The 48,468-nt window shown below is 70.8% G+C and carries 50 protein-coding genes; 36 read left to right on the top strand and 14 right to left on the bottom strand.

Annotated features, from left to right (window positions below; genetic code table 11):
* From DI269_RS09695 to nuoN, 8 genes are all read left to right on the top strand, one after another.
* A partial coding sequence (locus DI269_RS09695; protein WP_157974866.1) for a molybdopterin dinucleotide binding domain-containing protein occupies positions 1–969 on the top strand: 969 nt, incomplete at its 5' end.
* Positions 966–2,270, top strand: coding sequence for an NADH-quinone oxidoreductase subunit NuoH (nuoH, locus tag DI269_RS09690; protein WP_112135154.1), 1,305 nt, complete (start codon positions 966–968; stop codon positions 2,268–2,270). The genes DI269_RS09695 and nuoH, both read left to right, overlap by 4 nt.
* The gene (gene nuoI, locus DI269_RS09685) at positions 2,271–2,837 is read left to right on the top strand and encodes an NADH-quinone oxidoreductase subunit NuoI (RefSeq protein WP_112135152.1); all 567 of its coding nucleotides are present in this window, start codon (positions 2,271–2,273) and stop codon (positions 2,835–2,837) included.
* Positions 2,837–3,613: an NADH-quinone oxidoreductase subunit J gene (locus DI269_RS09680; RefSeq protein WP_112135168.1), complete on the top strand. Its 777-nt coding sequence runs from the start codon at positions 2,837–2,839 to the stop codon at positions 3,611–3,613. The genes nuoI and DI269_RS09680 overlap by 1 nt, the downstream gene beginning before the upstream one ends.
* Positions 3,610–3,909, top strand: a complete 300-nt coding sequence (gene nuoK / locus DI269_RS09675; protein WP_112135150.1) for an NADH-quinone oxidoreductase subunit NuoK — start codon at positions 3,610–3,612, stop codon at positions 3,907–3,909. The genes DI269_RS09680 and nuoK overlap by 4 nt, the downstream gene beginning before the upstream one ends.
* 10 nt (positions 3,910–3,919) lie before the next feature.
* Positions 3,920–5,821 (top strand): NADH-quinone oxidoreductase subunit L, encoded by a 1,902-nt coding sequence (nuoL, locus tag DI269_RS09670; protein ID WP_112135147.1) that lies wholly within the window; start codon positions 3,920–3,922, stop codon positions 5,819–5,821.
* Positions 5,818–7,356: an NADH-quinone oxidoreductase subunit M gene (locus DI269_RS09665; protein WP_112135145.1), complete on the top strand. Its 1,539-nt coding sequence runs from the start codon at positions 5,818–5,820 to the stop codon at positions 7,354–7,356. Before nuoL ends, DI269_RS09665 begins: the two co-directional genes overlap by 4 nt.
* The gene (nuoN, locus tag DI269_RS09660; RefSeq protein WP_112135143.1) at positions 7,349–8,896 is read left to right on the top strand and encodes an NADH-quinone oxidoreductase subunit NuoN; all 1,548 of its coding nucleotides are present in this window, start codon (positions 7,349–7,351) and stop codon (positions 8,894–8,896) included. The genes DI269_RS09665 and nuoN overlap by 8 nt, the downstream gene beginning before the upstream one ends.
* A 55-nt stretch (positions 8,897–8,951) precedes the next feature.
* Here the strand turns inward: nuoN and DI269_RS09655 are convergent, their stop codons facing one another.
* Positions 8,952–9,884, bottom strand: coding sequence for a polyprenyl synthetase family protein (locus DI269_RS09655; protein ID WP_112135141.1), 933 nt, complete (start codon positions 9,882–9,884; stop codon positions 8,952–8,954).
* A gap of 130 nt (positions 9,885–10,014) precedes the next feature.
* Positions 10,015–11,196: an MFS transporter gene (locus DI269_RS09650; RefSeq protein ID WP_112135139.1), complete on the bottom strand. Its 1,182-nt coding sequence runs from the start codon at positions 11,194–11,196 to the stop codon at positions 10,015–10,017.
* Between the two features lie 489 nt (positions 11,197–11,685).
* On the opposite strand from DI269_RS09650, the gene DI269_RS09645 reads away from it, so the two are divergent.
* Together DI269_RS09645 and DI269_RS09640 are read left to right on the top strand one after the other, a co-directional pair.
* Positions 11,686–12,528 carry an IclR family transcriptional regulator gene (locus DI269_RS09645; protein ID WP_112135137.1) on the top strand — a complete coding sequence of 281 codons (843 nt, stop codon included), beginning with the start codon at positions 11,686–11,688 and terminating at the stop codon, positions 12,526–12,528.
* A 71-nt stretch (positions 12,529–12,599) separates the two neighbouring features.
* Entirely contained in the window at positions 12,600–13,808 is a 1,209-nt protein-coding gene (locus tag DI269_RS09640; protein ID WP_112135135.1) for a hypothetical protein, read from the top strand.
* Positions 13,809–13,866: 58 nt separating this feature from the next.
* On the opposite strand, the gene DI269_RS09635 is transcribed toward DI269_RS09640, so the two are convergent.
* From DI269_RS09635 to DI269_RS09620, 4 genes are all read right to left on the bottom strand, one after another.
* Positions 13,867–14,889 (bottom strand): 2-oxoacid:ferredoxin oxidoreductase subunit beta, encoded by a 1,023-nt coding sequence (locus DI269_RS09635; RefSeq protein WP_112135133.1) that lies wholly within the window; start codon positions 14,887–14,889, stop codon positions 13,867–13,869.
* A complete protein-coding gene (locus DI269_RS09630) occupies positions 14,882–16,738 on the bottom strand; it encodes a 2-oxoacid:acceptor oxidoreductase subunit alpha (protein WP_112135131.1) in 1,857 nt (618 codons plus the stop codon). Before DI269_RS09630 ends, DI269_RS09635 begins: the two co-directional genes overlap by 8 nt.
* Positions 16,739–17,064: 326 nt before the next feature.
* Positions 17,065–17,964 (bottom strand): hypothetical protein, encoded by a 900-nt coding sequence (locus DI269_RS09625; protein ID WP_112135129.1) that lies wholly within the window; start codon positions 17,962–17,964, stop codon positions 17,065–17,067.
* Positions 17,961–18,581 carry an RNA polymerase sigma factor gene (locus DI269_RS09620; RefSeq protein WP_198667289.1) on the bottom strand — a complete coding sequence of 207 codons (621 nt, stop codon included), beginning with the start codon at positions 18,579–18,581 and terminating at the stop codon, positions 17,961–17,963. Before DI269_RS09620 ends, DI269_RS09625 begins: the two co-directional genes overlap by 4 nt.
* Positions 18,582–19,046: 465 nt before the next feature.
* On the opposite strand from DI269_RS09620, the gene DI269_RS09615 reads away from it, so the two are divergent.
* From DI269_RS09615 to DI269_RS09600, 4 genes are read left to right on the top strand one after another with little or no spacing between them, the layout of a single operon-like run.
* A complete protein-coding gene (locus DI269_RS09615) occupies positions 19,047–19,430 on the top strand; it encodes an NADH-quinone oxidoreductase subunit A (protein WP_198667288.1) in 384 nt (127 codons plus the stop codon).
* Positions 19,431–19,468: 38 nt separating this feature from the next.
* Positions 19,469–19,984, top strand: a complete 516-nt coding sequence (locus tag DI269_RS09610; protein WP_198667292.1) for an NADH-quinone oxidoreductase subunit B — start codon at positions 19,469–19,471, stop codon at positions 19,982–19,984.
* A complete protein-coding gene (locus DI269_RS09605; RefSeq protein WP_112135127.1) occupies positions 19,981–20,523 on the top strand; it encodes an NADH-quinone oxidoreductase subunit C in 543 nt (180 codons plus the stop codon). The genes DI269_RS09610 and DI269_RS09605 overlap by 4 nt, the downstream gene beginning before the upstream one ends.
* On the top strand, positions 20,513–21,466 hold the full coding sequence (locus DI269_RS09600; RefSeq protein WP_112135125.1) for a complex I subunit 1/NuoH family protein: 954 nt from the start codon (positions 20,513–20,515) through the stop codon (positions 21,464–21,466). Before DI269_RS09605 ends, DI269_RS09600 begins: the two co-directional genes overlap by 11 nt.
* A gap of 54 nt (positions 21,467–21,520) precedes the next feature.
* Here the strand turns inward: DI269_RS09600 and DI269_RS09595 are convergent, their stop codons facing one another.
* Positions 21,521–21,835, bottom strand: a complete 315-nt coding sequence (locus DI269_RS09595) for an FmdB family zinc ribbon protein (protein WP_112135162.1) — start codon at positions 21,833–21,835, stop codon at positions 21,521–21,523.
* A 121-nt stretch (positions 21,836–21,956) separates the two neighbouring features.
* Positions 21,957–22,511: a 5-formyltetrahydrofolate cyclo-ligase gene (locus DI269_RS09590; RefSeq protein ID WP_112135123.1), complete on the bottom strand. Its 555-nt coding sequence runs from the start codon at positions 22,509–22,511 to the stop codon at positions 21,957–21,959.
* A 158-nt stretch (positions 22,512–22,669) separates the two neighbouring features.
* Here DI269_RS09590 and DI269_RS09585 point away from each other — a divergent pair, with 158 nt between their 5' ends.
* The 4 genes from DI269_RS09585 (at position 22,670) to DI269_RS09570 (ending at position 27,580) form a co-directional block, all read left to right on the top strand.
* Complete coding sequence (locus tag DI269_RS09585; protein WP_198667287.1) at positions 22,670–24,616, top strand: diguanylate cyclase; 1,947 nt, start codon at positions 22,670–22,672, stop codon at positions 24,614–24,616.
* 81 nt (positions 24,617–24,697) lie between these two features.
* Positions 24,698–25,588: a UTP--glucose-1-phosphate uridylyltransferase gene (locus tag DI269_RS09580; protein WP_112135119.1), complete on the top strand. Its 891-nt coding sequence runs from the start codon at positions 24,698–24,700 to the stop codon at positions 25,586–25,588.
* A 57-nt stretch (positions 25,589–25,645) separates the two neighbouring features.
* A complete protein-coding gene (locus DI269_RS09575; RefSeq protein WP_112135117.1) occupies positions 25,646–26,881 on the top strand; it encodes a molybdopterin molybdotransferase MoeA in 1,236 nt (411 codons plus the stop codon).
* Between the two features lie 60 nt (positions 26,882–26,941).
* Complete coding sequence (locus tag DI269_RS09570) at positions 26,942–27,580, top strand: GNAT family N-acetyltransferase (protein WP_112135115.1); 639 nt, start codon at positions 26,942–26,944, stop codon at positions 27,578–27,580.
* 32 nt (positions 27,581–27,612) lie between these two features.
* Here DI269_RS09570 and map read toward each other — a convergent pair whose 3' ends face one another.
* On the bottom strand, positions 27,613–28,389 hold the full coding sequence (gene map / locus DI269_RS09565; protein ID WP_112135113.1) for a type I methionyl aminopeptidase: 777 nt from the start codon (positions 28,387–28,389) through the stop codon (positions 27,613–27,615).
* A 52-nt stretch (positions 28,390–28,441) separates the two neighbouring features.
* Between map and DI269_RS09560 the strand changes: the two genes are divergently transcribed.
* From DI269_RS09560 to DI269_RS09525, 7 genes are all read left to right on the top strand, one after another.
* Positions 28,442–28,696, top strand: a complete 255-nt coding sequence (locus tag DI269_RS09560; RefSeq protein WP_112135111.1) for a helix-turn-helix domain-containing protein — start codon at positions 28,442–28,444, stop codon at positions 28,694–28,696.
* A gap of 65 nt (positions 28,697–28,761) precedes the next feature.
* Positions 28,762–29,895, top strand: a complete 1,134-nt coding sequence (locus tag DI269_RS09555) for a 5-(carboxyamino)imidazole ribonucleotide synthase (RefSeq protein WP_112135109.1) — start codon at positions 28,762–28,764, stop codon at positions 29,893–29,895.
* Positions 29,895–30,407, top strand: a complete 513-nt coding sequence (gene purE / locus DI269_RS09550) for a 5-(carboxyamino)imidazole ribonucleotide mutase (RefSeq protein ID WP_112135107.1) — start codon at positions 29,895–29,897, stop codon at positions 30,405–30,407. The genes DI269_RS09555 and purE overlap by 1 nt, the downstream gene beginning before the upstream one ends.
* 38 nt (positions 30,408–30,445) lie before the next feature.
* Positions 30,446–30,832 (top strand): RidA family protein, encoded by a 387-nt coding sequence (locus DI269_RS09545; RefSeq protein WP_112135105.1) that lies wholly within the window; start codon positions 30,446–30,448, stop codon positions 30,830–30,832.
* 392 nt (positions 30,833–31,224) lie between these two features.
* The gene (locus DI269_RS09535) at positions 31,225–31,425 is read left to right on the top strand and encodes a hypothetical protein (RefSeq protein ID WP_112135101.1); all 201 of its coding nucleotides are present in this window, start codon (positions 31,225–31,227) and stop codon (positions 31,423–31,425) included.
* Complete coding sequence (locus DI269_RS09530) at positions 31,426–31,629, top strand: type II toxin-antitoxin system HicB family antitoxin (protein ID WP_198667286.1); 204 nt, start codon at positions 31,426–31,428, stop codon at positions 31,627–31,629. It abuts the gene before it with no gap.
* Between the two features lie 6 nt (positions 31,630–31,635).
* The gene (locus tag DI269_RS09525; protein ID WP_112135158.1) at positions 31,636–31,920 is read left to right on the top strand and encodes a HigA family addiction module antitoxin; all 285 of its coding nucleotides are present in this window, start codon (positions 31,636–31,638) and stop codon (positions 31,918–31,920) included.
* Here the strand turns inward: DI269_RS09525 and DI269_RS09520 are convergent.
* Entirely contained in the window at positions 31,917–33,071 is a 1,155-nt protein-coding gene (locus tag DI269_RS09520) for a class I SAM-dependent methyltransferase (protein ID WP_112135099.1), read from the bottom strand. The genes DI269_RS09525 and DI269_RS09520 overlap by 4 nt on opposite strands.
* A 222-nt stretch (positions 33,072–33,293) precedes the next feature.
* Here DI269_RS09520 and groES point away from each other — a divergent pair, with 222 nt between their 5' ends.
* On the top strand, positions 33,294–33,593 hold the full coding sequence (gene groES, locus DI269_RS09515; protein WP_198667284.1) for a co-chaperone GroES: 300 nt from the start codon (positions 33,294–33,296) through the stop codon (positions 33,591–33,593).
* Positions 33,594–33,648: 55 nt separating this feature from the next.
* Positions 33,649–35,283, top strand: a complete 1,635-nt coding sequence (gene groL / locus DI269_RS09510; RefSeq protein ID WP_112135095.1) for a chaperonin GroEL — start codon at positions 33,649–33,651, stop codon at positions 35,281–35,283.
* 253 nt (positions 35,284–35,536) lie between these two features.
* Here groL and DI269_RS09505 read toward each other — a convergent pair whose 3' ends face one another.
* Positions 35,537–37,273, bottom strand: a complete 1,737-nt coding sequence (locus DI269_RS09505; protein ID WP_112135093.1) for a P-loop domain-containing protein — start codon at positions 37,271–37,273, stop codon at positions 35,537–35,539.
* Between the two features lie 190 nt (positions 37,274–37,463).
* On the opposite strand from DI269_RS09505, the gene DI269_RS28140 reads away from it, so the two are divergent.
* Positions 37,464–38,084 carry a response regulator transcription factor gene (locus tag DI269_RS28140; protein WP_112135091.1) on the top strand — a complete coding sequence of 207 codons (621 nt, stop codon included), beginning with the start codon at positions 37,464–37,466 and terminating at the stop codon, positions 38,082–38,084.
* Positions 38,085–38,213: 129 nt separating this feature from the next.
* On the opposite strand, the gene DI269_RS09495 is transcribed toward DI269_RS28140, so the two are convergent.
* On the bottom strand, positions 38,214–39,389 hold the full coding sequence (locus DI269_RS09495; protein ID WP_198667283.1) for an amidase: 1,176 nt from the start codon (positions 39,387–39,389) through the stop codon (positions 38,214–38,216).
* The gene (locus DI269_RS09490) at positions 39,382–40,422 is read right to left on the bottom strand and encodes an acetamidase/formamidase family protein (RefSeq protein ID WP_112135088.1); all 1,041 of its coding nucleotides are present in this window, start codon (positions 40,420–40,422) and stop codon (positions 39,382–39,384) included. The genes DI269_RS09495 and DI269_RS09490 overlap by 8 nt, the downstream gene beginning before the upstream one ends.
* A gap of 72 nt (positions 40,423–40,494) precedes the next feature.
* On the opposite strand from DI269_RS09490, the gene DI269_RS09485 reads away from it, so the two are divergent.
* The 7 genes from DI269_RS09485 to DI269_RS09455 all read left to right on the top strand — a co-directional run bounded on the left by DI269_RS09485 (position 40,495) and on the right by DI269_RS09455 (position 47,480).
* Entirely contained in the window at positions 40,495–41,148 is a 654-nt protein-coding gene (locus tag DI269_RS09485) for a GntR family transcriptional regulator (RefSeq protein ID WP_112135086.1), read from the top strand.
* Between the two features lie 47 nt (positions 41,149–41,195).
* Entirely contained in the window at positions 41,196–41,939 is a 744-nt protein-coding gene (locus tag DI269_RS09480) for a sulfite exporter TauE/SafE family protein (protein ID WP_112135084.1), read from the top strand.
* Positions 41,940–41,976: 37 nt separating this feature from the next.
* On the top strand, positions 41,977–43,173 hold the full coding sequence (locus DI269_RS09475) for an amidohydrolase (RefSeq protein WP_112135082.1): 1,197 nt from the start codon (positions 41,977–41,979) through the stop codon (positions 43,171–43,173).
* Between the two features lie 139 nt (positions 43,174–43,312).
* Positions 43,313–44,065 carry an ABC transporter ATP-binding protein gene (locus tag DI269_RS09470; RefSeq protein ID WP_112135080.1) on the top strand — a complete coding sequence of 251 codons (753 nt, stop codon included), beginning with the start codon at positions 43,313–43,315 and terminating at the stop codon, positions 44,063–44,065.
* Positions 44,062–44,913, top strand: a complete 852-nt coding sequence (locus tag DI269_RS09465; protein ID WP_112135078.1) for an ABC transporter permease — start codon at positions 44,062–44,064, stop codon at positions 44,911–44,913. Before DI269_RS09470 ends, DI269_RS09465 begins: the two co-directional genes overlap by 4 nt.
* Positions 44,914–44,994: 81 nt before the next feature.
* Entirely contained in the window at positions 44,995–46,122 is a 1,128-nt protein-coding gene (locus DI269_RS09460) for an ABC transporter substrate-binding protein (RefSeq protein WP_112135076.1), read from the top strand.
* A 68-nt stretch (positions 46,123–46,190) separates the two neighbouring features.
* Positions 46,191–47,480, top strand: coding sequence for an amidohydrolase family protein (locus DI269_RS09455; protein WP_112135074.1), 1,290 nt, complete (start codon positions 46,191–46,193; stop codon positions 47,478–47,480).
* A gap of 10 nt (positions 47,481–47,490) precedes the next feature.
* Here DI269_RS09455 and DI269_RS09450 read toward each other — a convergent pair whose 3' ends face one another.
* Positions 47,491–47,859 carry a DUF5319 family protein gene (locus tag DI269_RS09450; protein ID WP_112135072.1) on the bottom strand — a complete coding sequence of 123 codons (369 nt, stop codon included), beginning with the start codon at positions 47,857–47,859 and terminating at the stop codon, positions 47,491–47,493.
* Between the two features lie 162 nt (positions 47,860–48,021).
* On the opposite strand from DI269_RS09450, the gene DI269_RS09445 reads away from it, so the two are divergent.
* Positions 48,022–48,216, top strand: coding sequence for a hypothetical protein (locus DI269_RS09445; RefSeq protein ID WP_112135070.1), 195 nt, complete (start codon positions 48,022–48,024; stop codon positions 48,214–48,216).
* Positions 48,217–48,468 lie beyond the last annotated feature (252 nt).

Raw genomic sequence — 48,468 nt, 5'->3', positions numbered from 1 at the left:
GGGGCGCGCCTCGCCTGGGTCCCCCGCCGCGCGGGCGACCGGGGCGCGGTCGAGGCCGGGTGCCTGCCCGGGCTCCTGCCCGGCGGCGGCCTCGCCTCCTATGCGGCCGACCGCGACCAGCTCGCCGAGTACTGGGGCGTCGAGTCCCTGCCCGGCGCCGACGGCCGCGGGGCCTGGCAGATCCTCCAGGCCGCGGCCGACGGGGAGATCGACGGCCTGCTGGTCGGCGGCGTCGACCCGTACGACTTCGCCGACGCGCCCGCCGTGGAAGCCGCCCTGTACGCCGCGCGATTCGTTGTGTCGCTTGAGATCCGCCACTCCGCGGTCACCCGGGTCGCGGACGTGATCCTCCCGGTCGCTCCCGTCACCGGCAAGGCCGGGGCGTTCTTCGACTGGGAAGGGCGCCTGCGCACCTTCGACACGGTGATCGAGTCGGACCTGATGAGCGACCACGCCGTGCTCGACGCGCTCGCGGACGTCATGGGCGTGAAGCTCGGCCTGGCCGACACGCGGACCGTGCGGGCCGAGCTCGCCGGGCTCCCGGACCCGATCACCCGCCAGCCCGCCCCGGACTGGGCCGCCGACAAGCCGGCCCGATCCACTGAGGACGGCAAGGCGGTGCTCGCCACCTGGCGCCAGCTGCTCGACGGCGGCTCGCTCCAGGAGAACAACCCGCACCTGGCCGGCTGCGCCCCCGACCCGGTGGTCCGCTTGAGCGCGGCCACCGCGAAGGCCATCGGCGCGTCCGAGGGTTCGGGCGTGACCGTCTCGACCGCGATCGGCGGCATCACGCTCCCGCTCGCGGTGACGGCGATGCCCGACGGCACGGTCTGGCTGCCGCAGAACGCGCCCGGTCGCGGGATCTACCGCCACCTGGGCGCGGGCTCGGGCGACGTGGTCCAGATCCGCGCGTACCCGAACGTGCCCCGACCGGCCGAAGGAGACAAGGTGGAGGCGGTCAACTCATGAACGATCCCGTCTGGCTGATGCTGATCAAGGGCGTGCTCGTCTTCGTCGTCCTGGTCCTGCTGGTGCTGTTCACCATCTGGTACGAGCGCCGCGTCGTCGCGATCATGCAGGTGCGGCCCGGCCCGAACCGCAACGGGCCCTTCGGCCTCCTCCAGTCCCTGGCGGACGGCCTCAAGCTCGCGTTCAAAGAGGACACGATGCCGCGGACCGCGGACAAGCTCGTGTTCCTCGCGGCGCCGGTCATCGCGGTCGCGTGCGCGTTCACGGCGTTCTCGGTGGTGCCCTTCGGTCCCGTCGTGAACGTGTTCGGCATCGAGACCGAGCTCCAGCTCACCGACTTCGAGGTCTCCGTCCTGGTGATCCTCGCCTGCTCGGCGCTGGGCGTGTACGGGATCGTGCTCGCGGGCTGGGCCTCCGGCTCCGCGTACTCGCTCCTGGGCGCCCTTCGCGCCGCGGCGCAGGTGATCTCGTACGAGATCGCGCTGGGCCTCGCGGTCCTGGCGGTGTTCTTCCAGTCGAAGCTCATGTCGACCGGCGCGATCGTCGAGGCGCAGGCCGAGGGCCTGCCGCTGTCGATCGGCGGCGCGGAGATCACGCTCCCGGGCTGGTACTTCATCGTCCTCGCGCCGAGCTTCGTGATCTTCGTGATCGCGATGGTCGGCGAGACGAACCGGGCCCCGTTCGACCTCCCCGAGGCCGAGTCGGAGCTCGTCGCGGGCTTCGCGACCGAGTACTCGTCGCTGAAGTACGCGTCGTTCTTCCTCGCCGAGTACGTGAACATGGTGACGATGTCGGCCCTGGCGGTGACGCTGTTCCTCGGCGGCTGGGCCGCGCCGTTCCCCGACTCGTGGTGGCCGGGCGCCAACGAGGGCTTCATGCCGCTCGTGTGGTTCTTCGGGAAGGTCCTGGCGTTCCTGTTCTTCTACGTGTGGCTGCGCGGGACGCTCCCGCGCCTGCGCTACGACCAGTTCATGAACCTGGGCTGGAAGGTCCTCGTCCCCGTCTCGCTCGTGTGGCTCATGGTCCTGGCGGCCATGAACATCGGGCTCGACACCGGCAACGAGCTGCCGACGCGGATCGCGTTCGCCGGCGGCGCCGCGATCGTCGTCATGGCCCTGATCTTCTTCTGGCCCAGCCGCAAGCCCTACGAGGACCCGGCCGAGCCCGACACGGGCCTCGGCGGCTTCCCGGTGCCGCCGCTGGACCTCGCGGTCCCGCCGAACCCGCGGTCCCTCAAGCAGCTCGAACCCGCGAGCACATCTTCAGCGCCCATCAACGGTTCTCAGAAGGAGGAGGAGTAGATGTCCGGTTTCGCCAAAGGCTTCGGCGTCACCTTCTCGCACATGTTCAAGCCGAAGGTCACGGTCGAATACCCTGAGAAGCCTTCGAAGCTCGAACCGCGCTACCACGGCCGCCACGTGCTCAACCGGCACCCGGACGGCCTGGAGAAGTGCATCGGCTGCGAGCTGTGCGCGTGGGCCTGCCCGGCCGACGCGATCTACGTCGAGGGCGCCGAGAACACCGAGGCCGAGCGGTTCTCGCCCGGCGAGCGGTACGCCAAGACCTACCAGATCAACTACGCGCGCTGCATCTTCTGCGGCCTGTGCATCGAGGCCTGCCCGACCCGCTCGCTCACCATGAGCAACGAGTACGAGCTGGCCCGCGACGACCGCCGCGACCTCATCTTCACCAAGGAGGAGCTGCTCGCGCCGCTCATCGAGGGCATGGAGCAGCCGCCGCACCCGATGCGCCTGGGCGACAGCGAGAAGGCGTACTACGAGTCGGGCCCGGTCAACCCGGGCGCGAGCGAGGGCGCCGAGTTCTCCCTCACGGAGATGCTCGCGCAGAAGAAGGGGGACCGGTCGTGATCGACCTCGCCCAGGCCGCGGGCCTCGCGCAGTCGGCCTCCGCCGGCGAGGCCGTCTTCTTCTGGATCCTCGCCCCCATCGCCCTCGGCGGCGCGATCGGACTCGTCCTGTCCCGCCAGGCCATCCACGCCGCGCTCTCGCTCGCGGTCACCATGATGTGCCTGGCGGTCTTCTACATCATGCAGTCCGCGCCGTTCCTCGGCTTCGTGCAGATCATGGTCTACACCGGCGCGATCATGATGCTGTTCCTGTTCGTGCTCATGCTGTTCGGGCGCGACTCCAAGGACTCCATGTTCGAGACCCTCAGGGGCCAAAGGCTCCTCGCGGTGCTCCTCGGCGTCGGCCTGGCCGCGCTCTTGTCCTCGGGCCTCGCCCGCGCCGTCTCCGGCCTCGTCATCGCCGAACCGACCGCGCCTGCGGGCCAAGGGAACGTCGAAGGGATCGCCGAGGCCCTGTTCTCGACGTACCTGTTCCCGTTCGAGATCGTCTCCGGCGTCCTCACCGTCGCCGCGGTCGGCGCCCTCATGTTCGCGCACGTCGCCAAGAAGGGCGGCCACCGCGGGCAGAAGGAGCACAGCCGCGAGCGGTTCGCGCCCGGGAACTACCCCGGCCCCAGGCCCGGGCCCGGCGTGTTCGCCAACTCCGACTCGACCGCGACGCCCGCGCTGCGGCCCGACGGGTCGATCGAGCCGGCGTCCCTGTCCGAGTACGTCCCGCCGCGCCAGCTCACCCCCGCTGAGGCGGCCCCGAAGCACACGGAAGGGCGGGAGTCGTGAATCCCGAGTACTACCTGATCCTCGCCGCGGCCCTGTTCTGCATCGGCGCGGTCGGCGTCCTGGTGCGGCGCAACTCGATCGTCGTGTTCATGTGCGTCGAGCTCATGCTCAACGCCGGGAACCTGACGCTCGTGACGTTCTCGCGCACCACCGGCACGATCGACGGGCAGGTCATGGCGTTCTTCGTCATGGCCGTCGCCGCCGCCGAAGTCGTGGTCGGCCTGGCGATCATCATGGCGATCTACCGGTCCCGGCGCTCCGCCTCCGTCGACGACGCCAACCTCCTGAAGGCCTAGAGGGGACACTGTGGACGAAATCTCGTACGCGCCCGCCGAAGGGCTGCTGTCCTTCACCTGGGCGCTCATCGCCCTGCCCGCGCTGGGCGCCGCGGTCCTCCTGCTCGCCGGCCGCCGCGCCGACAAGTGGGGCCACTGGGTCGGCGTCACCACCATCGGCGCCGCCTTCGCGCTCGCGCTCGGCCTCTTCGGCTCCCTTGCGGGCCTTGAGAACAAGAGCGCGTTCCTCGACCTGTTCACGATCCTCTCCGTCGGGGGCCTGGACATCGAGGCGAGCCTCCTCTTCGACCCGCTGAGCGCGGTCTTCTGCCTGCTCATCACCGGCGTCGGCTTCCTCATCCACGTCTACGCCGTCGGCTACATGGCCCACGACGCCGGGCGCCGGAAGTTCTTCGCGTACTTCAACCTGTTCGCCGCCGCCATGCTCATCCTGGTCCTCGGCGGCAACTACTTCATGACCTTCGTCGGCTGGGAGGGCGTGGGCCTCGCCTCCTACCTCCTCATCGCGTTCTGGCAGCTCAAGCCCGCCGCCGCGACCGCCGGCAAGAAGGCGTTCCTCACCAACCGGGTCGCCGACGTCGGGTTCCTCCTCGCGATGTTCACGATGCTCGGCACGCTCGGCACCGTCGACTTCGCGGGCGTCTTCAACGGCGCCGCATCGCTTTCCACCGGCACGAGCCTCGCGATCGGCCTGCTGCTCCTGGCCGCCGCGTGCGGCAAGTCCGGCCAGTTCCCGTTCCAGACCTGGCTCCCGGACGCCATGGAGGGCCCGACGCCCGTGTCGGCGCTCATCCACGCCGCCACCATGGTCACCGCGGGCGTGTACCTCATCGCCCGCTCGAACGTCATCTTCAGCCTCAACCCGGACGTGCAGACCGCCGTCGTCGTCGTGGGCGCCCTGACGCTCCTCTTCGGCTCGATCGTCGGCTGCGCCAAGGACGACATCAAGCGCGTCCTCGCCTGGTCCACCGTCTCCCAGATCGGCTACATGTTCCTGGCCGTGGGCCTCGGCGGCGGCGCGTTCGCGCTCGGCATCATCCACCTGCTCGCGCACGGCTTCTTCAAGGCCGGCCTGTTCCTCGGCTCCGGCTCGGTCATGCACGCCATGAACGACCAGACCGACATCCGCCGCTTCGGCGGGCTCTGGAAGAAGATGCCGGTCACCTACGCGACCTTCGCCGCCGGGTGGCTCGCCATCATCGGCCTGTTCCCGTTCTCCGGCTTCTGGACCAAGGACCCGATCATCGCCGCCGCCTTCGCCCGCGAAGGCTGGCAGGGCTGGGTCGTCGGCGGCGCCGCCCTCCTCGGCGCGGCGCTCACCGCGTTCTACATGACCCGCCTGTTCGTCCTCACCTTCCACGGCCCCAAGCGGTGGACCGAGGACGTGCACCCGCACGAGTCCCCGGCGATCATGACCGGCCCGCTGGTCCTGCTCGCGATCGGCTCGCTCGCCGCGGGCGGCCTCATGGCCTCGCCCGTCACGACCTGGCTCACGCCGGTCTTCGGCGAGCAGCACGAGATCCACGGGCACCTGTCGCACACGCAGGTCACCGTCGCGACCACCGTCGCCGTCGTCCTCGGCGCCGCCCTCGCCTGGCTCCTGTTCCGAAACGGCACCGACGAAGTGCCCCGCGCCGCCGCCTGGCCGGTGCGCGCCGCCCGCGCCGACCTCGGCGGCGAGATCGTCAACCGCGGCCTCTTCGAGCGTCCCAGCCGCCTCGCGGCCAGCGCCTCGGTCGCCATGGACGGCCGCGTCGTCGACGGCGCCGTCAACGGCCTCTCGGCCGCGGTCGGCGGGTCCTCGCGGCGCCTGCTCGCGCTCCAGACCGGTTTCGTCCGCTCCTATGCCCTGTCCATTCTGTCCGGGGCGGTCATCGTGGTGGCCGCGCTCATGGTGGTGGTCACCCAATGAACGAACTCCCGTTGCTGTCGGCGCTGGTCGCCGTCCCGTTGATCGGGGCGGTGGTCGTCGCGTCGATCAAGCGCGAGAACGCGAACGCGGCCCGCTGGACCGCGCTCGGCTTCGCGGGCGCGGTCGCCGTGATCACCGCGCTCGTCGCGGTCGGCTTCGACTACGCCGACGACGCGCCGTGGCTCCAGTTCACCGAGTCGTACACGTGGATCTCCGCGTGGGACCTGAACCTGTCCTGGGGGATCGACGGGATCGCGCTGCTGCTGGTCGCCTTGACCGCGGGGCTCACGCCGATCGCGATGCTCGCGGCCTGGCGGGACCTCGACTCGGTGCAGCGGAGCGTCCCGACGTTCTTCGCCCTGGTGCTCGCGCTCCAGGCGGCGATGCTCGCGACGTTCCTCGCCTCGAACGTGCTGCTGTTCTACTTCTTCTTCGAAGCGATGCTCGTGCCGATGTACTTCCTCATCGGCTCCTACGGCACCGGCCCGAAGAAGCAGTACGCGGCGGTGAAGTTCTTCCTGTACTCGCTGCTGGGCGGCCTGCTCATGCTCGTCGCCGTCATCGCGTTGTGGGTGAACAACGGCGGCGTCTTCGACTGGGCCACGTTGGTCGAGGCCGAGCCGCTCGCGGACGGCTCGCTCCAGAACTGGCTGTTCCTCGGGTTCTTCATCGCGTTCGCGATCAAGGCCCCGTTCTTCCCGTTCCACACCTGGCTCCCGGACGCGGGCGGGGCCGCCCCCGCGGCGGTCGCGGCGCTCCTGGTCGGCGTCATGGACAAGATCGGCACGTTCGCGATCCTGCGCTACTGCATCCCGCTGTTCCCGGACGCGACGAAGACGTTCGCGCCGTGGGTGATCGGCATGTCGGTCATCGGCGTGGTCTACGCGGCGTTCGTGGCGATCGGGCAGACCGACCTCAAGCGCCTCGTCGCGTACACGTCGATCGCGCACTTCGGGTTCATCGGCCTGGGCATCTTCGCGTTCACGCAGGAGTCCGCCACGGGCGCAGTCCTTTACATGTTCAACCACGGGCTCGCCACGGGCCTGCTGTTCATCGTCGTGGGCTTCCTGACGCTGCGCCGCGGCTCGGCGCAGATCAAGGACTACGGCGGGGCCGCGAAGACGCTGCCGCTGCTCGCGGGGATCTTCCTGTTCGCCGGGCTCGCGTCGCTGTCGCTGCCGGGGACGGCGCCGTTCATCTCCGAGTTCCTGGTCCTGTTCGGGGCGTTCACCGAGAACGAGCCGGTCGCGGTCGTGGCCGCGCTCGGCATCATCCTCGCCGCCGCCTACGTGCTCTGGATGTACCAGCGCACCATGCAGGGCGACCGGAACCCGGCGCTCGACGAGGTGCCCGCGATGAAGCGCGACCTCACGTTGCGCGAGAAGGCCCTCGTGGCGCCGCTGGTGATCGCGATCCTCGGCTTCGGGTTCTTCCCGCAGCCGCTGATCGACGCGATCGAGCCGGCCGTGGACAACACGCTCGGGTTCGTCGTCGACGAGCCCGCCGACCTTCCCTTGGGAGCTGACAATGAGTGAGTCGCAAGGGCTCCAGATCGACTGGGCCGGGCTGGCCCCCTTGGTCATCGTGTTCGTCGCGGCGTTCGCCGGGCTCCTGGTCGAGGCCGCCGTGCCGAAGGCCCGGCGCCTCCCGATCCAGGTCGCCCTGGCGGTGGCCGCCCTCGCGGGCGCGTTCGTCGCGGTCGTGCTGAACGCGGACAAGAGCGGCGCGGTGTTCTCCATCGGCGGCACCGCGATCGGCTCCGTCATCATCGACGGCCCCGGGCTGTTCCTCCAGGGCACCATCACGATGCTCGCGATCGTGGCGGTCCTCCTGCTCGCCGAGCGGCGCACCGTCAAGGGCGGCGACTTCGTGGCCGAGGCCGCGGTCGTCGCCGACTCCGCTGCGGACGTCGAGCAGCGCCGCGAGGACGGCGCGACGGAGATCTTCCCGCTGACGCTCTTCGCGGTCACCGGCATGATGATGTTCGTGACCGCCGGCGACCTGCTCACCATGTTCGTCGCGCTCGAAATGCTCTCGCTGCCGCTGTACCTCCTGTGCGGCCTCGCCAAGCGCCGCCGCCTCATCAGCCAGGAGGCCGCGCTCAAGTACTTCCTCTTGGGCGCCTTCGCCTCCGCGTTCTACGTCTACGGCATGGCGATGCTCTACGGCTTCGCCGGGACCGTCGACCTCGCGGGCATCAACCAGGCGGGCGTCAGCTCCGGGCAGCCGCGCATGTTCCTGTACATCGGCGTCGCGATGATCGCCGTGGCCCTGCTCTTCAAGGCCGCGGCGGTCCCGTTCCACATGTGGACGCCCGACGTCTACACGGGCGCTCCGACGCCCGTGACGGCCCTCATGGCCGCGTGCGTGAAAGTGGCGGCCTTCGGAGGCCTCCTGCGGGTCTTCAACGTGGGCCTGTCGTCTTCGGCCTGGGACTGGCACCTGATCCTCACCGTCATCGCCGTCGCGACGATGATCGGCGGAGCGATCTTCGCGGTGACCCAGCGCAATATCAAGCGCCTGCTCGCCTACAGCTCGATCGCGAACGCGGGCTACCTGCTCATCGGCGTGATCGCCCTGGGAGAGGCCGTCGGCCAGACGATGTTCTACCTTGCGGCCTACGGCTTCACGGTGATCGCCGCCTTCGCCGTCGTCTCGCTCGTGCGCGACGGCGACGAGGAGGCGACCCACCTCGCCCGCTGGGCCGGCCTCGGCAAGAAGTCGCCCGGCACCGCGGTCGTCTTCACGATCCTGATGCTCGCCCTCGCCGGGCTCCCGTTCACCAGCGGCTTCACCGCGAAGTTCTCACTCTTCGCGGCGGCCCTCCAGGCCGACGAGCTCGGCCTGGTCATCGTCGGCGTCGTCTCCTCGGCGATCCTCGCCTTCCCGTACCTCAAGGTCGTCGTCCTCCTCTGGCTCAACGAGCCCGCCCCCGACGCCCCCACGGTCAACCTCCCCAGCCCGATGGCCGGCACCGTCGTCGCCGCAGGAGTGGCCGCCACCCTGATCCTCGGCATCGCCCCCGGCTTCCTCCTCGACATCGTCGACCAGGCCAGCACCTTCCTGAACACCTAACGCGCACACGACGAAGGGGCCGCAGGCACTGCCTGCGGCCCCTTCGTCGTGCGGTCTAGGCGTCGCGTTCGATCATGTAGTCGCAGATGTCGGCGAGGGCGTTGCGGGCCGGGCCTTCGGGGAGGGACGCGGCGAGGGTGCGGGCTCGGGCCTGGTACTGGTGGAGGGTCTCCTTGGCCTGTTCGAGGGCCTTGGAGGCGCGCAGGAGGGTGAGGGTCTCCTCCAGGTCCTCCTCTGCGACGGGGCCGGCGACGAGTTCTCGGAGGCGCGCGGTGGACGGGTCGTCGTCGGCGAGGGCGTAGAGGACCGGGAGGGTCGGGACGCCTTCGAGGAGGTCGGTGCCGGGGGTCTTGCCGGAGGCGTCGGAGGCGATGTCGATGATGTCGTCGGCGATCTGGAACGCGACGCCGATGACCTCGCCGTACTCCTCGGCGATCGCGGTGGTGGCGTCGTCGGCGCCGCCGAACCAGGCGCCGAACTTGGCGCACGTGGCGATCAAAGAGCCGGTCTTCTCGGAGAGGATCTCCAGGTGCCATTCGACGGCGTCGATGCCCTCGGGCCGCGGCATGGTCTCGTTGATCTGGCCGCGCACGAGGCGCGCGAAGGTCGCGGCCTGGAGGCGGACCGCCTCGGTGCCGAGGTCGGCCATGATCTGGGCGGCCTGGCTGAACAGGTAGTCGCCGGTGAGGATCGCGACGGAGTTGTCCCAGCGGGCGTTCGCGCTGGGGGCGCCGCGGCGCACGAGGGCCTCGTCCATGACGTCGTCGTGGTAGAGCGTCGCCAGGTGGGTCAGCTCCAGGGCGACGGCCGCTTCGAGGATGTTGGGGCGGTTCGGGTCACCGAGGTGCGCGCACGTGAGGGTGAGCATCGGCCGGAAGCGCTTCCCGCCGGCCCGGATCAGGTGGGACCCGGACTGGCGCAGCAGCGGCTGCTCGGTGTCGACGGCTTTGAGCAGGCGCTCCTCGACGAGGTCGAGCGAAGTGCTCATCGCCTCGGCGAAGGCCTCATCGGTAAAGGTCAGCGCGGTATGCGCACGTCGGGTGGTCACCACAGCCTCACCTTATCGTGTGACGGCGCCGGACGAGCGGGGGCGGGAACGGGAGTCGTCCGCGCCGCAGTCAGGAACGTCGATGCCGGGGCCGCGCGAAGACCGTGCTGCCGACCACGATGAACAGCGCCGAAGCCGCCATCGCGCCCGAGACCGCGATCCACCCCGCGCCCCAGCCGAAGTGCTCGGCCACGAGTCCGAAGCTGATGGGCCCGACGGCCCCGCCGAGGAAGATCCCCGTCTGCGTCACCGACGTCGCCACCGCCGGCGCGTCCGGGTACTGCCTGGTCACCGCGTGGTTCATGAGCCCGGGCCACGCCCAGCCGAGCGCGTACGCCGCCACGGTCCCCAGCGGCAGCAGCCACGGCTGCTCGAACAGGAACGTCGCCACCCCCGCGGCCCCGCCCACGAGCATGAGCGTGATGACGAGGAACTCGCGGCCGTTCTCGCGGTCGCCGACCGCGCCGAACGCGGTGCGGCCGATGACCCCGGCGATGCCGCCGATCGTCAGGTTCAGCCCGGCCCAGGACTCGGACCCGCCGATGTCCACCGTGTACGTGGTGAGGAACGAGCCGATCGGCGTCGCCGCGGTCGCCCCCAGGAACGTCGCCACCGCGAACACCAGCAGCTGCCCGTCGAAGGCCTTCGCCCCGGGCACCTTCGGCCGCGTCGCGGGCCGCCCGAGCCCCGCGAGCGGGACGAGGGCCGCGAGCACCAGGGCCGCGCCGAACACGAACGCCCACCGCCAGCCCAGCGTCAGCGCCACCACGGGCACCGAGAGCCCGCCGAGCATGATGCACAGCGGCACCGACGCCTGCTTGGCGCCGAACAGGAGCCCGCGCCGCTTCGCGGGCGCCCACTCGCTCAGCACCACGTTGGACGCGAGCTGCCCGAGCCCGTTCGCGGGCGCGCACAGCAGCAGGAACACCGTCAGCCAGACCGGGTGGTGCGCGGCGGCGGCGATGAGCAGCAGCGAGAGCGCCGACAGCCCGACCGCGACGCGCGCGGTCACGAGCGCCCCGAACCGGTTGACGAGCCGTCCGGAGGGGACGGTGGTGAGCGCGGAGACCGCGAAGTAGAGCCCGGAGACGATGCCGATCTCGCTGACGCCCATGCCGAGCTCGCCGGATATCTGCACCGCGAGGCCGCCGAAGAGGAACAGCGGGAGGACGGCCGCGACCTGGACGCTCATGGCGGCCGCGATCGTCACGGAGGTCTTGGGTCGGGCGGGGTCCAGGAGGGTGGTGGGCACGCTGGCAAACGTACTCCAGGGGGTCCGAAGCGCCCAGAATGCGCTCACATACAGGGATTCGCGGTGTGCGTTCACAAGGACGGGTGACTTGGCTTGACGAGGCCACGCAGCGTGTGCGACGGTTGAACCCGGCGTGATCAGCCGGTACGGGTCAGGATCGTTCGCGGATCACGTTGTCCCACAGGACCATGCCGCAGTTGCTTCGCAAAGCGAAACGCGGCGGCCCTGGTGGGAGGGAGCCGCCGCGTTTCGGTTATTCGAATGTTCCGCGGCTTCGACGAGGAAGTTTGGTGGGGACTCGACGCCGCCGCCGCGGTTTGTCCGCGGCCGGCCGGAGCCGGTTCGCGAACGGTGCTGACACATCGATACTGCCCTGTATGCGACGGAGACGCAACCGGCTGTTGTTTATATAGTTAGATCACGGCCGATCTGGCGGGCGCCCTCGCGGCGCCGCGGCGTCAGGTCGCGGGTGGCAATTGGAGCGGCGGCATGGTGGACCGGCAGCGACCAGGGATTCCTTCAGAGCGGCGACCCGGAGACGGGGACCGCGACGACCCGGGGGACGTCCCCGCGCGCCCGGAACCGACCAAGCTCATCCAGAGCGTCCAGCGGGCGCTGCGCATCATGGAGCTCGTGGGCCGCCACAAGGACGGCGTCTCGGCCCCGCGCATCGCGTTCGAGTGCGGTCTCAACCGCGCCACCGCCTACAACCTCCTGCGCACCCTCGTCTACGAGGGCTACCTGCGCCGCGACAACGAGGGCCGCTACTCGCTCGGCCTCGAAGTCTCCGACCGCTACTCCGAGCTCACGCGCGCCATCTCGGGCCCGAAGACCTGCGGCGACTACATGCGGCGCCTCTCGGCCGAGACCGGCTACTCGACGTTCGTGGCCCGCTTCGTCGAGGACCGCCCGGCCGTCACCGAGGTCATCGAAGGCAACCGCAGCCCGCACGTGGAGGACCTCATCGTCGGCTTCGACGACGGCGCCCACGCCACGGCGCTCGGCAAGGCCCTCCTCGCCACGCTCCAGCCGAACGACCGGGCCCGCTTCCTGCGCGCCGCCGGGATGCGCCGCTTCACCGGCCGCACCCTCATCGAGCCCGACGCGTTCGAGCACGACCTCGCCGTCTACGGCGAGTCCGGCGTGTACGCCGAGCTCGGCCAGTTCAAGGAGGACGTCGCGTGCGCCGGGGTCGTGGTCCGCCGCGACGGCAGCCCCTCCGAGCGCGTCGTCTTCGCGGTCGCCATGCCCATCAACGACATCCGCGAGTCCTGGCAGCAGATGTCCGCCCGCCTCCGCGAGGCCGCGGCGGAATTGCAACCGCTGATCTAGCAACCCCGGCCCCGCCGCGCGCGTACCAGGGGAGTCGAACCACCCACGACTCCCGAGAGGAACGCGCACCAATGCAACCGAGGATCCGCGCCGCCGGCGCCCTCTTCGCGGCCTTCGCCCTGGCCGCCGCGGCCGCCTGTTCCGACGACTCCGGCGGCGGCGACGGGGCCGCCGACCCCGACGCGGGCGAGGTCTTCGAAGAGGACCGCCTGGTCACCATGGTCAACGAGAGCGCCCGGCTCCTGTACGAGGTCGAGAACGCCGAGAACCGCATCATCCAGAACTGCCTGGAGCAGGGCGGCTTCGACGTCCACGACCAGCTCTGGTTCACCACGTACGAACCGGAGGAGCAGGAGGCCCTGTACGCCGCCGAGGACTGGGGCGACTGGCTCCCGCCCTCCGACGAGGCCGCCCAGTACGGCCTCGGCGTGTGGTCCATGACCGACGGCGGACAGTCCGACCCCGACCTCGACGCCTACCGCGACTTCAAGGGCTTCGTCGACGACGGCGACCTCATGGCCGGCGGCGAAGGCGGCGGCGTGAACCTGCCCGACAACGCCGCGTTCGAGGCCCTCTCCCCGCAGGAGCAGTACGACTGGTACGTCGCCTTCTACGGCGAGGCCACCGCCGCGGACGAGAACGGCTACCTCCTCGGCGACGACGCCCCCGAGCCCTCCAACAGCGGCGGCGACGAGGAGGCCGACTTCGGCGACGACTTCGACTACGTCCAGCCCGAACCGGGCGGCTGCCAGCGCGAGATGATCGACGCCCTCTACGACGACCTCCAGCTCGTCGAGGACGCCGAGGGCGGCGAGTACCGCACCGCGTACTGGGAATGGCGCCAGGCGAACCCGATGGACGACGCCGCGTCGATCGACGCCGCGAACGTCGCCTACCGCGAGGCGATGGCCCCGGTCCAGGCCGCGCTGATCGAGTGCCTCGAAGGCAGGGGCCGCGCGGGCTGGGAGTTCGGCGAGGAGGGCTCGCTGCCGCTCACCGACTACCTCTACGAGCTCTACGAGGGCCCCCAGGACGTCCAGGACCACCCGTCCCTGCCCGACGACGCCCCCTCGGATTACGAGGGCCAGAAGGAGTTCGAGATCGCGTTCGCCGTGGACCTCGCCGCGTGCGGCGACGAGACCGGCTACCGCGAGACGGCCGAGCAGGAGTGGGCGGACTCCCGCAACGACCTGTACCTGTCGATCGAGACCGCCGTCTACGCCTGGCAGGACGAGGTCCGCACGACCTTGGCGACGGCCCAGGACGTCATCGAGAGCTGAACCGCCGCAACGTGAAACGGCCGGGCCCGAAATGGGCCCGGCCGTTCAACGCGTCGTCCTAGAGCACGGTCCAGGTGTCCCCGCCGTGGAGGAGCCGGTCGAGGGCCTCCTTGCGGTCGACGCCGGCGGCGGCCTCGTCGACCTGGGTGCGGACCTGCCTGTCGTAGGTGGGCCGCTTGACGGAGCGGAACACGCCGATCGGGGTGTGGTCGAGGGCGACGCCCGACAGCCGCGAGAGCGCGAACGCGTACGCGGGGTCGTCGACGTCGGCCTTGTGCACCACGATCTCGGACTCGTCGACCTCGGCGGCGTCCTTTACCTGGAGCCCGTACCCGGACTGCACGACGGCCTTGTCGCCGAAGCGGATCGGCTCGCCGTCCTGGAGGCGGATGAGCGACTCGTCGCGGGTGTCGGGGTTCTTGAGGACCTCGAACGCGCCGTCGTTGAAGATCGGGCAGTTCTGGTAGATCTCGACGAACGCCGAGCCCTCGTGCTCGGCGGCGGCGCGCAGCACCTCGTGCAGGTGCGCGCGGTCGGAGTCGAGCGTGCGGGCCACGAACGTGGCCTCCGAGCCCAGCGCCAGCGACAGCGGGTTGAACGGCGCGTCGACCGAGCCCATCGGGCTCGACTTCGTCAGCGTGCCCGGCCCCGAGGTGGGGGAGTACTGGCCCTTGGTGAGCCCGTAGATCCGGTTGTTGAACAGCAGGATCTTCAGGTTCACGTTGCGGCGCAGCGCGTGGATGAGGTGGTTGCCGCCGATCGACAGCGCGTCGCCGTCGCCGGTGACGACCCACACCGACAGGTCCGGGCGGGAGACCGCCAGGCCCGTGGCGATCGCGGGGGCGCGCCCGTGGATCGAGTGGATGCCGTACGTGTTCAGGTAGTACGGGAACCGCGAGGAGCAGCCGATGCCGGAGACGAACGCGATGTTCTCGCGCTGGAGTCCGAGCTCGGGCAGGAACGACTGGACGGCGGCCAGGATGGCGTAGTCGCCGCAGCCGGGGCACCAGCGCACCTCCTGGCTGGACTTGAAGTCCTTGGCCTTCAGCTTGGGGGCGTCGAGCTTGACCGCGTCACCCATTCTTGATGACCTCCTCAAGGGCGTCTTCGAGTTCGTTGGAGGTGAACGGGAGGCCGCGCACCTTGTTGTAGCCGACCACGTCGGTGCCGGGGAAGTGGCCGCGCAGCAGGAGCGCGAGCTGCCCCAGGTTCATCTCGGGCACCACGACCTTGTCGTACTTCTCCAGCACGTGGGCGGTGTTGCGCGGCATCGGGTTCAGGTAGCGCAGGTGCGCGCGGGCGATGGAGACGCCCTTCTCGCGCAGGGCCCGCACGGCCGCGCCGATCGGGCCCCACGTGGAGCCCCACCCGAGGACGAGGACGTTCGCGTCGCCCGTGGGGTCGTCGACCTCCAGGTCCGGGACCTCGACGCCGGCGATCTTCGCGGCGCGGGTGCGGACCATGTGGTCGTGGTTGATCGGGTCGTAGGAGATGTCGCCGGTGCCGTCGGCCTTCTCGATGCCGCCGATGCGGTGCTGGAGGCCGGGCGTGCCCGGGACGGCCCACGGCCGCGCGAGCGTCTCGGGGTCGCGCTGGAACGGCAGGAACACCTCTTCGCCCTTGGCGTCCACGGCGTTCGGCTCGGTCGCGAACTCGACCGACAGGTCGGGCAGGTCGGCCATCTCGGGGAGCTTCCACGGCTCGGCGCCGTTGGCGATGTAGCCGTCCGACAGGACCATGACCGGGGTGCGGTAGGTCAGCGCGATGCGCGCCGCCTCCAGCATGATGTCGAAGCAGTCCGACGGGGACTGGGGCGCGATGACCGCGATCGGGGCCTCGCCGTGGCGGCCGAACATGGCCATCACGAGGTCGGCCTGCTCGGTCTTGGTCGGCATGCCCGTCGAAGGGCCGGCGCGCTGGACGTCGACGACGACGAGCGGCAGCTCCAGCGAGACGGCGAGCGAGATCGTCTCGGACTTGAGCGCGATGCCCGGGCCCGAGGAGGTGGTGACGGCGAGCGCCCCGCCCCACGAGGCGCCCAGGGCCGCACCGGCGGCGGCGATCTCGTCCTCGGCCTGCACGGTGGTGACGCCGAAGCGCTTGTGCTTGGACAGCTCGTGGAGGATGTCGGAGGCCGGGGTGATCGGGTACGCGCCCAGGAACACCGGCAGGCCGGAGGCGACGCCGGAGGCGGTGATGCCCCACGCGAGCGCCGTGTTCCCGGTGATGTTCCGGTACGTGCCGGCCGCGAGCTTCGCCGGCGGGATCTCGAACCGGACGGCGAACGCCTCGGCGGTCTCGCCGTAGTTCCACCCGGCCTTGAGCGCCGCGATGTTCGCCTCGGCGATGACGGGCTTGGACTTGAACTTGCCGCGCAGGAACTCCTCGGTGGCCTCGGTGGGCCGCGAGTACATCCACGACACGAGGCCGAGCGCGAACATGTTCTTGGACCGCTCGGCGTCCTTCTTGGAGATCTCGAACTCGGCGAGCGCGCCGATGGTGAGGGTCGCGAGCGCCACCGGGTGCAGCTGGTAGTCCTCCAGCGAGCCGTCTTCGAGCGGGTTGTCGTCGTAGCCGACCTTGGTGAGGTTCCGCTTGGTGAACTCGTCGGTGTTGACGACGATGGTCCCGCCGGGCTTGAGGTCCCGCAGGTTCGCCTTGAGCGCGGCCGGGTTCATCGCGATGAGCACCTCGGGCTGGTCGCCCGGGGTGAGGATGTCGGTGTCCGCGAAGTGGATCTGGAAGCTCGACACGCCCGGCAGGGTCCCGGCGGGGGCCCGGATCTCGGCGGGGTAGTTCGGGAGGGTCGAGAGGTCGTTGCCGAGCTTGGCGGTCTCCGCGGTGAAGCGGTCTCCCGTGAGCTGCATCCCGTCGCCGGAGTCCCCTGCGAAGCGGATGACGACCCGGTCCAGCTGCCGGACGGTATTCACCTAGTTCTCCTCTTGCGGGTTCTGGGGCGCGCAGTCGTTGCGGCGTCTCGGGACGGATCGACCGCGCCGTCTCGGCGGGTCCAGCCGTGTCTTACTTGCGATGCTACGCGGGCCGAACGCGGCGGTGCCAACCCAGCGCGGCGGGCGCGATGTAGGCGACACCACTAGGTGCGCTTGCTCTCACTGTATGGGACCAGTGGCCCGAATGAGTGACCCAGACCTCTGGTTTCGGCTGCCACGGCCCGTGTTCCCGATCCTCGCGCCGTCCCGGATGCTGGACGGCGCGACACGCCGGAGCGCCCGGCCGGACCCTTCTCGCGGTCCGGTCAGGAGCCCGTGGTGCCGGACGTCGACCCGTCGGTGGTCGGCGTCTCGGCGGGGGTCGAGGCGTCCTCGCTCGGGTCGGTGGTCGGCTCGGAGGTCGCGCCCTCGTCGACGAGCTCGAACACCTTGTCCTCGGCGTTCCACGCGTACTTGACCGTCCACACGCCGCCGGTCGCGGTGTCGGTGCCGTCGAGGGTCACCGTCCCGGCCTCGACCGCGGTGACGGCCGTCGGCTCGTGGGCGGCGTCGGGCTGCCAGACCCAGCCGAAGGACGCCAGGACGGGCTCGCCGTCCTCGTCCTCGCCGGCGGCGAACGCGGCCACGCCGGTCTGCTCGCCGCAGGTCAGCGCCAGGACCGTGTCGTTCTCGCCGTCGCCGTCCGCGTCGCCTTCGGCGGCGAACGCGATGCTCCAGCCGGTGTCGCCGGTGATCTCCCAGGACTCGAAGTCGGCGTCCTGGAGACCCGGCGCGCAGTCCTTCGCCCACTCGCCTTCGAAGGGGCCCTCGATGAGGAGCGCCTCGATGTCGTCGGCAGGCGGCGCGGGGGTGAACGTGGTCGCGGTGTCGTCGTCGTCCTCGTCGCTGGACGGGCTGCCGGGGTACCCGGTCGGGCCGTCGTCGGCCTCAGAGGACGAGACGGGGCCGTTCGAGGACTCGGCGGCGTCGGGCTCGCCCTTGAGCGGGCCGAGGGTCGAGGCGACGGCGAACCCGCCCGCGGTGACGGCGGTGCACGCGCCGACGACGGCGGCGAGCGACACGAGGCGGCGGCGGCGCAGGGCCGCGGGGCCGCGCATGATCAGCTCGTCGACCGGCGGGGGCGGGAAGTGCGCGGAGGACTCCGCCTTGAGACTCTCGAAGGCCGCCTTGACCGTCTCGTGCTCGCGATCGAAATCGGAACTCATGAACGGTCCTCCTTCACGGAAGCTCGGCGGCCGGCGGCGCGGGGGGCGCGGGCGGCGCCGGTGACGCCGCGGCGGATGCGGATGGGCATGGTGTCGGGGTCCGCGGCCTGGGCCGCGGGGAGCTTGATCGCGGTGGTGTCGTCGTCGTCGGCGAGCAGCGCGGCGAGCTCCTTGCGCCCGCGGTGCAGCCAGGACTTCACGGTGCCCTCGCGGGCGCCGGTCTCCTTCGCGATCGCGCTGATCGTCATGTCCGCCATGTAGTGCATGACGAGCGCCTGGCGGCGCTTCGCCGGGACCTGCTTGAGCGCGGCGACGAGCGCGACGTGGTCGGGGCTCGCGGCGGGCGCGGACTCGGGGGCCTGCGACTTCTGGAGGAACTTGCGCGCCACCTGGTTGCGGCGGTGGCGGCTCGTGGCGAGGTTCCACGCGACGCGGCGGACCCACGCGACCGGCTCCTCGTACCCGCCGACCTTGTCCCAGCGCTGCCAGGCGCGCAGGAACGCCTCCTGGACGAGGTCCTGCGCCTCGGTGGCGTCGCCGAGATAAGCGCACACCTGAGCGGCGAGCTCCGAGAAGTGGCTCTCGTAGAGGTCGGTGAACTCCGCCTCCGTTCGCACATCCGCTCCTGCGCAGGTAGGGGAAATTAGGGCATTCATCGGGCCCTGGTACTCGTGCCCGGCGGCAACCATTGTCGCTTTCGCGTAGCCGGAGACACGAGGGGGGGTCGCCATGTCGACAATACTGTCAGCGACCCGAACACGGGGTCCCCGAACACCATTGTCCGCCCAGCGTCCGACGACCAGGGCGAATTCGGCCTCGACCGCGGTGTCGACGCGGAGCGGCGGTGCGCTGGCAGCGGTCACGGGCGGTGACCCCCCTCCAAAGTGTCAGCTTCTTTCGGCGGTGTACAGGTCCAACACGTGTGTGAGTGCCGCTCGGTTGCGACCCGCGCGGCGGAGATCCGCGACAACCGCTCACCGTCCCGCGCCGTGCTTCCCGTGCGCGGTTCCTCGCGACTGTTCCTTGGGGAAACCGGCGCGCACGGGTATCGCGACACCCCATTGCGGCATTAGGGTGTCGATATGGACACCTCCCGCCTCGGCGACACGATGCTCTCGGAGTACGCGGTGTTCGGGGTGCTGCTGCTCGCCGGCTTCGCGTTCGTGGCGGCGGCGATGGCGGCCAACGCGGTGCTGCGCCCCAGCGCGCCGTCCGAGGCCAAGGGCTCCACGTACGAATGCGGCGTGGATCCGGTCGGCGGCGACTGGGCCCAGGTCCACATCCGCTTCTACGTGTACGCGTTCCTGTTCGTGCTCTTCGCGGTCGAGGCCGTGTTCCTGTTCCCGTGGGCCGCGGTATTCCGGGCCTTCGGGACGGCCGCCGCGGTCGAGATGGGCCTGTTCGTCGGCGTCCTCGCGCTCGGCCTGGCCTACGCCTGGCGGAAGGGGGTCCTGCGGTGGCGGTGAAGCTCCCGTTCCCGTCGAAACCCGGTGAAGGGGCCGGGATCGTCGGGGAACCGATCCGGTTCGTCCTCAACTGGGGCCGCCGGTACTCCCTGTGGGTCTTCAACTTCGGGCTCGCGTGCTGCGCGATCGAGTTCATCGCCGCGTCGATGAGCCGCCACGACTTCATGCGCCTGGGGGTCATCCCGTTCGCGCACTCCCCGCGCCAGGCCGACCTCATGGTCGTCTCCGGCACGGTCACCGACAAGATGGCGCCCGCGATCAAGCGCCTCTACGACCAGATGCCCGAACCGAAGTACGTCATCTCCTTCGGCGCGTGCTCGAACTCCGGCGGCCCCTACTGGGACTCCTACTGCGTCACCAAGGGCGTCGACCAGATCATCCCGGTCGACGTGTACGTCCCCGGCTGCCCGCCCCGCCCCGAGGCGCTCCTGCACGGCATCGGCGAGCTCCAGAAGCAGATCGCCGCTGAGCCGCTTCGGCGAAGCTTGCGAGCCGAACCATCGGTAGCACAGCGGAAGCCGAGCCTGCGCCCCCTCCTGCGGAGGCCCGAGTGACCGGCTGGGACGAGCAGGTCCGCGCCGCCCTCGTCGTCGAGGAGTCCGGCACCGACGGCGCCCGCGCCGTCGTCGACATCGACCCGCAGTACTGGCACCGCGCCGTGCGCACCTGCCGCGACGTCCTCGGCTGCGACTTCTTCGACTGGCTCTCCGCCGTCGACGAAGGCCCCGAAGGGTTCCGGATCGTCGCCCACCTCTGGTCCGTGGCCGGTCGCCGCGGCGTCCTCCTGCGGACCCTCCTCGCCGACGCCTCGGTCGACTCCGTCACCGACCTCTACCCCGGCGCCGACTGGCACGAGCGCGAGACCCACGAGATGTTCGGCGTCGACTTCCCCGGCCACCCCGGGCTCAAGCCGCTCCTCCTCGCCCCCGAGTTCGAGGGCCACCCGCTCCGCAAGGACTTCGTCCTCGCCTCCCGCGTCGTCAAGCCCTGGCCCGGCGCGAAAGAGCCCGGCGAGGGGCACGGCACGGTCCGCAAACGCGCCCCGAAACGCCCGCCCGGCGTCCCCGAGGACTGGATCGACGATGCTGCTTGACCTCATCGTCAAAGTCGCCGCCGTCCTCGCCGCGTTCCTGGTGCTGCCCTTGGTCGTCGGCCAGACCGAGCACAAGCTCATGGCCCACATGCAGGGCCGCCTGGGCCCGATGCACGCCGGGGGCTTCCACGGCTGGGCCCAGCTCATCGCCGACGGCGTCAAGTTCGCGCAGAAGGAGGACCTCGTCCCCGACGCGGCCGACAAGCCCGTCTTCAAGCTCGCGCCCGCCGTCGCGCTCCTGCCTTACCTCCTGGTCCTGCTGTTCATCCCGCTCGGCCCCGGCGACCTCGTCGGCTCCGCGCTCGACATGGGCCTGTTCGTGGTCGTCGCGCTCGTCGGCGTCGGCGTCCTCGCGGTCCTCATGGCCGGCTGGTCCTCCGCGAACAAGTACACGCTCGTCGGCGCCCTGCGCGGCGCCGCCCAGCTCATGGCCTACGAGCTCCCGCTCGTCCTCGCCGCCGCCTCGGTCGCCGTCGCCGCCGGGACCCTGAGCCTCCCCACGATCGTCGAGGCCTGGAACCCCTGGTGGCTCCTGTGGCAGGCCCCCGCGGCGCTCGTGTTCTTCACCGCCGGGCTCGCCGAGATCCGCCGGCCCCCGTTCGACGCGCCCGTCGCCGACTCCGAACTCGTCTTCGGCTACCTCACCGAGTACGCCGGGCTCCGCTTCGCGCTGCTGCTCCTCGCCGAGTACGTCGGCATCGTCGTCGTCGCCGCGCTCACCACGGTCCTGTTCCTCGGCGGCTGGCGCGGCCCCGGCCCCGAGTCCCTCGGCTGGCTGTGGACGCTCCTGAAGACCGGCGCGCTCGCCGCGGTCGTCATCTGGCTCCGCGTCGCCTGGCCCCGCCTGCGCGTCGACCAGATCCAGGCCCTGTGCTGGAAGGCCCTCGTCCCGATCGCCCTCGCGCAGCTCGTCCTCACCACCGCGGTCGCCCTCGCGCTCTAGGACGTGGAAAAGCCGGCGCCCGAGACCGGGCACCGGCTGGAAACTTTCGTGGCTCTACGCGGCCTTCGCGGAGTCCGACTTCTTCGCGGGCTTCGACTCGCTCTTGGCGGGCGCGGAGTCCGACTTCGACTCGGTCTTCTTCGCGCCGTTCTTCGACCCGTTCGAGCTCAGCGACGACGAGTCGGTCGAGCGGGAGTCGGTGCGGTAGAACCCGCTGCCCTTGAAGGTGACGCCGACGTTCCCGAAGACCTTGCGCAGCGCGCCCTTGGCCTCGCAGCTCGGGCAGTCCGTCAACCGCGCTTCGGAGAACGACTGGTGTTTGTCGAACTCGTAACCGCACTCCTTGCAGCGGTATTCGTAGACAGGCACGTCCAACCTCCAGGACTTGACACGGGACCCGATCGACATTAGCAGTCAACGCAGGCGACTGCTAATTCCATCCAGCCCGGAGGTGAGCTGTGAGCCACGAGATCCTCATCGCAGCACTGGGCTACCTCAACGACGTGAAGCCACCCGCCGGCGTGATCACGCCCGTCACCGCCCGGTCGTGCGGCTCGGCCGGGACCTCGACCCCGAACTCGCCGTCCCGCAGGAGCGCCACCACCGGCACCCCCGGCCCGACCCGCGCCAGCGCCCGGTCGTACGACCCGCCGCCCCGACCCAACCGCATCCCACCATGCGAGACGGCGAGGCCGGGGACGACGACCGCCGCCGCGTCCTCGACGCGCGCCGGACCGCCCTGCTCGCGCCCCGTCACGTCGCCGCCGATCCGCTCCCAGGCCAGGTCATCGTCCGGCAGCAGCACCGGCAGCAGCACGTCGTAGACCATCGCGAGCCGTTCGGGCAGTTCAGGATCGAGCGCCGCGCCCGGCTCGGACCCGAACGGCCGGTACGCCGCCACCGTCGCGCCCTCGTCCACGGTCTCGATCAGGAAGTCCCGCAACGCCTTCCACGTCGCCGCGTCGGCGGCTGCGCGGGCCGGCCCCGGCATCGCGGTGCGCGCGCCGAGGAGCGCGCGACGCGCCGTACGCTTCGTTTCATGCATGGCAAATCCCTTCGCTGTCAACCCCCACCTGGAAGGATTCCCCCGAACGGGCGATTACGGTCAACCGTTCGGCCAGACTGCCGGAAAACCACATGCCTTGTCGTGTCCGATCGGTAGCTCTAGGTAGTCTTCTAGGGAGTGAACTTGAGGGGGCTTCGGTGTCGCTGCGCTCACGGCTCACCACGGCGTTCCTCGTCGTCGTGCTCGGGCCGGTCCTGGTGGGGGCCGTCTTCGTCGCTGCCGTCATGTCCCACCTGGCGGACTCCCGCGGGGAGGCGCTGGCGAGCTCCGCGGTGACCACGGTCGACTCGACCCTCGGCACCATCTGCGAGCGCATCCAGGCGTCGGCCGCCGTGGTGGCACTCAGCCACAGTAGCGGCGGCAGCGCCGACGCGCTGGAGATGGCCCAGCTGGTCGTCGACCGCAAGGTCGTCGACGGGGTCGTCTTCACCGGCCTCCAGGACGCCGGGAACACCGCGAGCCCCGACGTCGGCTCCGAGGCGCCCGACGGCGCCTGGGTCGACTGCGGCGAGGCCGCAGCCTACGCCGGCGCGGGCCCGATCGTCGCCCTCGGCGCCCAAGCCGAAGTCCAGAACGCCGACGGCACCACCTCCGTCTTCTCCGCGTTCCGCATCGTCGACCGCGGCTTCCTCGACCGGATCGCGAACGTCGCCGACGCCGACCTGGTCCTCCTCGACGGCCGCGCCGACCAGCTGCGCGTCGGCGACGTGAACGCGGGCCGCTGGGACGCCACCGACGCGTTCCTGCCGCTGAACATCGGCACCGTCGCCACCAACGTCACCCCCATGTACTGGACGCTCGCCGCGATGGTCCTCGTCTCCGCGCTCTGCGCGATGGGCCTCGCCGCCTGGCTCGCCCGCTCCACGACCCGGCCCCTCCACGAGCTCTCCGCCGCCGCCGAGCGCGTCTCCGAAGGCGACCTGAACGTGCGCGTGCCCGTCCACGGCCGCGACGAGGTCGCCCACCTCGCGCTCGCGTTCAACCGCATGACCGCCCAGACCCAGGCGTACGTCAACGCCCTGACCGCCTCCCGCGACCAGATGCGCGGCCAGCTCGGCCGCCTCGGCCAGACCCTCACCGCGACCCTCGACCTCGACCGCATTCTGGAGGTCATCCTCGACACCGCGATGGTCACCGCCGGCGCCGAAGCGGGCGTCATCATGCTCGTCGACGTGGACGACGCCGACCAGCTGCGCCAACGGGCCGGCGAAGGCGACCTCGGCGTCGGCCAGCCCGCGACCATCCGCCTCGGCGAAGGCATCGTCGGCTCCATCGCCGCCAGCGGCGAGCCCGCGCACGGCCGCATCGTCGACGGCGTCTTCGACGGCCGCCGCCGCGCCGACACCGAACCCGACGCGCGCACCATCGTCGCCGTCCCCTTCGAGGGCCGCGCCCCCGCCGAGGCCGACGACGGCGAGGCCCCCCGCACCGAGTCCGGGGTCCTCGGCGTCCTCGTCCTCTACAACCGCATCGCCGACGACGACTTCGAACCCGGCGACGTCGACACGCTCCGCACCTTCGCCGGGCAGGCCGCCGTCGCCGTCGAGAACGTCCTCCTGCACCGCCAGGCCCAGCGACTGAGCCTCACCGACCCGCTCACGGGCCTGTGGAACTACCGGTTCATGCAGACCTCGCTGCGCCGCGAGGCCGAGCGGTCCCGCCGCTACCAGCGGCCCTCGGCGCTCCTCGCGATCGACCTCGACCGGTTCAAGTCCGTGAACGACACCTACGGGCACCCCGTCGGCGACCAGGTCCTCATCGAGCTCGCGCGCCGCATCACCGGCCAGATCCGCGAAGTCGACCTCGCGTTCCGCCACGGCGGCGAGGAGTTCATGGTGCTGCTGCCCGAGACCGACGCCGCCGGGGCCTCCGCGGTCGCCGAGCGCCTCGGCCGCTCCGTCGCCGCCCGACCGTTCAAAGTGAACGACGCCTCCGGCGGTCGCGAACTGCGCGTGACCGTCTCGATCGGCGTGGCCGTCCTCGGCGAGCACGCCGACACCGCCAACGACGTCGTCGCCGCCGCCGACGAGGCCCTCTACGCCGCGAAGGCCGCCGGAAGGGACACATGGCGAGTCGCGGTGTGAGTTTAGGGAACTTGAACGTTCACGTTCTGTTCTCCAGGGTGGCCGAGACCTGACGCTGCGTGCCCACGATACCCTCGCCGTATGTCTGAAACCGCGCCCCGCGCCACGAAAGCAGTCATTCCCGTGGCCGGTAACGCCACCCGCTTCCTGCCGGTCACGAAGGCCGTCCCCAAGGAGCTCCTCCCCATCGTCGACAAGCCGGTCCTCCAGTACATCGTGGAGGAGGCCGCCGCCGCCGGGCTCGACGACGTCACCCTCATCACCGCTCGCGGCAAGGGCCCCATCGTCGACTACTTCGACACCCGCCCCGACCTCGAAGACGCCCTCGCCGAGAAGGGCAAGGACGCCCTCATCGACCTCATCAAGGCCCCCGAGCGCATCGCCGAGATCCACACCATCCGCCAGGGCCGCCCCAAGGGCCTCGGCCACGCCGTCGGCCGCGCCGCCGCCCACGTCGGCGACGAGCCCTTCGCCGTCCTCCTCGGCGACGAGTTCTACGAGGTCGACGACAAGCTCCTCCCGCGCATGATCGACCTCCAGGCCGAGACCGGCGGCATCGTCCTCGCCCTCCTCGAAGTCCCCGAAGAAGAGGTCTCCCGCTACGGCGTCGCCTCCGTCGAGACCACCGACACGCCCGACGTCGTCGCCGTCACCGGCCTCGTCGAGAAGCCCGCCCGCGAAGACGCGCCGTCCAATCTGATCCTCATCGGACGATATGTCCTCCCCGGCGCGATCTTCCCCGTCCTGGAGAAGACCAAGCCCGGCAACGGCGGCGAAATCCAACTCACCGACGCCATGGACGCCATGCGCGCCAACGGAACCCCCGTCCACGCCGTCATCCTCCGCGGCCGCCGCTACGACACCGGCCAGCCCGTCGAGTACCTCCAGACCCTCGTCGAGCTCGCGACCCAGCGCGACGACTTGCCCGGCTTCAACGCCTGGCTGCGCGAATTCAGTGCGACACTGGACTGACTGCACCGCCGCCAGGCGGCGCAGGTGAGGAACTGACCGACGGGGGGATGAGGAGCGATGGGGACCGGCGACGCGACGCCACTGGCCGACTTCCTGTCGAAGGCGCTGGCGCTCGTCCGACCCCTGCCCCCGGTCGACATCGACATGACGCAGTCGACGGGTTCGGTCCTCGCCGAGAACGCGGTCAACCCCGGGCCGCTGCCCGCCTTCGACTACGCCGCCATCGACGGCTACGCCTGCAACGCCGACGACATCGCCGGCGCGAGCCCCGAACGGGGCGTGGGCCTGAAGGTCCTCGGCGACCTCGCCGCCTCGTCGTGGCGGCCGGTCCGCCTCGTCACCGGCACGTGCTTCTCGGTCGCCGCCGGGGCCGCGCTCCCGGTCGGCGCCGACATCGTGGTGCCGCTCGCGTGGACCGACGAGGGCATGGCCACCGTCGACGTCCGCCAGGTGCCGCGCCGCGGACACGGCGTGCGCCGCATGGGCTCCGAGCGGACCGCGGGCGAGATCCTCGCCCACGAGGGCCGCCGCGTCACGCCCCAGCTCGTCGGCCTCCTCGCCGCCGCCGGCATCGCCGACGTCGTGGTGCGCCCGACGCCGCGCGTCGTCGTCATCGCCACCGGCGACGAACTCGTCGACACCGGCCGCCCCTCCCAGCCCGGCCAGCTCATCGACGTCAACTCCCACCTCGTCACCGCGGCCGCCTCCGAAGCCGGCGCCCACGCGTACCGGGTCGGCATCTGCGACGACGAGCCGGACGCGCTCCGGTCCGTCCTCGACGACCAGATCCTGCGCGCCGACCTCGTCATCACCACCGGCGGCACCGGCACCGGCCCCGGCGACATGGTGCGGCGCACCTTCTCCCGCGACGGCGCGGTCGACTTCTCGCCGATCGCCGTGTACCTGTGCGAGACCATGGGGTTCGGCACGATCGGCCCCGAGGAGGTCCCGGTTGTGTGCCTGCCCGGCGACCCGGTCGCCGCCACGATCGCGTTCGAGGTGGTCGCCCGGCCGCTCATCCAGCGGCTCGCCGGCGCCGAGCCCGTTTTCCGGCCCAGCGTGCGCGCCAACCTGACCGAGCCCGTATCCTCACCGAGCGGACTCAGGGAATTCCGCCCCGTCCGCGTCGCCGAGCGCCGCGGCGGCGGCTACACCGTCGCCCCACTCGGCTCGACCTCCTACACGCTCTCCGGACTCGCCGAGGCCACCGGCCTGATGACGATCGGCGAGAACGCGACCCGGGTGCCCGCCGGGTCCACGGTGGACGTGCTCCTGCTCGACAGGAACCGATGAACGAAATATGGACGGACGGCCCCCGATGACCGTCCCACTACCGCAGTTGGACCGAGACCGATGACCCTTTCCAACCCCGGATGGCCGGTGCACCTCAACCACGCTGAGGTCAGTGTCCGACCCTTCCGTCGCTCCGACGCGAGCCGCTGGTCCGAACTGCGGCGCGCCAACGAAGCCTGGCTCGCCCCATGGGAGCCCGGCACCGGCACCACCTGGCACGAGGCCCACTCGCCCGCCGCGTTCCGCGCCATGCTGCGCGGCCTCAAGCGCTCCGTCAAGGACGGCACCAGCTGGCCCCTCGCGGTCTGCTGGGAGGGCAGGCTCGTCGGCGGGCTCACCGTCGGCAACATCGTGCGCCGCGCCTTCGGCTCCGCCTACGCCGGCTACTGGATCGACCGCGGCCACGCCGGCAGGAACATCACCGCGACCGCCCTCGCGCTCGTCGTCGACCACGCCCTCACCGTCGGCCGCCTGCACCGCATCGAGGTCAACATCCGCCCCGAGAACGGCCCCTCGAACCGCGTCGCCGAGAAGCTCGGCCTGCGCCGCGAGGGGCTCCACAAGCGCTACCTGTACATCGACGGCGACTGGCGCGACCACTACGGGTACGCCGTCACCGCCGAGGAGGTCGTCTCCGAGCGCATGGTCGACCGCATGGAGCGCCTCAAGCGCGCCGAGGCCGAGCGCCCCGCGTCCTGAATCCTTCCAGTCCCCGGCCTAGTTCCTGGCGGTCAGGATGCTGTTCCTCTGTCGGTCAGGATGACCGGTCCGTCCTCGGTGATCGCCACCGTGTGCTCCATGTGCGCGCCGCGGGAGCCGTCTGCGCTGCGCAGTGTCCACCCGTCGGGGTCGTAGACGATCTCGTCGGTCGTCTGGAGGAACCACGGCTCGATCGCGATGACCAGGCCCGGCCGCAGTTTCATGCCCCGGCCCGGACGACCGTCGTTGGGGACGTGCGGGTCGCCGTGCATCGTGCGGCCCACGCCGTGCCCGCCGAACTGGGTGTTCACGCCGAGGCCGTCGCCGCGCGCGACCGTCGCGATCGCGTGCCCGATGTCGCCGATCTTGTTCCCCGCCAGCGCCGCCCCGATCCCCGCCTCCAGTGCGCGCGTGGTGGTGTCGATGAGGCGCAGGTCCTCCTCCTTCGGCTTCCCGACGACGACCGACAGCGCCGAGTCGGCGACCCAGCCGTCGACCTCGGCCGCGAAGTCGAAGCTGATCAGGTCGCCGTCCTTGAGCTTGTAGTCGTAGGGGAGGCCGTGCAGGACCGCGTCGTTGACGGAGGTGCACAGGACCTTCCCGAAGGGGCTGGCGCCGAAGGACGGGTGGTAGTCGACGTAGCAGGAGACCGCCCCGGCCTCCTTGATGCGGCGGGCGACCAGGTCGTCGAGGTCCAGCAGGTTCATGCCGACCTCGGCGGTGCGTTCGAGCTCGGAGAGGGTCGCGGCCACGAAGCGGCCCGCGGGGCGCATGGCCTCGATCTCGGCGGGGGAGTACAGCTCGATCATGGACGGCCTCTCATCAGATCCGGTATTTGTATACCGGTACTATAATACCGGTATGATCCGACCGCCGCTGAGGCCCGACGAGCACGACCGAGGTCGCGCGCTCGGCCGGGCGCTGCGCACGGCCCGCGGCCCCCGCAGCCTCCTGGACGTCGCCGCCGAAGCCGGCATCTCCCCGGAGACGCTGCGCAAGATCGAGACCGGCCGCATCGCCACACCGGCGTTCTTCACCATCATGGCCCTCTGCGGCGTCCTCGGCGTCGCCCCCGACCAACTCCTGGAAGTCGCAGAACATCCTATGACCGGCTGACGATGCAGGTCACGCCGGTTTCGAACCTGCAACCCTCGGTTTTGGGTACGGGTTAGGCTCTCGCCGTGGATGCCGCGACCCAACTCCCGACCGTGGGCATGATCGGCGCCGGCCAGCTGGCCCGCATGACCCATCAAGCCGCCATCGCCCTCGGCCAGAGCCTCAAGGTGCTCGCCGGCGACCCGGCCGAGAGCGCCGCCGTCGTCGCCACCGCGACCGTGCTCGGCGACTACCGCGACGTCGAGGACCTCCGCGGCTTCGCCAAGGGCTGCACCGTGGTCACCTTCGACCACGAGCACGTCCCGCAAGACGCCCTGCGCGCGCTGGTCGCCGAAGGCGTCGACGTCCAGCCCCGCCCCGAGGCCCTCCTGTACGCCCAGGACAAGCACGCGATGCGCACCCGCCTCACCCAGCTCGGCCTCCCGCAGCCGCGCTGGGCGCCGGTCGACTCCATCTCCGACGTCGAGGCCTTCGGCCTCCCCTGCGTCCTCAAGGCCGCGACCGGCGGCTACGACGGCAAGGGCGTGTGGATGATCGACACCCCCGCCGACGCCGAAGCCGTCCTCGCCTCCGGCATCCGCCTCATCGCCGAGGAGCGCATGGCCCTCCAGCGCGAACTCGCCGTCCAGATCGCCCGCTCCCCGCGCGGCGAGACCGCGGTCTACCCGGTCGTCGAGACCGTCCAGACCGGCGGCATCTGCACCGAGGTGATCGCCCCGGCGCCGCACCTGAACGAGGAGACGGCCGAGCAGGCGAGGGAAATCGCGGAGACCGTGGCCGCCGAACTCGGGGTGTGCGGCATGCTGGCGGTAGAACTCTTCCAGACCTCCCACGGCCTCTTCGTGAACGAACTCGCGATGCGCGCCCACAACTCCGGCCACTGGACGATCGAAGGCGCCGAGACCAGCCAGTTCGAGCAGCACCTGCGGGCGGTCCTCGACTACCCGCTCGGCTCGACCGCGACCGCGGCGCCGTTCACGGTGATGGCCAACGTCCTCGGCGGCGCCCCCGGCGGGCCCCGCTTGGACGAGCGGCTCCAGCACCTCCTCGCCGAGGACCCCGGCGCGCACGTCCACCTCTACGGCAAGGCGGTCCGACCGGGCCGCAAGATCGGGCACGTCACCGTCCGCGGCGACGACCCCGACCGGCTGCGGCACCGCGCCCTGCGGGCCGCCAAGTGGCTCCAGGAAGGCGAGTAATGACCGAGCAGCAGCCCCGCGTCGGCGTCATCATGGGGTCGGACTCCGACTGGCCCACCATGGAACCCGCGACCGCGGCCCTCGACGAGTTCGGCGTCCCCTACGAGGTCCGCGTGATCTCGGCGCACCGCATCCCGCACGCGATGCTCGACTACGCCGCCACCGCCGCCTCCCGCGGCCTCCAGGTCGTCATCGCCGGAGCCGGCGGCGCCGCCCACCTCCCCGGCATGGTCGCCTCGGCGACGCCCCTCCCGGTCATCGGCGTCCCGGTGCCCCTCAAGCACCTCGACGGCATGGACTCCCTCCTCTCGATCGTCCAGATGCCCGCCGGCATCCCCGTCGCCACCGTCTCGATCGCCGGAGCCAAGAACGCCGGCCTCCTCGCCGTCCGCATCCTCGGCGCCACCGACGCCGCCCTCCGCGACAAGATGACCGCCTACCAGGCCGGCCTCGAACGCATGGTCGCAGACAAGGACGCCAACCTCCGCCACAAACTCGCCCACCCCGAATAGCGCTTGCGCGCCTCAGGGCCCCGCCTTAGCCTCGGCCCATGACCGAACTCCACCCGACCGGCGGCTACGACCACGTGACGATCGTCGAAGCCGGACGCCTCGCCTTCCTGGCCGGCCAGTGCCCGGTCGACGCCGACGAACAGGTCGTCGGCATCGGCGACCTCGACGCCCAGATCGACCAGGTGGCAGCGAACTGCCTCGCGGCCCTGGCCGCCGCCGGTGCCGAACCCGAAGATGTGGTCCGCTCCATCGTCTACGTGGTGAGCAACGAAAGCGCCACGGTAGGCGCCGCCTGGCACCGCCTCCACGACCACCCAAAACTCGGCCCCGCCTTCAAAGCCGCCAGCACGGTAACCGGCGTAACCGCCCTCGGCTACCAACACCAGCTAGTCGAAGTCGACCTCACCGCCAAGCTCCCCGAGTAGGCGCCGTGCCTCGGGTGGAATGTAAGAAACACGACAATCGAACGGATTCTCGGGCGCGGCCCGTGTCCAAATCGAGGCTGCCTCAGTTACCACTGGTGAACAAGATTCAGCAGTGGCTAACGAATGGTGGTCGGATATGTTCAGCGATGTCGCAAAGCGCTGGTCAGAGGTAGAGTTGCCTTGACCAAGAGCATGAAGCGGCGAGACATCGAGCGGCTGCTCCGATGGGCGGGATGCAAACCGAGACCGGACTCGGGGCGCGGCCCGCATGAGAAATGGGACTGCCCTTGCGGCACTCACACGGCGAACCTGCCGAGGCACCGCGAGATCTCGCCCGGCGTGGTGTCTGATCTCGCCAGGCGCCTTGAATGTCTTCCGAAGGGATGGTTGCGATGACCTACAAGGTCACGGCGAAAGCCTGGACGCAGGGCTGGGAGCTGCATATCGAGGGCGTCGGGGTCACGCAGTCGGAAGGCGTCGAAGACGCCGAAGCGGTGGTCCGGGATTACCTGGAGCTCGATGGTCTTGATGCCGACGCCCCCATCGACATCACCTTCGAATTCCGCGGAAGCAACAACCTTCAGGTTGCTTGATTGCGGGTCTACACGGCGATGGTCGGTCCGAAGGACGGGGAGTGGTTCCCGGTGGAGGTTCCGGAAGTGCCGGGCGTGTTCACTCAGGGCCGCGATCTCGTCGAGGTCGAGGAGATGGCCCGCGAGGCGATCGCGCTGATGACCGACACCCCGATCGCCGAAATCGCCATCCGCATTGAAGACCACCGCTACCAGATCGCCTGAGCCTTGATCTCAGCAATCCATCCGGGGGAGGTCCTGGCCGAGGAGTTCCTTGAGCCGCTAGGGATCTCGCAGTACCGGCTCGCGCTCGCAATCGCGGTGCCGCCGCGGCGGATCAATGAGATCGTGCACGGCAAGCGCCGCATCAGCGCCGACACCGCGCTGCGGCTCGCCCGGTACTTCGGGACTTCCGAGCGGTTCTGGATGAACCTTCAGAACCGCTACGACCTCGAAATCGAGCGCGACCGCCTCGCGAAGGACCTGCGCCAGATCAAGCCGTTCGCGACCGCCTAGACCTCGGAGCAGAGGAGGGCGGCGTGGGATTCTCCTATTCTTGTCGCTACTAGGGTGGCTTCGTTGGGGCCCTTCAGCTTCAACTGCTTTCGGAGGGCGGCGGGGTCGATTCCTGTGCCCCTTTGCTTGATCGTGAGGCGGCCGATTCCGCGTTCGGCGAGGAGTGTCTTGAGCTTTTTGGGGTGGAGGGGCCAGACCTCTTCGACTTTCCAGGCTCTGGCGAACTCGGTTGTGCGGAGCTCGTTGCTGTAGAGGTAGGCGATTTGTTCGCTTGCCGTGTGGGCGTTCAACTGCTCGGCCAGCTCAGCTACTAGTCCTGCCCTGATCACCGCTCCGTCCGGCTCGTAGAGGTAGGTCGCCACCTCGCCTACTTCGGCTCGTTCGTCGCCGCTGCCGGTCAGCTCGTGCCACTCGCCCGCCTTGCACAGGCTCGCGCGGCGCTTGACCTGGGCGGCCTCTCCCAGCCATAGGCAGGCCTCGACCACGTCGCGGTCGACCGAGACCCACTCCGCCTCGGCGCCTTCCGGAATCCAGTCGTGGCTGATGCCCGGGCCCAGCTTGACGGCGGCGAAGCGGGCGCCGGCGAGGTGTTGCAGGAGGGCGTCCAGCGGCGGGGAGTAGTCGGCCGGGTTGAAGTTTCGGCCTGCACCCGAGCGTCTTGCCGGGTCGGCGAAGGCCGCATCGGCGAGGGGGGTCTCCAGGGCGTTCCCGACTCGGACTTCCACCCGGAGTCCCATCTCCTTGGCGTTCGCCCTCGCGACCGCGGCCGTCTCTTCGCTCAGATCGACCGCCTCGACCTCCAGGCCCGCCTCCGCAAACGCCAGCGCCTCCGTGCCCAGCCCACAGCACAGGTCCGTGACCTTGGTCGACGCGGCCGCGAACCTCGCCGCGCGGCGTTCCGCCACCGGCCATCTCGTCGCCTGCTCCAGGCCCGCCCGCGTGAAGTACAGGCGGTCCGCGCGGTCGCCGAACTTGGTTCGGGCATGCCTGCGGAGGTCGGCCAGGGTCAGGGCGGCCGCGGCGAGGTCGGGTTCGACGCCTGCTTTGCGGAGGGTGAGCGGGGCCCGGTCGCCGTCGTGCTCCAGGGCCTCGGCGGCGCGCGCCTGGAGGGCCGGGTCGGCGGTGAGGGCTTCGAGCAGGCTGGTTCGCACGTGGTCAATGGTATGACGTTCGAGACCCGCTGTTGACGCCCCCACCTGCGCGAACTAACCTCTGCCTTAGCACTCGCAGGGCGAGATTGCTAAGCGCTATGATCGCCTTGGCACTCTCTTCGTGAGAGTGCCAGCCACGGGCCGGTGCCTCGGCACCCGCGACGACGAGACCCGCGCTGTCGTGGCGGACATCCGTAGTGAACACGCGTTTGGAGAATCCAAGTGAGCAAGGCTGCCATCAAGCCGCTGGGCGACCGCATCGTGGTCCAGGCGAACGAGGCCGAGACCACCACTGCTTCCGGTCTCGTCATCCCCGACACCGCCAAGGAGAAGCCCCAGGAGGGCACCGTTCTGGCCGTCGGCCCGGGCGCCTTCGACGACAAGGGCAACCGCCTCCCGATCGACGTGAAGGTCGGCGACACCGTCATCTACTCCAAGTACGGCGGCACCGAGGTCAAGTACAACGGCGAGGAGTACCTCGTCCTGTCCTCGCGCGACGTCCTCGCGGTCGTCGAGCAGTAGACGCGTCCAGGGCCCTCCTAGGAGGGCCCGTTCGCGTTCCTAGGAAAGGGAACCCATGCCGAAGATTCTCAACTTCGCCGAGGACGCGCGGCAGAACCTGCTGAGCGGCATCGACCAGCTGGCCGACACCGTCAAGGTCACGCTCGGCCCGAAGGGCCGCAACGTGGTCCTCCAGCGCTCGTTCGGCGCGCCCCTGATCACCAACGACGGCGTGACCATCGCCAAGGAGATCGAGCTCGCCGACCCGTACGCCAACCTCGGCGCGCAGCTGGTGAAGGAGGTCGCGACCAAGACGAACGACGTCGCGGGCGACGGCACCACCACCGCGACCGTGCTGGCCCAGAAGATGAGCCGCGCGGGCATCAAGGCGGTCACGTCCGGGGCGAACCCGATCGCGATCCGCAAGGGCATCGAGGCCGCGGCGAACGCCGTGTCCGACGAGCTGCTGCGCCAGGCCATCCAGATCTCCGACCACGAGCACATCGCGCAGGTCGCGGCCGTCTCGGCGCAGGACCCGGAGATCGGCGAGCTCATCGCGAAGGCGATGGACGCGGTCGGCGCCGAGGGCGTCATCTCCGTCGAGGACGGCTCCACCCTGGAGACCGTGCTGGAGATCACCGAGGGCATGCAGTTCGACAAGGGCTTCATCTCCCCGAACTTCATCACCGACCAGGACTCGCGCCAGACCGTCTTCGAGGACCCGTACATCCTCATCACCAACGCCAAGATCGGCTCGATCGAAGAGCTGCTCCCGGTGCTGGAGAAGGTCGTCGAGACCTCGAAGCCGCTCCTGATCATCGCCGAGGACGTCGAGGGCCAGGCCCTCGCGACCCTCACGGTCAACGCCCTCCGCGGCACCCTGCGCGTGTGCGCCGTCAAGGCCCCGGCCTTCGGCGACCGCCGCAAGGCGATCCTGGGCGACATCGCGACCCTCACGGGCGCCGAGGTCGTCTCCTCGGAGATCGGCCTGGAGCTCAAGGCCGCCGACCTGTCGCACCTGGGCCGCGCGCGCCGCGTCACCGTCTCGAAGGACGCCACCACGATCGTGGACGGCGGCGGCGAGAAGGACGAGGTCGACGCCCGCATCGCGCAGATCAAGCAGCAGGCCTCCACCACCGAGTCCTCCTGGGACCGCGAGAAGCTGGAGGAGCGTCTCGCGAAGCTCTCCGGCGGCGTCGCCGTCATCCAGGTCGGCGCGGCCACCGAGGTCGAGCTGAAGGAGCGCAAGCACCGCATCGAGGACGCGGTCAACGCGACCAAGGCCGCGGTGGAGGAGGGCATCGTCGCCGGCGGCGGCGCCGCCCTGGTCCACGCGATCGCGATCCTGGACAAGGTCGAGCTCGCCGACCCCGAGGCCCGCGTCGGCATCAAGATCGTCGAGGCCGCCCTGTCCGAGCCGCTGCGCCGCATCGCGATCAACGCCGGCGAGTCCGGCGACGTGGTCGTCAACGCGGTCGCCGGCAAGGGCTGGCGCGAGGGCTGGAACGCCGCCACCGACGTCTACGAGGACCTGGTCACGGCCGGCATCCTCGACCCGGTGAAGGTCACCCGCAACGCCCTGCTCAACGCCGCCTCGATCGTGGGCCTCGCGCTCACCACCGAGGTGACGATCGTGGACAAGCCCGAGGACGAGGAGGAGGCCGGACACGGCCACTCCCACTCCCACGGCGGCCACTCGCACTCCCACTAGACCCGGGACGCGCTGAGCGACAAGCGAATACGAACGAGGGCCGCCGACACCGTCGGCGGCCCTCCGGCGTCCCCACCAGCGGCTGCGGCGCACGGGAGAACCCCAAGTGTCAACATCCCGACAGTTTGTCGCGCAACTGTCGGGAAACCGATAGAGTTCAAGTGCCTTCGCGGCCTTTGGGGATCGGAGCCGCGAAGGCACTTTTACGCCCGCAAACAGATAGTTCGACTGACTGCCCATTTCGGGCGGACGTTCAGTCCTCTCCCTGCCGCACCCGCAGCTCCCGCATCCGGTTGAGCGCCGCGGCCACCTCGAACCGCCTCGGGATCGCGAAGTCCGCGTCCCTGATCCGCAGCAGCTCCGCCTCGCCCTCGGCCTCCATCGCGGCGTCGAACCGGTCGAGCGCCTCGGCGACCGTGGCGCTCCCGTTGATCCAGCCGCGCCGCACCGCGGCCTCCAGCGCGAGCCCGATCCCGGCGGTCATCGACGGGTCGGTGATCTGCTCGACGGCCCGCACGTCGATCTCGGACTCCCCGAACCGCAGCCCGTCGGTCCCGCCCGCGCGGATCTTCTGCTTCCCGCGCGACTCCGAGGACACCGACCGCGCGTCCACTACGCGCGCCCGCGGCATCCGGAACCCCTCGGCCTCGACCTTCCGCCCGGTCGGCTTGGCGGCCAGGGCCTTCGCCCGCTCGGTCACGTCCTCGGGGACGTACGCGTCCATGAGCACGACCCGGTCGGCGACGTCCATGTAGTCGCCCGAGCCGCCCATGACGAGCACGACCGCGACGCCGTGGTCGTCGGCCATCGACCGCACGACGTCGACCAGCGGCGTGAGCGGCTCGCGGTCCTTCGCGACGAGCTCCTGCATGCGCGCGTCGCGGATCATGAGGTTCGTCGCGGCCGTGTCCTCGTCGATGAGCAGCACCCGCGCGCCCGCTTCGAGCGACTCGACGACCGCCGCCGCCTGCGATGTGGAACCGGACGCGTTCTCGGTCGAGAAGTGCCGCGTGTCGTCCCCGGACGGCAGGTGGTCGACGAACGCGTGCACGTCGACGCCGGTGACGGCCCGCCCGTCCTCGGCGCGGATCTTCACCGCGGTCCGGTCGGCGACGACGAAGTCGCGCCCGTCGCCGGGCACGTGGTCCCACACGCCAGCCTCCAGGGCCCGCAGCAGGGTCGACTTGCCGTGGAAGCCGCCGCCGACGATGAGCGTGACGCCGGGGCCGATCCCCATGCCGCGCACGGTCCCCGCGTTCGGCAGCTTCACCTCGACCGCGAGCGACTCGGGGGAGCGGAACGCCACCCCGGACTCCATCGGCCGGTCGTCCACACCGGACCGGCGCGCGAGCATCGCCCCGTCGGCGACGAACGCCACGAGACCCTTCGCGGCCACCGCTTCCCGTAGGGCCGCAACGTCATCGGCGTGCCGAATCCACTTGTCGGCCTCCTCCTCGGCCACCGCGAGCGCGTCGTCGGCGGTGTCGGGCAGGTCCTCGCACAGCAGTCGCGCGGCCTGGCGTCCGGCGATGCGCCGCCCGTGGCCCGGCATCTGCGCGCCGAGCCGGAAGACGACCGAGCCGTCCTCGCCGACCTCGCACGAGGCCCGGCGCAGGATCTCCTGGCCGCCGGCGTCGATCCGCAGGTCCCTTGTCGGGCAGGCCTTCCTGAACCGCTTCGCGAGGAGCACCGCGATGGCCCGGCGCCGCTCGGGCGTCGCGTGCCATTCGGGCTTGAGGTCCGCCGATTCGGCGTCGAAGCGGAGCTCGACGCGGCTCGGCGGGGCGAACGGATCGGACTGCACCTTCAAAATGTCCAGAATCGCCGGACCTGTCCACCATTTGCCACGCAAGGATTTATATCGGCCGTAACTCGTACCTTCCAGGGCCGTTAGTTCGTTAGACAGGTCATGGCGAGGTGGATGTGAACGATGATCACCAAAATCGCGGGACTCGGCCCGGTGCTGTCGTCCGCCTCTTCGCTGTGTCATGCCCCCAGTTTCCCATCAGGGTCGAGGTCTTCGCGTCAGCGAACCCGAACACCATGCGTCCACGCCTCTTCCCGGAAACCTCGAAAAGTCACTCGAAAAATTCGCGCGAACTCGCGTCATGGCGGCGGACCGCCTGCGTTCCCGTAACAGAGAGACACGCACGGCCTACCGCACCGAAAGGTAGAACAAAGTGAGAACCGTACTGGTCTGTGTTAAGACTCCTCAAGCCGGACAGAAGATCTCCGCCTGCGCGACCCGTATGGGCCTGGCGCAGGCGGTCAAGTCGGTCGAGGGATCGCCCGAGCTGTTCCTGGAGCTCGGCCGCCGACAGGTGGACGTGGTGCTCGTGGACGTGGCGCTCGCCGCCCCGGACCCGGTCAAGTTCGTCAAGACCGTCCGCGCCCGATCGCCCCGCACCGGGGTGCTGCTGTCCGGCGCGGCGGACCCCCGTACCGCCGCGATGGTGGTGGCCGCGGGCGCCCGGGGCGTCATCCGCACCCCGTCCAACAACTCGGACGACCTCCTGGTCGCCCTCGCCCAGGCGATCATGTTCGCCTCGCCGACCCTCCAGCGCGTCACGGAGGCCGTCCCCCGGCAGCGCTCGACCCTCCAGGGGATGAAGCTGACCGAACGCGAGCTCCAGGTCCTGCGGGGCATGAGCGAAGGCAAGTCGAACGCCGAGATCGGACGCGACCTGTTCGTCTCGGAGGACACCGTCAAGACGCACGCGCGGCGCATGTTCCGCAAGCTCGGCGCCCGCGACCGCGCCCACGCCGTGGCTGAGGCGTTCCGCTCGGGACTCGTCTGCTGACCGCCGCCCACTGAGGACCGGTGTGGGTCCCGCCCGGCAGGGACGGGATACCGCGCGGTCCGACCCATCACCTACCCGCGCAACGCGAACCGGCGCACTATGAACCGGCACCGCGTCCCGGCGCGCCGATCAGTGGGGATCGGCCAGCGCCAGCAGCGCCTCGTCGCCTCCCGGAGTGGCGACGAGCTGGAGTCCGACCGGCAGGTCCTCGACCGTGCCGGCGGGCAGGGCCAGCCCGGGCGCACCTGACAGGCCCGCGATGCACGTCAGGCGCACGATCGCCTCGCGGTCGGGCTCCTCGCCGATCAAGGGCGCGGGGCCGGGCGCGGCGGGGATCGCGAGCGCGGTGCCTTCGGGGAGCCGGTCCCTGACGAGCGCCACGACGCCGCTGCGGACGCGCTGCGCCCCGGTGACGTCGGCGCTGCCGAGCTTCGACGCGTTCGCGAAGCGCGCCTTGACCCCCGGCCCGAACTCGGGCCGGGACGCCTCGATCCACGCGCCGTGCGCCTGCCACGCCTCCCACGCCTGGAGTGCGGCGTAGGCCCGGCGCGCCGCTTCGAGCGGGGTCGTTCCGCCTGCGGCCGAATAGGTCTCGTTCTCGATGCCGAAGTGCGGGTCGTCGAAGAACGGCGTCTCGTCGACGTCGAGCCCGAACGACTCGACCGCGGGCATGACCGCGTCCCTGGTCGCCGCGGGGAGCTCGTCCCAGATGTCGCGGGGCGCGAGCAGCCGCGTGATCGGCGCGTGCGCCTCCTCGGGCTTGCCGAGGAGCACCTCCATGGCGAGGCGCAGCGTGCGCGCGTCCCGGGCGAGCACCCCGGCCGTGTCGAACGTCGGTGCGAGCGGGACGACGCCGTCGAGGCTCACCCGCCCGTGCGTGGGCCGCAAACCGAACAACCCGCAATAGGACGCCGGGACCCGGATCGACCCGCCGGTGTCCGTGCCGAGCCCGATGTCCGCCAGCCCCAACGCGACCGCCGACGCCGACCCCGACGACGACCCGCCGGGCACGCGCCCGGGCGCGGCCGGGTTCTCGGGGACCCCGTAGTGGAAGTTCGAGCCGTTCAGGCTCCACGCGAGCTCGTCGGTGATCGTCTTCCCGACCACCCGCGCGCCCGCCGCCCGCAGCAGCGCGACCGCCGCGGCGTCGGCCTCAGCGGGCCCGTGCGTCTCCAGCCAGCGCGGATTCCCTGCGCCCGTTGGCGTCCCGGCGAAGTCGAACAGGTCTTTGACGGCCAGGCGCAGACCTTCGAGCGGTCCGGGGCCGCCGATGTCGTCCACGAGGGCGATGAACGGGTCAGTCAAGATCCAACTCCTTGGGCAGCGTGACGTGGGCGCCTTTGACGAGGTCGACGACCTGCGAGATCCGCACGTCGACCGCCGCGCTCAGGTACGCGAGCGCAACCGGCCCGGGCAGGCCGTGGCGCTCGCGCAGGAACGCCAGCGCCGCCCTCGTGGCCTTGCGGACCGCTTCGTCCAAGTCCTCGTCGAGCCCCGTCGTGATCCAGTGTTCCCCGGTCTCGGCGTACGGCCCGCCAAGGGCCGCGGCGAGTTTCCTCACTGCGGGGTCGGAGTGGACCGTCAGACGCACGGTGGCGCGCAGCGGCGCCTCGAACGCGGTGAGCGCGACTTCCCCGTCGCCCTGCGAGAAGTGCGGGTCGCCGGTGTAGAACGACGCGCCGGGGACCGCGACCGGCAGGTACAGCTTCGATCCGGTGCCGAGCAGCCGGATGTCGAGGTTCCCGCCGTGGGGCCCGGGCGGCACGGAGTGGACGGGCGCTTCGGTCGCGGGGGCGGTGCCCATGATCCCGAGGAACGGCGCGAGGCCGAACCGCAGCGACCGGCCGTCGCCCGTGGGGATCACGCCGCGGCCTTTTTCGTCGACGGCGGCGACGATGCTGACGTTGCCTTCATCGAGCGGGTACTCCCCGGCGAGCGCGCCGCGCCCGTGCCGGTTGCTGACCACGCCGTACGGGGCTCGCCGCTCCAGTTGCAGGACTTCGACTTCGAGCACGTCGCCCGGTTCGGCCCCCTCGACCTGGACGGGACCGGTGACGACGTGCGGCCCGGTCTCGGGCGCGCGCTCGCATTCGCGGGCGATCCGCGCGGCGTCCTCCAGGACCTCGCCGATCCCGTTGGCCCCGAAGAACGCGGCCGGGTCGCCGCCTTGATCTTCAAGCAGTCCTTCGTGGCTGACGGTGTCGATCACGACGGCCTCGCCTGACTTCACGCGCAGGACCGGCTTGGCGGCGGCGTTCGGGAGGAGCCCCCAGCTGATCGTCTCGGGCGCGGACGGGAGGTAGCGGTCGTGGCCGGCGAGCGGCTGAAGGAGCGTCATGAGGAGGCACCGCGTTCCGAGGGCGAGGGAGTGTATACGACAATGGTGGCCTGATCGTAGTGGAGGCAATTCATGGCTGGCGACAAGGGGCCGCGGCGCGCTCCCCAGGAGGCGGTGCGGGCCGTCCGGGAGGACATCATCCGGGGCGTGTTCGCGCCCGGCGAGCGGCTCACCGAGGACGCGCTGGCGGCGCGGTACGGGGTCTCGCGGGTGCCCGTGCGCGAGGCGCTGCGGGTGCTGGAGGCCGAGGGGTTCGTCGAGGCCAAGCCGTATGTCGGGGTCTTCGTGAAGGAGCTGTCGGAGGCCGAGGCGGAGGACCTGCTGGAGCTGCGGTCGGTGATCGAGCCGATGTGCGCGGCGCGCGCAGCCGCGAACCGCACGCCCGAGCAGCTCGGGCGGCTCAAGGAGCTGGTGAACCTCGGCTGGGACGCGGTGCGCGAGGGCCGCCTCGAAGAGGTCCCGCGCCTGAACTCGCGCTTCCACGAGGTGATCGCCGAGGCCTCCGGCTCGGAGGTGCTCGGCCAGATGATCCGCCAGCTCAGCCAGAAGATCGCCTGGGTCTACGCGGTCGGCCTGACGCTGCGCGCCGAGGACTCGTGGCGCGAGCACGAGGAGATCCTGGAGGCCCTCGCGGCGAGCGACTCCGAACGCGCCTCGGCCCTGCTCGGCCAGCACATCCTCCGCGCCACCACCGCCTACCGGAGGCGCACCCGCGAAAGCGCCTGAACGCTGTTGTATACGATTGGGTCCGCCGCCGCTCCCGGAAGGACCCCATGGACCCTCAGCACCTCGCCCTGCTCGTCGCCGCCGGTTTCGGCGCGGGCGTCTGCAACGCCCTCGCCGGGGGCGGGAGCCTCCTGACGTTCCCCGCGCTCCTGGCGATCGGCCTGCCGCCCGTGACGGCCACCGTCACGAACGCGGTCTCCGTGTGGCCCGGCTACATCGGCAACGCCGTCGGACTCCGCTCGCACCTGACGACCTTCCGCCCGCTCCTGCCGCGCCTGGTCGCCCTCGCCGCAGGCGGCGCGGTCACCGGCACCGTCGCCCTCCTCGCGGCCCCGGCCGAGGTCTTCACCGCGCTGGTCCCGTACCTGATCCTGTCCGCGACGGCCCTCTTCGCGTGCCAGCCGCTCATCACCAAGCGCCTCGCCGCGACCGGCGGCACCTCGGCGCCCCTCCTGTACTGCGGCGTGTTCCTCGGCGGCGCGTACGGTGCGTACTTCAACGGCGGCATGGGCATCGTGTTCCTCACCGCGCTGGCCCTCGGCCTCGACGCCGCCATCAGCCGCCTCAACGGCCTCAAAGCCCTGCTCACCCTCACCGCCGGGACCACCGCGATGATCTCCGTCGCGCTGTTCGGCCCGGTCCACTGGCTCGCCGTCCTCGTCCTCGCGCCCGCCTGCCTCCTCGGCGGCCTCGCCGGCGCGAAGCTCGCCGACCGGCTCAAGCCCATCGCCTTCCGCGTCCTCGTCATCGCCTTCGGCACCGCCGCCGGCGGCGCGATGCTCTTCACCTGACAGCGCTTCCCACGACCCCCCAACGGAAAGGACCCCCATGACCGACCTCCTGCTCCGCGGCGGCCGCCCCTGGACCCCCGGCGAGCCCCTCGACGCCGCCGACATCGCCATCACCGACGGCCGCATCGCCGCGGTCGGCCCCTCGCTCGATCCCGAAGGCGCCCAGGTCATCGACCTCGAAGGCGCGATCGTCCTCCCCGGCCTCGTCGACGCCCACTGCCACCTCGACAAGACCATGTTCGGCGGCCCGTGGGTCCCCAACACCGGCGGCCGCACGCTCGAAGGCCGCATCCGCAACGGCGAGGGCCGCCGCGCCGAGCTCGGCGTCCCCAGCCCCGACTACGCCGCGAACCTCCTGGCCGCGATGGTCGCGGGCGGGACCTCGTTCGTGCGCAGCCACATCGACATCGACCCCGAGGTGGGCCTCGGCGGCGTCGAAGCCGTCCGCGAAGCCGCCGCCCGCCTCGCCGGGAAAGTGGACGTCGAACTCGTCGCCTTCCCCCAGGGCGGCCTGCTCACCCGCCCCGGCGTCCCCGCGCTCCTCGAAGCGGCCCTGCAGGACGGCGTCGGCGTCATCGGCGGCCTCGACCCCGCCGGCTTCGACCGCGACCCCGCGGGCCAGCTCGACCTCCTGTTCGACCTCGCCGAACGCCACGGCGCCAAGATCGACGTGCACCTGCACGACCAGGGCCTCCTCGGCGCCTGGGAGTACGAGCTGATCATCGAGCGCACCAAGGCCACCGGCATGTCCGGGCGCGTCGCCATCAGCCACGCGTACGCCATGGGCGGCCTCGAACCCGACCACCAGCGCCGCATCGCCGAAGCCCTCGCCGAAGCCGGGGTCGCGATGATCACCTGCGCCGTCGGCGGCGCGCCCGTCGTCCCGGTGCGGCTGATGGCCGAGACCGGCGCGCGGCTCGCCATCGGCAACGACGGCATCCGCGACCTGTGGACCCCGTACGGCGACGGCGACATGCTCCGCCGCGTCAACCAGGTGTCCTTCCGCGACCGCCTCATGTCCGACCCCGAGATCGAGCTCGCCCTCGCGGCCGGGACCCACGGCGGCGCCGCCGTCCTCGGCCTCGACGGGTACGGCCTCGCGGTCGGATGCAATGCCGACCTGTTCGCCGTGAACGCCTCTGCCCCAGCGGAAGCCGTGGTCAGCGTCCCGGCGCGGCGCCTGGTCGTCAAGGGCGGCGCCGTCGTCGCTCACGACGGCGTCCTCGCCGACTGATCGTATACGAAATACCGCCGTAATCGTTCGGTTCGCGGCCGGTAATGGTATACCGATAGAACTGAGCCATGAACGCACGGCTCAACTCCGAACACGGGCTAGGGCCGGGTCATGTATACGACCGCCTCGGGCGGTCGCGATGAGCATCGACCCGGCCCTCGCCTTCCGCGGGACCTCCCTGACCTTCGCGAACGGCACGCGCGCCCTCGACGGCATCGACCTGGAGGTCCGCCCCGGCGAGTTCGTCTCCCTCGTCGGCCCCTCCGGCTGCGGCAAGTCCACGATGCTCCGGCTCGCCGCCGGCTTCGAGACCGCCACCGCCGGCGCCGTCGACGTCAACACCGGCCACCTCGGGTACGTCTTCCAGGAGGCCACGCTCCTGCCGTGGCGCACCGTCGCCCGCAACGTCGAGCTCCCCGCCGAACTCGCCGGCGTCCCCAAAGCGGAACGCCGCGAAGCCGCCCGCGACGCCATCGAACGCGTCGGCCTGGCCGGCTTCGAGAAGCACCGCCCCTCCCAGCTCTCCGGCGGCATGCGCATGCGGGCCTCCATCGCCCGCGCGCTCACCATGAAGCCCGAGCTGTTCCTGTTCGACGAGCCTTTCGGCGCCCTCGACGAGATCACCCGCCAGCACTTGAACTCCGAGGTCGGCAACCTGTTCGTCCGCGACGGCTTCGCGGGCGTCTTCGTCACCCACTCCGTGCCCGAGTCGGTGTTCATGTCCACCCGCGTCGTCGTCCTCACCGGGCGGCCCGGGCAGATCGCGGCCGACATCCCCGTCCCGTTCGACTTCCCGCGCGACCCCGAACTGCGCTACACGCCCGCGTTCGCGAACCTCGCCGCCGAGGTCTCGGCGGCCCTGCGCGGCGCCAAGCAGGAGGCCGCCGCATGACCGCCACCCTCGAAACCCCGGTCGAGACCACCGGAACCGAAGCGCCCCAGCGCAAGCGCACGCTGTGGCCGTTCAAGACCGCGCCGATCCGCGTCTTCGCGCCCGTCGCGGTCTTCGTCCTCGTCATCGCCGCGTGGGCCGCCTCCAGCCACCTCCTCGTCCCCGAGGCTTCCCGGTTCCTGCTGCCCCCGCCCGAGGCCGTCATCGCCGAGGGGCTCCTCGACCCCATGGCGCGCAACGAGATCCTCACCGCCCTGTGGAACACCGTCCAGGTCGCCCTGTGCGGCCTCGCGATCGCGATCGTCCTCGGCGTGCTCTTCGCGGTCGTCATGAGCCAGACCCGCTGGGCCGAGTTCTCCCTCTACCCGTACGCCGTCGTCCTCCAGACCATCCCGATCCTCGCGGTCGTGCCGCTCTTCGGGTTCTGGTTCGGCTACGAGTTCGGGTCCCGCGTGATCGTGTGCGTCATGGTCTCGCTGTTCCCGGTCATCACGAACACCCTCTTCGGCCTCAAGTCCGTGGCCCCCGCCGAACACGACCTGTTCACCCTCCACGGCGCCACCCGCTTCCAGCGCCTCTGGAAGCTCCAGCTGCCCGCCGCCCTCCCCGCGATGATCTCCGGGTTCAAGATCTCCGGCGGCCAGGCCATCATCGGCTCCATCGTCGCCGACTTCTTCTTCCGCCAAGGCGTCCCGGGCATCGGCCGCATGATCGACGTCTACCGCCAGCGCCTCGCCACCGAGGAGCTCCTGACGGCCCTGCTCCTGTCCTCGCTCGTCGGCCTGTGCCTGTTCTGGGCGTTCGACCTCCTCGCCGGACGCGTCGACCGCATGCACGGCAAGCGATAAGCCCCCGCCACGTTCCACCGCGCCCTCCCGCCGCCGCGAGCGCGCCCCTCACCGACCCCCGCAACCCTTAGGAGAGACCCCATGCACCGCAGACTGACCGCCGCTGCGGCGGTCGCGACCGGCGCGAGCCTCCTCGCCGCCTGCACCGCGACCGCGACCGACGTGCCCGCCCCGACCGGCGAGGGCGCGCTCGCCGACATCTGCCCCGCGACGATCGTCATCCAGACCGACTGGTTCGCGACCCCCGAGCGGGCCGCCGCGTTCCAGCTCGTTGGCCCCGACGGCACCGTCGACGTCGAGAAGGGCGCCTACGTCGGCCCCCTCGGCGACACCGGCGTCAACGTCGAGGTCCGCCTCGGCGGCCCCTTCCTCGGCGGCCAGCCGGTGCCCGCGCAGATGTACCAGGACACCTCGATCACCCTCGGCTTCGTGCCGACCGACGACGCGGTCCGCGCCAACGCCGAGTTCCCGGTGACCGGCGTCTTCGCCTCGCTTGAGGTCACGCCGCAGATCATCATGTTCGACCCGGCGACGTACGACGTCGACTCCTGGGACGACGTGAAGGCCACCGGCGCCCCGATCGTGTACACCGAGGGCAAGGTCTTCATGGACTACCTGATCGCCCAGGGGTACGTGGACCCGTCGCAGGCCGACGCGTCGTTCGATGGCACCCCGAGCCGCTTCGTCGCCGAGGGCGGCAAGGTCATGCAGCAGGGGTACGTGTCGAACGAGCCGTACCGCTGGGAGCACGACGTCGAGGGCTGGATGAAGCCCACCGACTACCTGATGATCGACGACGCCGGGTACGAGGTCTACCAGCACGCCTGGTCGGTGCGCTCGGGCGAGCTCGACGAGCTGGCGCCGTGCCTGACCGAGCTGGTGCCGATGCTCCAGCAGGCCCAGATCGACTACGTCACCGACCCCGAGCCGATCAACGAGGCGATCTTGCGGATTGCCGAGACGATCCCGGACGGGCCCCCGATCACCTTGGAGGGCAACGCGGACTCGGTCGAGGTGCAGCTTGCGGAGGGCATCGTCTCGAACGGGCCCGACGCCACGCTCGGCAACTTCGACACCGAGCGGGTCGACCGCGTGATCGCCGCCGTGCTTCCGATCTTCGAGGGCTACGGCGAGACGATCCCGGAGGGCATCAGCGCCGACGACATCGTCACGAACGAGTTCATCGACCCCGCCATCGGTTTGCAGTAGCCCGATCGCCCGAACCCGCCGCCCGGCCGCATCGCTGCGGCCGGGCGGCTTCATCCGGAAGGAACGCCGTGACCGCTCTCCGCCCGCTCACCGCCATCACCGGTGCGATGACCGCCGACGGCCCGGCGGACCTCTGCATCGACGACGGTCATGTCACCCGGATCGACCGCCCGATGTCGGTCCCACCGGGCACTATCGAGACCGGGGGGCCCCAGGCTGCGACGCACCCGACCCCGGGATTGCGCGAATCGCCCGAACCAACAATGCTTCCCGCCGCAGGCCGCGCCGTCCTCCCCGCGTTCACCGACGCGCATGTCCACCTCGACAAGGCGTTCCTGCTGCCCGCCATCGAGGAAGCGCTCGCGGCCGAAGGCTCCGCGCTCACTCCCGACCTCGGCGATGCCATCGCCACCGTCGCGCGCCTGCGCGATCAGCTCCCCGCCGGGATCGTCGCCGCGGGCGCCCAACGCGCCGCAGACACGCTGCTGCGCAACGGCACCACCGCGGCCCGCGCCATGGTCGAGATCGACCCCGCGACCGGGCTCGGTCTCCTCGAACTCCACCGGAGCCTCGACACCCCCGTCGACCTCCAGCTCGTCGCCTTCCCCCAGCGCGGCCTCGAACTCGTCGGCCAGACCGGCCTCATGCGCACGGCGATGAACGAAGGCGCCCATGTCGTCGGCGGCTGCCCCTACGTCGACGACGACCCCGCCGCCCATCTCGACTTCGTGTTCGCCCTCGCCGAGGCCCACAACGCACCCGTGGACCTGCACCTCGACTTCACCGACGATCCGGCCGCCTCGCAGATCGACCTCGTCGCCGAACGCACCCGCGCGCTCGGCTTCGCCGGGCGCGTCGCGATCGGCCACGTCACGACCCTCGCGGCCATGGACGACCCCGACAAGGCCCTCGCGACCCTCGCCGACGCCGGCATCGCGCTCGCGGTCATGCCCGCCACCGACCTCTACCTCGCCGGCCACCCGCGCGCCGCCTCCGGCGGCTTCGCGACCCGCTCGGTCGCGCCGGTCCTGCGCGCCGCCGAACTCGGCGTGCGCGTCGCGATCACCAACAACAACCTCTGCAACCCGTTCGCGCCCTACGGGAACGGCAGCCAGCTCCAAGCGGCCTGGCTCGCCGGGCTGATCTTCCGCGCCGTCGCCCCCGCCGACCGCCGGACCCTCCTCGACGCCATCACCGCGAACCCGGCCGCGATCCTCGGCCTGCCCGAGCGCGGGCCGGTGCCCGGCGCGGTCGCCGATCTCGTCGTCGTGGAGGCGTCGCGCGTGGAGGACGCGGTCGTCCAGGCCGCGCCGGTCGCGGCCGTCGTCAAGGACGGCGCGCTCGTCTGGTCGCGGTAGTCCCGCCGGGTCAGTCGGCCTGGCCGTGGGTCTTCAGCCAGCAGTCCGAGAAGCCGCGGGCGTAGTCCCAGGTCACGTAGTGGGCCGGGTCGGGGTCGAAGGCCGGCTCGTGGACCTGCGCGCAGTTGGCCTCCAGGAGGCCGCGGAGGTTGGCCATGAGCAGGCCCCACGTGAAGTAGTGGGGCTCGTCGCAGTCGGCGCAGTCCACGACCACCCCTCGGAAGCCCTGCGGTTGCAGCACCTTCTCGAACATCTCCAGTTCGTGGAGGTCTTCGAGGAGGTCGGCGCGGTCGTCGTCGTCCAGCTCGGGTTCGAACGGGGCGAGCGCCTCCGCGTGGTCGGGATCGTCGGCGAACGGGTCGCGAGGCTCCTCATACACGGTTCCAGCCTAACGCCATGTGACGACGACGCCAGGTGAGCGCGTGTTCGCGGCGCGGGACTCCCGGATGCGTGCCAGCATCGCAATCGGGTGCTGACACGGCGTTCCCCGCTCGTTAGCATGGGCCGCAAGTAACCCCGACGGATGCGAGGAGACGGGCACATGGACGGTTTCGGCGAGAACGTGGAAGAGATCTTCGACGACGTGGTGGACGGGGTGGCCGACGCGGTCACCGACATCGACGCCACCGAGGTCTGGGAGGACGTCAGCGACACCGCCGGGGAGGCGTGGGACGCGGTCTCCGACAGCGACATCGTCGAGAGCATCTCCGACGAGGCGGGCGACCTCTTCGAGTAGCCCCCTACAGGACGAACACCCCAGTTCACTCATACGGCCCCGGAGGGTTCCCTTCCGGGGCCGTCCAATCATCCGCTGACAGGATGCCCAGGTCCCCGCCGTGAATCACACCGCAAGGGGACGTGTGCGACGCGGGGCGACGCACGTTACGGCACTACCATTGGCCCATGGCGTTCTCAGGGGATTTCGGAATTCAAGGGCTCGAAGGCGCTGCCGGCGAGCGTGTCGGAGGCACCACGGTGCCCATGGGCG

Source organism: Glycomyces dulcitolivorans, from assembly GCF_003265355.1.
In the GTDB taxonomy this organism is placed as follows: Bacteria; Actinomycetota; Actinomycetes; order Mycobacteriales; family Micromonosporaceae; genus Glycomyces; species Glycomyces dulcitolivorans.
Note: the sequence above shows the minus strand (reverse complement) of the source record. Positions and strands in the feature narration are given on the sequence as shown.

Coding starts and splice junctions, on each gene's coding strand:
- DI269_RS09445 (WP_112135070.1), top strand. CDS start 48,022: ATGGACGGTTTCGGCGAGAACGTGGAAGAGATCTTCGACGACGTGGTG.
- DI269_RS09640 (WP_112135135.1), top strand. CDS start 12,600: ATGCAACCGAGGATCCGCGCCGCCGGCGCCCTCTTCGCGGCCTTCGCC.
- DI269_RS09480 (WP_112135084.1), top strand. CDS start 41,196: ATGGACCCTCAGCACCTCGCCCTGCTCGTCGCCGCCGGTTTCGGCGCG.
- DI269_RS09625 (WP_112135129.1), bottom strand. CDS start 17,964: ATGAGTTCCGATTTCGATCGCGAGCACGAGACGGTCAAGGCGGCCTTC.
- DI269_RS09635 (WP_112135133.1), bottom strand. CDS start 14,889: ATGGGTGACGCGGTCAAGCTCGACGCCCCCAAGCTGAAGGCCAAGGAC.
- DI269_RS09465 (WP_112135078.1), top strand. CDS start 44,062: ATGACCGCCACCCTCGAAACCCCGGTCGAGACCACCGGAACCGAAGCG.
- DI269_RS09505 (WP_112135093.1), bottom strand. CDS start 37,273: ATGACACAGCGAAGAGGCGGACGACAGCACCGGGCCGAGTCCCGCGAT.
- DI269_RS09475 (WP_112135082.1), top strand. CDS start 41,977: ATGACCGACCTCCTGCTCCGCGGCGGCCGCCCCTGGACCCCCGGCGAG.
- DI269_RS09460 (WP_112135076.1), top strand. CDS start 44,995: ATGCACCGCAGACTGACCGCCGCTGCGGCGGTCGCGACCGGCGCGAGC.
- DI269_RS09580 (WP_112135119.1), top strand. CDS start 24,698: ATGTCTGAAACCGCGCCCCGCGCCACGAAAGCAGTCATTCCCGTGGCC.
- DI269_RS09470 (WP_112135080.1), top strand. CDS start 43,313: ATGAGCATCGACCCGGCCCTCGCCTTCCGCGGGACCTCCCTGACCTTC.
- nuoI (WP_112135152.1), top strand. CDS start 2,271: ATGTCCGGTTTCGCCAAAGGCTTCGGCGTCACCTTCTCGCACATGTTC.
- DI269_RS09655 (WP_112135141.1), bottom strand. CDS start 9,884: ATGAGCACTTCGCTCGACCTCGTCGAGGAGCGCCTGCTCAAAGCCGTC.
- DI269_RS09645 (WP_112135137.1), top strand. CDS start 11,686: ATGGTGGACCGGCAGCGACCAGGGATTCCTTCAGAGCGGCGACCCGGA.
- DI269_RS09590 (WP_112135123.1), bottom strand. CDS start 22,511: ATGCATGAAACGAAGCGTACGGCGCGTCGCGCGCTCCTCGGCGCGCGC.
- DI269_RS09545 (WP_112135105.1), top strand. CDS start 30,446: ATGACCGAACTCCACCCGACCGGCGGCTACGACCACGTGACGATCGTC.
- DI269_RS09560 (WP_112135111.1), top strand. CDS start 28,442: ATGATCCGACCGCCGCTGAGGCCCGACGAGCACGACCGAGGTCGCGCG.
- map (WP_112135113.1), bottom strand. CDS start 28,389: ATGATCGAGCTGTACTCCCCCGCCGAGATCGAGGCCATGCGCCCCGCG.
- DI269_RS09600 (WP_112135125.1), top strand. CDS start 20,513: ATGCTGCTTGACCTCATCGTCAAAGTCGCCGCCGTCCTCGCCGCGTTC.
- DI269_RS09570 (WP_112135115.1), top strand. CDS start 26,942: ATGACCCTTTCCAACCCCGGATGGCCGGTGCACCTCAACCACGCTGAG.
- DI269_RS09490 (WP_112135088.1), bottom strand. CDS start 40,422: ATGACGCTCCTTCAGCCGCTCGCCGGCCACGACCGCTACCTCCCGTCC.
- nuoN (WP_112135143.1), top strand. CDS start 7,349: ATGAGTGAGTCGCAAGGGCTCCAGATCGACTGGGCCGGGCTGGCCCCC.
- DI269_RS09535 (WP_112135101.1), top strand. CDS start 31,225: ATGACCTACAAGGTCACGGCGAAAGCCTGGACGCAGGGCTGGGAGCTG.
- DI269_RS09575 (WP_112135117.1), top strand. CDS start 25,646: ATGGGGACCGGCGACGCGACGCCACTGGCCGACTTCCTGTCGAAGGCG.
- DI269_RS09485 (WP_112135086.1), top strand. CDS start 40,495: ATGGCTGGCGACAAGGGGCCGCGGCGCGCTCCCCAGGAGGCGGTGCGG.
- DI269_RS09665 (WP_112135145.1), top strand. CDS start 5,818: ATGAACGAACTCCCGTTGCTGTCGGCGCTGGTCGCCGTCCCGTTGATC.
- groL (WP_112135095.1), top strand. CDS start 33,649: ATGCCGAAGATTCTCAACTTCGCCGAGGACGCGCGGCAGAACCTGCTG.
- DI269_RS09615 (WP_198667288.1), top strand. CDS start 19,047: ATGGACACCTCCCGCCTCGGCGACACGATGCTCTCGGAGTACGCGGTG.
- nuoH (WP_112135154.1), top strand. CDS start 966: ATGAACGATCCCGTCTGGCTGATGCTGATCAAGGGCGTGCTCGTCTTC.
- purE (WP_112135107.1), top strand. CDS start 29,895: ATGACCGAGCAGCAGCCCCGCGTCGGCGTCATCATGGGGTCGGACTCC.